Annotated in this window: 51 protein-coding genes and 1 pseudogene (2 of these 52 only partly in view); 25 read left to right on the top strand and 27 right to left on the bottom strand. The window is 66.7% G+C overall.

Annotation, left to right across the window (positions count from 1 at the left end; genetic code table 11):
- The 6 genes from J2S97_RS13435 to J2S97_RS13410 form a co-directional block, all read right to left on the bottom strand.
- Positions 1-1,181: the 5' portion of an MFS transporter gene (locus J2S97_RS13435; RefSeq protein WP_307050224.1), read on the bottom strand. It extends 28 nt beyond the left edge of the window; only the first 1,181 of its 1,209 coding nucleotides appear in the window; its start codon is at positions 1,179-1,181; the stop codon falls past the left edge of the window.
- A 176-nt stretch (positions 1,182-1,357) separates the two neighbouring features.
- Complete coding sequence (locus J2S97_RS13430) at positions 1,358-1,933, bottom strand: DinB family protein (protein ID WP_307050222.1); 576 nt, start codon at positions 1,931-1,933, stop codon at positions 1,358-1,360.
- Positions 1,930-2,436 (bottom strand): universal stress protein, encoded by a 507-nt coding sequence (locus J2S97_RS13425; protein WP_307050220.1) that lies wholly within the window; start codon positions 2,434-2,436, stop codon positions 1,930-1,932. The genes J2S97_RS13430 and J2S97_RS13425 overlap by 4 nt, the downstream gene beginning before the upstream one ends.
- Before the next feature lie 107 nt (positions 2,437-2,543).
- Positions 2,544-3,521 carry a thioredoxin-disulfide reductase gene (trxB, locus tag J2S97_RS13420; protein ID WP_307050218.1) on the bottom strand — a complete coding sequence of 326 codons (978 nt, stop codon included), beginning with the start codon at positions 3,519-3,521 and terminating at the stop codon, positions 2,544-2,546.
- A gap of 81 nt (positions 3,522-3,602) precedes the next feature.
- A complete protein-coding gene (locus tag J2S97_RS13415) occupies positions 3,603-3,959 on the bottom strand; it encodes a CU044_2847 family protein (protein WP_307050215.1) in 357 nt (118 codons plus the stop codon).
- 2 nt (positions 3,960-3,961) lie between these two features.
- Positions 3,962-6,292: a CHAT domain-containing protein gene (locus J2S97_RS13410; RefSeq protein ID WP_307050213.1), complete on the bottom strand. Its 2,331-nt coding sequence runs from the start codon at positions 6,290-6,292 to the stop codon at positions 3,962-3,964.
- A gap of 218 nt (positions 6,293-6,510) precedes the next feature.
- Here J2S97_RS13410 and J2S97_RS13405 point away from each other — a divergent pair, with 218 nt between their 5' ends.
- Genes J2S97_RS13405 through J2S97_RS13395 form a run of 3 tightly spaced genes read left to right on the top strand, consistent with a single transcriptional unit; the run spans position 6,511 to position 8,202 of the window.
- Entirely contained in the window at positions 6,511-6,711 is a 201-nt protein-coding gene (locus J2S97_RS13405) for a hypothetical protein (RefSeq protein WP_307050210.1), read from the top strand.
- A 60-nt stretch (positions 6,712-6,771) separates the two neighbouring features.
- Entirely contained in the window at positions 6,772-7,905 is a 1,134-nt protein-coding gene (locus J2S97_RS13400; protein WP_307050208.1) for a WD40/YVTN/BNR-like repeat-containing protein, read from the top strand.
- 9 nt (positions 7,906-7,914) lie between these two features.
- The gene (locus J2S97_RS13395) at positions 7,915-8,202 is read left to right on the top strand and encodes a MoaD/ThiS family protein (RefSeq protein ID WP_307050205.1); all 288 of its coding nucleotides are present in this window, start codon (positions 7,915-7,917) and stop codon (positions 8,200-8,202) included.
- A 5-nt stretch (positions 8,203-8,207) separates the two neighbouring features.
- Here the strand turns inward: J2S97_RS13395 and J2S97_RS13390 are convergent, their stop codons facing one another.
- The 3 genes from J2S97_RS13390 to J2S97_RS13380 all read right to left on the bottom strand — a co-directional run bounded on the left by J2S97_RS13390 (position 8,208) and on the right by J2S97_RS13380 (position 11,274).
- Positions 8,208-8,444, bottom strand: coding sequence for a hypothetical protein (locus J2S97_RS13390; RefSeq protein WP_307050203.1), 237 nt, complete (start codon positions 8,442-8,444; stop codon positions 8,208-8,210).
- 158 nt (positions 8,445-8,602) lie between these two features.
- Positions 8,603-10,294 carry an alpha-amylase family protein gene (locus tag J2S97_RS13385; RefSeq protein WP_307050201.1) on the bottom strand — a complete coding sequence of 564 codons (1,692 nt, stop codon included), beginning with the start codon at positions 10,292-10,294 and terminating at the stop codon, positions 8,603-8,605.
- Positions 10,291-11,274, bottom strand: a complete 984-nt coding sequence (locus J2S97_RS13380) for a TIGR03885 family FMN-dependent LLM class oxidoreductase (RefSeq protein WP_307050199.1) — start codon at positions 11,272-11,274, stop codon at positions 10,291-10,293. The genes J2S97_RS13385 and J2S97_RS13380 overlap by 4 nt, the downstream gene beginning before the upstream one ends.
- Before the next feature lie 191 nt (positions 11,275-11,465).
- On the opposite strand from J2S97_RS13380, the gene J2S97_RS13375 reads away from it, so the two are divergent.
- The 4 genes from J2S97_RS13375 (at position 11,466) to J2S97_RS13360 (ending at position 15,519) form a co-directional block, all read left to right on the top strand.
- A complete protein-coding gene (locus J2S97_RS13375) occupies positions 11,466-12,665 on the top strand; it encodes a Re/Si-specific NAD(P)(+) transhydrogenase subunit alpha (protein WP_307050197.1) in 1,200 nt (399 codons plus the stop codon).
- Positions 12,665-12,961 carry an NAD(P) transhydrogenase subunit alpha gene (locus J2S97_RS13370; RefSeq protein ID WP_307050195.1) on the top strand — a complete coding sequence of 99 codons (297 nt, stop codon included), beginning with the start codon at positions 12,665-12,667 and terminating at the stop codon, positions 12,959-12,961. The genes J2S97_RS13375 and J2S97_RS13370 overlap by 1 nt, the downstream gene beginning before the upstream one ends.
- On the top strand, positions 12,958-14,331 hold the full coding sequence (locus tag J2S97_RS13365) for an NAD(P)(+) transhydrogenase (Re/Si-specific) subunit beta (protein WP_307050193.1): 1,374 nt from the start codon (positions 12,958-12,960) through the stop codon (positions 14,329-14,331). Before J2S97_RS13370 ends, J2S97_RS13365 begins: the two co-directional genes overlap by 4 nt.
- 90 nt (positions 14,332-14,421) lie before the next feature.
- A complete protein-coding gene (locus tag J2S97_RS13360) occupies positions 14,422-15,519 on the top strand; it encodes an ATP-dependent DNA ligase (protein ID WP_307050191.1) in 1,098 nt (365 codons plus the stop codon).
- Positions 15,520-15,678: 159 nt separating this feature from the next.
- On the opposite strand, the gene J2S97_RS13355 is transcribed toward J2S97_RS13360, so the two are convergent.
- Complete coding sequence (locus J2S97_RS13355; protein ID WP_307050190.1) at positions 15,679-16,998, bottom strand: MFS transporter; 1,320 nt, start codon at positions 16,996-16,998, stop codon at positions 15,679-15,681.
- 249 nt (positions 16,999-17,247) lie between these two features.
- On the opposite strand from J2S97_RS13355, the gene J2S97_RS13350 reads away from it, so the two are divergent.
- From J2S97_RS13350 to J2S97_RS13295, 12 genes are all read left to right on the top strand, one after another.
- The gene (locus J2S97_RS13350; protein ID WP_307050188.1) at positions 17,248-18,093 is read left to right on the top strand and encodes an IclR family transcriptional regulator; all 846 of its coding nucleotides are present in this window, start codon (positions 17,248-17,250) and stop codon (positions 18,091-18,093) included.
- A gap of 169 nt (positions 18,094-18,262) precedes the next feature.
- Positions 18,263-19,144 (top strand): shikimate dehydrogenase, encoded by an 882-nt coding sequence (locus tag J2S97_RS13345; RefSeq protein ID WP_307050186.1) that lies wholly within the window; start codon positions 18,263-18,265, stop codon positions 19,142-19,144.
- Positions 19,144-21,171, top strand: a complete 2,028-nt coding sequence (locus J2S97_RS13340; RefSeq protein ID WP_307050184.1) for a bifunctional sugar phosphate isomerase/epimerase/4-hydroxyphenylpyruvate dioxygenase family protein — start codon at positions 19,144-19,146, stop codon at positions 21,169-21,171. Before J2S97_RS13345 ends, J2S97_RS13340 begins: the two co-directional genes overlap by 1 nt.
- A gap of 99 nt (positions 21,172-21,270) precedes the next feature.
- A complete protein-coding gene (gene pcaH / locus J2S97_RS13335) occupies positions 21,271-22,137 on the top strand; it encodes a protocatechuate 3,4-dioxygenase subunit beta (RefSeq protein WP_373460562.1) in 867 nt (288 codons plus the stop codon).
- 4 nt (positions 22,138-22,141) lie between these two features.
- Complete coding sequence (pcaG, locus tag J2S97_RS13330; protein ID WP_307050180.1) at positions 22,142-22,750, top strand: protocatechuate 3,4-dioxygenase subunit alpha; 609 nt, start codon at positions 22,142-22,144, stop codon at positions 22,748-22,750.
- Positions 22,751-22,815: 65 nt separating this feature from the next.
- Positions 22,816-24,321, top strand: coding sequence for a lyase family protein (locus tag J2S97_RS13325; protein WP_307050598.1), 1,506 nt, complete (start codon positions 22,816-22,818; stop codon positions 24,319-24,321).
- The gene (locus J2S97_RS13320; RefSeq protein WP_307050178.1) at positions 24,314-25,132 is read left to right on the top strand and encodes an alpha/beta fold hydrolase; all 819 of its coding nucleotides are present in this window, start codon (positions 24,314-24,316) and stop codon (positions 25,130-25,132) included. Before J2S97_RS13325 ends, J2S97_RS13320 begins: the two co-directional genes overlap by 8 nt.
- The gene (gene pcaC / locus J2S97_RS13315; protein WP_307050176.1) at positions 25,129-25,638 is read left to right on the top strand and encodes a 4-carboxymuconolactone decarboxylase; all 510 of its coding nucleotides are present in this window, start codon (positions 25,129-25,131) and stop codon (positions 25,636-25,638) included. The genes J2S97_RS13320 and pcaC overlap by 4 nt, the downstream gene beginning before the upstream one ends.
- 116 nt (positions 25,639-25,754) lie before the next feature.
- Positions 25,755-26,954, top strand: coding sequence for a thiolase family protein (locus J2S97_RS13310; protein ID WP_307050174.1), 1,200 nt, complete (start codon positions 25,755-25,757; stop codon positions 26,952-26,954).
- A 15-nt stretch (positions 26,955-26,969) separates the two neighbouring features.
- Entirely contained in the window at positions 26,970-27,629 is a 660-nt protein-coding gene (locus J2S97_RS13305; protein WP_307050172.1) for a 3-oxoacid CoA-transferase subunit A, read from the top strand.
- Position 27,630: 1 nt separating this feature from the next.
- Complete coding sequence (locus J2S97_RS13300) at positions 27,631-28,326, top strand: 3-oxoacid CoA-transferase subunit B (RefSeq protein WP_307050170.1); 696 nt, start codon at positions 27,631-27,633, stop codon at positions 28,324-28,326.
- Between the two features lie 166 nt (positions 28,327-28,492).
- Positions 28,493-29,317 carry an IclR family transcriptional regulator domain-containing protein gene (locus J2S97_RS13295; RefSeq protein WP_307050168.1) on the top strand — a complete coding sequence of 275 codons (825 nt, stop codon included), beginning with the start codon at positions 28,493-28,495 and terminating at the stop codon, positions 29,315-29,317.
- 11 nt (positions 29,318-29,328) lie between these two features.
- On the opposite strand, the gene J2S97_RS13290 is transcribed toward J2S97_RS13295, so the two are convergent.
- Positions 29,329-29,793 carry a pyridoxamine 5'-phosphate oxidase family protein gene (locus J2S97_RS13290; RefSeq protein WP_307050166.1) on the bottom strand — a complete coding sequence of 155 codons (465 nt, stop codon included), beginning with the start codon at positions 29,791-29,793 and terminating at the stop codon, positions 29,329-29,331.
- Positions 29,794-29,903: 110 nt separating this feature from the next.
- Here J2S97_RS13290 and J2S97_RS13285 point away from each other — a divergent pair, with 110 nt between their 5' ends.
- Positions 29,904-30,887, top strand: a complete 984-nt coding sequence (locus J2S97_RS13285) for a diacylglycerol/lipid kinase family protein (RefSeq protein ID WP_307050164.1) — start codon at positions 29,904-29,906, stop codon at positions 30,885-30,887.
- A gap of 98 nt (positions 30,888-30,985) precedes the next feature.
- On the opposite strand, the gene J2S97_RS13280 is transcribed toward J2S97_RS13285, so the two are convergent.
- The 6 genes from J2S97_RS13280 to J2S97_RS13255 form a co-directional block, all read right to left on the bottom strand.
- The gene (locus J2S97_RS13280) at positions 30,986-31,714 is read right to left on the bottom strand and encodes a maleate cis-trans isomerase family protein (protein WP_307050162.1); all 729 of its coding nucleotides are present in this window, start codon (positions 31,712-31,714) and stop codon (positions 30,986-30,988) included.
- Positions 31,715-31,722: 8 nt separating this feature from the next.
- Positions 31,723-33,168, bottom strand: a complete 1,446-nt coding sequence (locus J2S97_RS13275; protein WP_307050160.1) for an amidohydrolase family protein — start codon at positions 33,166-33,168, stop codon at positions 31,723-31,725.
- A gap of 10 nt (positions 33,169-33,178) precedes the next feature.
- Positions 33,179-34,021, bottom strand: coding sequence for an aspartate/glutamate racemase family protein (locus J2S97_RS13270; protein WP_307050158.1), 843 nt, complete (start codon positions 34,019-34,021; stop codon positions 33,179-33,181).
- Positions 34,018-34,701, bottom strand: coding sequence for a GntR family transcriptional regulator (locus J2S97_RS13265; protein ID WP_307050156.1), 684 nt, complete (start codon positions 34,699-34,701; stop codon positions 34,018-34,020). Before J2S97_RS13265 ends, J2S97_RS13270 begins: the two co-directional genes overlap by 4 nt.
- Before the next feature lie 83 nt (positions 34,702-34,784).
- The gene (locus J2S97_RS13260) at positions 34,785-36,149 is read right to left on the bottom strand and encodes an MFS transporter (protein ID WP_307050154.1); all 1,365 of its coding nucleotides are present in this window, start codon (positions 36,147-36,149) and stop codon (positions 34,785-34,787) included.
- A gap of 333 nt (positions 36,150-36,482) precedes the next feature.
- The gene (locus J2S97_RS13255) at positions 36,483-37,322 is read right to left on the bottom strand and encodes an ACT domain-containing protein (RefSeq protein ID WP_307050152.1); all 840 of its coding nucleotides are present in this window, start codon (positions 37,320-37,322) and stop codon (positions 36,483-36,485) included.
- A 281-nt stretch (positions 37,323-37,603) separates the two neighbouring features.
- On the opposite strand from J2S97_RS13255, the gene J2S97_RS13250 reads away from it, so the two are divergent.
- Entirely contained in the window at positions 37,604-38,779 is a 1,176-nt protein-coding gene (locus tag J2S97_RS13250) for a DegT/DnrJ/EryC1/StrS family aminotransferase (RefSeq protein WP_307050150.1), read from the top strand.
- Positions 38,780-38,833: 54 nt separating this feature from the next.
- Here the strand turns inward: J2S97_RS13250 and mscL are convergent, their stop codons facing one another.
- The gene (mscL, locus tag J2S97_RS13245) at positions 38,834-39,325 is read right to left on the bottom strand and encodes a large conductance mechanosensitive channel protein MscL (RefSeq protein ID WP_307050148.1); all 492 of its coding nucleotides are present in this window, start codon (positions 39,323-39,325) and stop codon (positions 38,834-38,836) included.
- 192 nt (positions 39,326-39,517) lie between these two features.
- Between mscL and J2S97_RS13240 the strand changes: the two are divergent.
- Positions 39,518-40,371: pseudogene (locus J2S97_RS13240) on the top strand (FUSC family protein).
- A gap of 18 nt (positions 40,372-40,389) precedes the next feature.
- Here J2S97_RS13240 and J2S97_RS13235 read toward each other — a convergent pair.
- On the bottom strand, positions 40,390-41,667 hold the full coding sequence (locus J2S97_RS13235) for an MFS transporter (RefSeq protein ID WP_307050146.1): 1,278 nt from the start codon (positions 41,665-41,667) through the stop codon (positions 40,390-40,392).
- Positions 41,668-41,802: 135 nt separating this feature from the next.
- Here J2S97_RS13235 and J2S97_RS13230 point away from each other — a divergent pair, with 135 nt between their 5' ends.
- From J2S97_RS13230 to J2S97_RS13220, 3 genes are all read left to right on the top strand, one after another.
- The gene (locus tag J2S97_RS13230; RefSeq protein WP_307050144.1) at positions 41,803-42,564 is read left to right on the top strand and encodes an IclR family transcriptional regulator; all 762 of its coding nucleotides are present in this window, start codon (positions 41,803-41,805) and stop codon (positions 42,562-42,564) included.
- A 135-nt stretch (positions 42,565-42,699) separates the two neighbouring features.
- Positions 42,700-43,887, top strand: a complete 1,188-nt coding sequence (locus J2S97_RS13225) for a 4-hydroxybenzoate 3-monooxygenase (protein WP_307050142.1) — start codon at positions 42,700-42,702, stop codon at positions 43,885-43,887.
- A gap of 42 nt (positions 43,888-43,929) precedes the next feature.
- Entirely contained in the window at positions 43,930-44,961 is a 1,032-nt protein-coding gene (locus J2S97_RS13220; protein ID WP_307050140.1) for an FAD-dependent monooxygenase, read from the top strand.
- 42 nt (positions 44,962-45,003) lie between these two features.
- On the opposite strand, the gene J2S97_RS13215 is transcribed toward J2S97_RS13220, so the two are convergent.
- The 8 genes from J2S97_RS13215 to purB all read right to left on the bottom strand — a co-directional run.
- The gene (locus J2S97_RS13215) at positions 45,004-46,836 is read right to left on the bottom strand and encodes an ABC transporter permease (protein WP_307050138.1); all 1,833 of its coding nucleotides are present in this window, start codon (positions 46,834-46,836) and stop codon (positions 45,004-45,006) included.
- Positions 46,833-47,975 carry an ABC transporter ATP-binding protein gene (locus J2S97_RS13210; RefSeq protein ID WP_307050136.1) on the bottom strand — a complete coding sequence of 381 codons (1,143 nt, stop codon included), beginning with the start codon at positions 47,973-47,975 and terminating at the stop codon, positions 46,833-46,835. Before J2S97_RS13210 ends, J2S97_RS13215 begins: the two co-directional genes overlap by 4 nt.
- Positions 47,976-48,013: 38 nt before the next feature.
- A complete protein-coding gene (locus J2S97_RS13205) occupies positions 48,014-49,093 on the bottom strand; it encodes an extracellular solute-binding protein (RefSeq protein WP_307050134.1) in 1,080 nt (359 codons plus the stop codon).
- Positions 49,094-49,289: 196 nt separating this feature from the next.
- Positions 49,290-49,727 carry an acyl-CoA thioesterase gene (locus tag J2S97_RS13200; protein ID WP_307050131.1) on the bottom strand — a complete coding sequence of 146 codons (438 nt, stop codon included), beginning with the start codon at positions 49,725-49,727 and terminating at the stop codon, positions 49,290-49,292.
- Positions 49,728-49,804: 77 nt separating this feature from the next.
- Entirely contained in the window at positions 49,805-50,308 is a 504-nt protein-coding gene (locus tag J2S97_RS13195) for a GNAT family N-acetyltransferase (RefSeq protein WP_307050129.1), read from the bottom strand.
- A 133-nt stretch (positions 50,309-50,441) separates the two neighbouring features.
- Positions 50,442-55,358: an NAD-glutamate dehydrogenase gene (locus J2S97_RS13190; protein WP_307050127.1), complete on the bottom strand. Its 4,917-nt coding sequence runs from the start codon at positions 55,356-55,358 to the stop codon at positions 50,442-50,444.
- A gap of 153 nt (positions 55,359-55,511) precedes the next feature.
- On the bottom strand, positions 55,512-56,183 hold the full coding sequence (locus J2S97_RS13185) for a histidine phosphatase family protein (RefSeq protein WP_307050125.1): 672 nt from the start codon (positions 56,181-56,183) through the stop codon (positions 55,512-55,514).
- Positions 56,180-57,277 carry the 3' portion of an adenylosuccinate lyase gene (purB, locus tag J2S97_RS13180; RefSeq protein ID WP_307050123.1) on the bottom strand. It continues 345 nt past the right edge of the window, so the window shows 1,098 of its 1,443 coding nt (coding positions 346-1,443); its start codon lies off the right edge, out of view — the gene reads right to left on this strand; it ends in the stop codon at positions 56,180-56,182. Before purB ends, J2S97_RS13185 begins: the two co-directional genes overlap by 4 nt.

Below are 57,277 nucleotides of genomic sequence, written 5' to 3'. Positions count from 1 at the left end.
GGAGTACCGCTGCGGGCCATGCTGCCCATGCCGAGCAGCGACGTGGCGGCCACGGCCGCGGCGAGAACCCCCAGTCCCACGGGCAGTACGGACGCCGTTGCCACGGCACCCACCAGGAGGGGGCCTCCGGCGTCGCCAAGTTCCCGTCCCAGCTCGGCCGAGCCCATGGTCCGGCCCAGCCGCTCGGGCGGAGTGGTGGCGGCGAGATGCGCGAAACCCAGCGGTGTTGCGGTGCCGATGCCCACACCGATGGCAGCAGCCGCGACGAAGATGGTGACCGGCCCGGGAAGCAGCGCCACGGCTGCGATTCCGGCCGCCGTCAACAGCAGCCCCGCTGTCATTCCCGGACCGTCAGGGAGCCGGCCCTGATCGCGCAGGCGGCCGATCCAGGGTTGCGTGACTGCGGAGGTGAGTGCCAACAGGCTGACGGCGGCCACGGCGGCTACGGGGTCCAGGCCGTGCCGGGTGGCGAGTGCGGGGAGGAAGCCGATGGCTGTGCCCAGGGCTCCGGTGGCGGCCGCAAGGACGAGCGTGGGGACCAGGAAACTGCGGTGCGTTACCTGGCGGGCAAGGTCCAGCAGCGTGTACCGGGGCCGGGCTAGAGGCTCCAGCCGGGGCAGTGCTGCCATTGCCCACACCGCTGTTGCCGCTGCGATGATTCCCAGGGCGGCGAAGAGCAGGGGGAAGCCGCCCAGGAAAATCAGCGCCGCGCCCATCAGGGGACCCGCGACATAGCCCAGGCTTTTCCACGAACCGTAGCGGCCAAAGTACGTGCCGGCGTTGCGGCCTGCAAGCCTCGCCACCATCGCGGAGGAAGCCGGTGAAAAAGCAGAGGCGGCCGCGCCTTGGCCGACTCGGGCGAGGCCAAGCATGAGGGGGTTCGCCCCCCACAGTCCAATCAGCGACATCAGGGCGAAGGCAAGAAGGCCTGCCACGACCACGGGTTTGGTGCCGATCCGATCGCTCAGGGCGCCGAATACCGGTTTCAGCACCACCTCCGCCAGGTCATAGACAGCCAAGAGGATGCCCAGGTTCAGCAGGCTCAGGCCGATATCACCGCTGTGGGCGCCCATTCCGGCTGCGATGCTGTGTGCACCGAAGGCCGTGACGAATCCGGCCGCATACAGGGGCGCAGTCGTGGCGGCCGTGGCAGTCGGGGAGTGGCTTGGCGCTGAGGTCACGGGAGTGCTCCTGAGGGGCGGCCGGTGCCGCAGCGGAAGCCGGCCGGACATTAAAAAGCTCCGGAGTGCGTTATTGGGGGATACGCACTCCGGAGCAGCTTTTGGGGCAGGTACAACATCTGCCTGCGAAATCCAGCATACTTGGCGGGCGCGGTGAACGCCACCACCCTGAATAACTACTTTCGCTTTATTTTCACAGGGTCTTTCGTCCCGACTTTCCTGGGTGTCGCGCCGGGGCCGGGACTGAGCTGCGTGGCATGGAAGTCAAAGTGCAGGACAGGGTAGGCATAGACGTCCGCCACGGACATCCACGGCGTGAAGAAAGGGTCCCAGCGGTCAGGAAATGACATTCCCCGGGCCAGCGACGCAGCTGACTCGCCCCCCATCCGACGCTCCAGCGCCCGCGCGACCCGCCGGAGCTTGGCCGCCATCCGTTTCCGATTGAATACGCGGGCTGCTGCTTTGGATCCCAGGTAATTGACGACGTCGAACGGTGCAGTTCCGGCGTTGAGTATCCGCGCGAATCCCCGGCTGAAGGGGGCCGGAAGGGCTGCAAACATGCGAACCAGGGGCAACAGGGCCTGGACCACCATGTAGCCGAAAACCATGTGGAACAGGAGCTCCTCGTTGGTCCAGCGGGTGCCTGCGCTGCGGCGGCGGCGGTCCGCGTCGGACGCGGCGGCCAGCCAAAGCACCAGTTCCCTGTAGTTGCGCTCGTAGCCGTGATGGATGGTGCCCGGCCCGGCGGTCACTCGGGCTCGTCCCGGTGGGCACCCATGCGCGCGGGCACCACGAGGACGGGCCGGTCCTGGTGGCGGGTCAGCCACGCGGCTACGGAACCGTTGAGGGCTGCCGAGATGCGGTGCCCCAGTCCGCGCTCGGGCGTGCCCACGATAATCATGGAGGCGCTGACCTCTGCAGCCACGTGTCCCAGGGCGCGCGCCGGGTCTCCGGCCAGGATCCGGAGCGTCCACTCAACCGGCTTCCCGGCGCAGGCTGCCCCTACAACGCCGCGGAGCTCTTCGCTCACCGCGCGGACATCGGCGTCGTCCTTGTCCGGGTGCAGGGATAGCCTGTGGGCTGACCGCGCCGGGTCCCACTCGACCAAGTAGCTGGCCTCATCCACGTAGGCGCACAGCAAAGGCGCGCTCATTTTTTCCGCCAGGCTGGTGGCGGACCGCAGCACCTCCGCATGCTGGCCGGGCAGCACACCGACCACCAGGGGAGGCGGTCCGCTGAAGCGTTCAGGAGACATACTCCATTGTGGCCCCGCCTAGAGTCCTTGAACAGCGTCGGGCAGCGCTGGAGGCGGCCGGGTCACGGCTGCTCACAGCCCCTTCCATCCCCTCTCCCGTCTTTGGGTCAGGCGTGGGTGGGTTCTTCCACCAGGGCGGTGGCGATGCTGTCGGCGTCGTCGAGGGCGGCGAGGTAGCGCTCTGCGTCGAGGGCGGCGGCGCAGCCGGTGCCGGCGGCGGTGATGGCCTGGCGGTAGCGGTGGTCCACGGCGTCTCCGCAGGCGAACACGCCGGTGAGGTTGGTGACCGTGGTGGGGGAATCCACCGTGATGTAGCCCTCGGCGTCCAGCTCCACCTGGCCGGCCACCAGTTCGGTGCGCGGCACGTGCCCGATGGCCACGAAGATGCCGGTGGCTGCCTGTTCGCGGGTCTCGCCGGTGCGCGTGTCCTTGAGCGTGACGCCGGTGACCTTGCCGTCCCCGTGAATGGCGGTGATGGCGGAGTTCCAGGCGAAGCTGATCTTCGGGTTGTCCTTGGCCCGCTGGGCCATGATCCGGGAGGCCCGGAGTTCGTCCTTCCGGACGACGACGGTGACGGAGCGCCCGAAGCGGGTCAGGAACGTGGCTTCTTCCATGGCGGAGTCCCCGCCGCCGACGACGATGATGTCCTGGTCGCGGAAGAAGAAGCCGTCGCACGTGGCGCACCAGGACACGCCGTGGCCGCTGAACTTCTTCTCCTCCGGCAGGCCGAGTTCCTTGTACGCGGAGCCGGTGGCGAGGATGACCGCCGGCGCCTCGTGCGTGTCGCCGGCGCCGGTCACCACGCGCTTGAGGTGCCCGGTGAGGGTCACTTCGGTGACGTCGTCGAACACCACCTGCGCGCCGAACCGCTCCGCCTGCTGCTGCAGGCCGTCCATGAGTTCCGGTCCCTGGATACCGGCCGGGAAGCCGGGGAAGTTCTCCACCTCGGTGGTGTTCATCAACGCACCGCCCGCGGTCACGGACCCCGCGATGACAAGCGGCTTCAGACCTGCCCGGGCAGCGTAAATGGCCGCCGTATAGCCCGCAGGCCCGGACCCGATAATGATCAGCTGCTTAGTGCTCATGGGGCTCCTTGGGGTGGGCGGAAAATCGATTGCGGGCTGCCGGGCCCCGTGAATGTGGGTCGAGGACGCTACTGCTGTGCCTTAGTCGGGGTCGTCGTCCGGAGCCTCCGGCGGCTGTTTGGGGCGACGCCAGGTCAGCGTCACCGTGAAGTTCGAGCTGGTGCTGGCGGCTGCAATGAATGCTCCGGCTTCCGCATGCAGGTCCAGTCCGAACTTGACCGAGACCTCATCCGGTTTGTTGGGAAGGTCCAAGAGCTCCTCTATGACGCCCTGGACCGCCGGCCGGATGTTTCTCAGCGCACGCTCAAAGGTCTGCTGTGCCCGTGCGAACATGCCAGCCTGGCCGCCGCCGCGCGTCACGAGGCCGCCCGTGTTGTCTGACACTTCCAGGAGCACGGTCCCGCCGCTGTCTGTCGGAAATTCCACCAGCCGTGTCATCACTAGTCCTTCCGGTTCCGCCTGTCGTTACCATTCCGTGTGAGGCCAAGTCCGAGGAACACCAACCCGCTGGCAGCAACGGTTGCGTTTTGGATCACGAGCACCACCGCGCGGCCGGAGAGGTCCTCGCCGGGAATCCAGATCAGCGGCAGCGTGATGAGGCAGGCTAGCAGGAGCCAACCGGCCGCCGCCGGCGTGTTAGGTGCCCGGACGGCCAGAATGCCTGCCCACAGACCGAAGGCTGCCTGAACGAGCGTACTGGCCGTGGCCGCCCAGAGGAGATCAGGTTCAAAGCCCACAATACCGAGCAGGGCACCGGCTCCGATCGCTACGGCCAGCGCCACCCGCCCCGTTTCCGTCCGCTCCGGCAGCCCCGCCAGCAGCAGCAGGAGGTAACCCGCCGGGGCCAGCAGTGCGTACACAAGGCGCACGCTTGCTTCTCCGCCGTAATACCACCAGTCGTTTTCGTCGAACCAGTTGAGGTAGGTGAAGAAGGCAGCCAGAAGCCCGCCGGCCACAGCCAGGACTATTCCGCCGGCAGCCAGCAATCGCGGATCGGGGCCTACCGTCCCGGGCCGCGATTGCGGCGGCGACGCCGGTTGATCTGCTGCGCTCCGGGCCACTTTGCCTTGCTGGGCGGTCCGCTGCGCCACCCGCAATGCCTCGTCTTCCCGGCGCAGTTCGGTCCGGGCCTTCGATGCCAGTCCGTCCGGATCGGAGGCGCCGGGATCCAGGCTGTATAGCTCCGCCGCCACGTCAACGGCGGCCTGCCAGCTGCCGCTGCCCGCGTGGTACTCCAGCTCACCCTGCAAATCGGCGATCCGTTGCCGCCTGGCGCAATCCAGCTCCCGGGCGGCGGCGTCCGGGAAATCGGGATCATCCTTGACTGCGGCGTAGCCGCTGGCTGCCGCTGTCCAGTCCCCTGCGTCTTCGGCTTCGCGGGCATGGCGGTAGGCCTCCGAACGCTCTTGGTGCTGCGCCGCGGAAGCACGCAGTAGCGCAGCATCGCGGTAGCCGCCGTCGAGAGTCAGCAGATCATCAAAGAGTTCTATGGCAACCGGATAGTGCTTGGTTCGCAACTCGGCGCAGGCCTGCACATACAGGGCGCGGAGCTCAGCCTGCCGAACCCGGGCAGCGGACCGCTCTGCTGATCCCGCCGGACTGTCCGTCGGCGCGGGGACGGCCGCAGCCGGGCCTGTACTGCTCTTCGCCGCAGGCCGGGCGGGTGCCTTAAGGTTGAACAACTGCGTGTCTCCGCCCCGCACATAGAGTGCCGGGGTAACCCATTCGAGGGTTCCGTCGGGGCTCCCCATCACGGAAATCCGACCCACCCGGGCGGCCTCGTCAACGCCGCGGCCGTTAGCGATTGCCGCATAAAACCCCTGTGCGAATGCGATCGCGGCGCCGTCGCTGATGGCGAACTGCATGGCTGCCACGGCGCTGATGCCGCTGCGGACCAATGTGGATGCCGTGCCGGAGAAGAGATCCTCCCGGCCGGTCTCCCCGGACGAGCAGGAATTCAGGACCACCAGCCGCGGCCGTGGCACGGCAACGCTTAACAGGGCCATCAGGCGGATGGCCCGCACCATGGAGGCCCGCCCGTCAGCCCCCGTCAGGGCGATCCGGCCTTCATCGCTCCTGGCGTCGTAGTCACCGTGCCCGATGAAGTGCACCACATGCCAAGGGCCCTGCAGCAGCATCGACTGGATGTCCTCCCAGCTTCCTCCCGGCGCCCAGGCAAGCTCAATCCGGCCCTCTGAAACGGGACCGGCCAAGGCTGCGGTGAGATGGTTGCGTTCCGCTTCGACGTCGAGCGGCGGAAGGTCGCGCGGGGAAGCTATCAAACCCAGGATCCGCAGCGGAGGGACGATTTCCAGCGGGTTGAGGTGATAATCCGGCGCGGGAATATGGCGTAGCAGCGGCTCCGTCTGGCACAGGTAGCTTTCGGTCTCCGGGTCGAACAGCATTTCCCACGGCATGGCAGCCAGTTCCGGTGCAGCCAGTCGCAGCACCACGCGGAGCTGCTGTCCGCTGTGCTGGGCAGCCCCCAGGCTCGCCCGGTATGTTCCGTAGACTTCGCGGGTGAACAAGGCTTGAAAGAGTTCCTGGCCCACTCCGCGGACTGGAAGCTCGGCGACCGGTGTCGTGCGGCGCGCCGCCACCGCGGAGGCGAGGACGGTGGCCTCCAATTCGCTGCGGCGTTCGAGGATCCTGTCCACGTCGAGCCGGAATATCCCTGAAGCGTTGCCCCCGGCCGGTGCCTGGACCACGCGCACCGAGTATTCACCGCGCGCAGAACCTGACGCGAGTTCGAGCTCGATGTCACCGTCCATGGCAACCTTCTCATCGCAGTGCGGAGTGCCTCCACAGGGGACGTCCGCCGCGGTTGTTCAGGTGTGCCGGACTGCCCTACAAGACAAGATTGGCCTACCGGAAGTACGGGCACAAGGGGCAACCAGCGGTGGGCTGGAGGCGTGCGACGCCGCCATTGGACCCTTGTACACCCCTCCGCCGCGGAATAACGTTGAGGCATAGGGAGAGGTGGTCCGCGGTGGAAATCTACATGTGGTGGCTTGATCTGGATCTGGACAGCAAGGAATGGCTGCGGGAGAACCTCCGAGCGGAGGAATTGCCGTTGCCCGTGCTGCAGGGAATTGCCGAGGCCGGCGGCCCGCACCCGGACATCGCCACAGGAGTCCTCACGGACGCGGACTGGGACTTCATCGAGACGCAGTCTGAATTCGTGGACTGACCTCAAAGGGCGCATGTTGCCGCAGGCAAACCATTGCGGCACCCGGGCCCGAGTGGTTGCATGGGGTGCATGGCCACAGAAGAGAGTTATGTCCTAGCGATCGGAACGAAAAAAGGGCTGTGGCTGGCGACCAGCCAGGACCGGCGGGAATGGTCCATGTCCGGCCCGCACTTCCTGATGAGCGAGGTCCCCAGCATCGCCATTGACACCCGAAACGGCCGGACCCGCATCATGGTGGGTGTGCGCTCCGAGCACTGGGGCCCCACCGTTGCGCATTCGGATGACCTGGGGGCGACCTGGACCGAACCGGAACAGGGTGCCATCAAGTTCCCGGACGGCACAGAGGCCGCAGTGGAACGCATCTGGCAGATCTATCCCGACGCCGAATCCCGCCCCGGGGTTGTCTGGGCCGGCGCCGAGCCCATCTCCGTGTGGAAATCCACCGACGGCGGCGAACACTTCGAGCTGAACCGCGGACTCTGGGACCATCCGCACCGCAGCGAATGGGGTGCAGGCTACGGCGGAGCGGCGGCCCACTCAATTGTGGTGGATCCCTCCGGAGACAAGGTGCACGTCGCCATGAGTACCGGCGGGGTGTACAGGTCGCTCGACGGCGGCACATCCTGGGAGCCGCGGAACAAGGGAATCTCGGCCTACTTCATGCCGGATCCCAACCCCGAATTCGGGCAGTGCGTGCATAAGATCGCGGCGGATGCCGCCGTCGAAGGCCGGCTCTACGCGCAGAACCACCACGGCGTGTATCGCACGGATGACAACGGCGAGAACTGGGAATCGATTGCCGAAGGCCTCCCGGCAGATTTTGGTTTCGTGATGCTGACGCATCCCCGGCGTGCGGGCACCGCGTGGGTGGTCCCGCTGAAGGCCGACGGCGAACGCATCCCGCCGGACGGGAAGCTGGCTGCGCACCGGACGGATGACGCCGGCAGGACCTGGAAGCGCCTTGACTCCGGGCTGCCGCAGGGCGAGTACAACGCCGTGCTCCGTGACGCTGCCTCGGTGGATTCCGCGGAACCGGCCGGGGTGTACTTCGGAACGCGCGGCGGCTCGGTCTACGCCAGCCCGGATGAGGGCGAGCACTTCACCGAAGTGGCCTCACACCTGCCGGACGTTTTGTGTGTCCGAGCCGCTGTGGTGTCCGGTTCCCTGGTGCCCGGCGCTCCAGTATCCGCTTAAGGATCCGTTGTGGCTGACATCAGTGTGGTGCTGCCCAGTGTCCTCCAGCCGCTCGCCGGCGGGCAGTCCATCCTGACTGCGCCCGCCGACGGGGCGGTGACTGTGGGGTTCCTGCTGGACTCGCTGGCCGGTGACTATCCGGTGCTTGCGAGGCGGTTGAGGGATGAAACCGGCGCCCTGCGCCGCTACGTGAATATTTACGTGAACGGTGACGAGGTCCGGCGCTTGCGGGGACTGGAAACTGAAGTGGCTGCCGGCCAGGAAGTGGTGATCATCCAGTCCGTGGCCGGCGGCTGAAGGGCTCAGGCTACTCGCCAAACGCTGCATTCGTCCGTATTGATCGCCTTGCGCATCCCGGTCTGACGGTCCATGATCCAGACCACGCCGATTCCCGGCGCGGTCTCCTGCACGCTGCCTCGGCGGATCACTACGTCGTCATAGCTGGGACCCACCGACAGGCGGGCTTCGATCTCGTCGCCGCGGTGCAACTGGTCCAGGGCGCGAACACGGGTTACATGGGCTTTGGCTTCCTTCAACATGGCGTGGCCTCCTGAGCTGGAGCTTGTTCTTTTGCCTGCAATTGCCGGCACATCCAGTGTGCTGCGCTATTGTTGCCGCCGCGTTTCATGCCGGTAATGGGCGCGTTAGTTTTCCGCGCCCCCACGGTTTCGCAGCCAAAAGCAGCTCACATCCGGTGTCAGATCCGGCGGTCCGCCGGCCGCTGGACCCTGAACCAGCGGTAGCCGTAGCGCTCCAGCTCCAGGTCGAATCCGCCGTCGTCCGCCAACGCGACGTTTTCGCCGTCGAGCAGGTCCAGCAGGATGGCCCCGCCGAAGGTCTCCTCCGGATCTTCCGGCGACGTAACCGTTGCGGTGACGGAGGCGGGCTGTGCGGCCATGTTGTGGGCCAGGACCAGTGTTGAACCGGCGCGGGTGCAGGAATGCAGGAGCACGCCGGGATTGGGCTGCTTGATGAGTTCGAAATCGCCCCAGCTGAGCTCCGGACTTTCCCGGTAGCTTCGGATGAGTGCGGCGATGAAATTCCACAGCGAGTCCGGGTCCCGTTTGGCCTGGGCAGCGTTGATGTTCTTCGGACCGAAGTAGCCGTCCACCACCTGGGCCACCAGCTGATCCGCCGGCGCAGTGGAGAATCCGCCATTTTCCGTGTCATTCCACTGCATCGGGGAGCGTACGGCGGAGCGGCCCTTGGCCCGCAGGTCCTCACCCATCCCGATTTCCTCGCCGTAGAAAAGGACTGGGGTTCCGGGGAGGGAGAACATCAACGAATAGACCATGCGAATCCGGGCGCGATCGCCGTCGAGCATCGGCGGGAGGCGGCGGCGGAGTCCCCGTCCGTACATCTGCATGTCCGGGTCCGAGCCGAAGGCGGCGAAGACTTCCGCTCGTTCCTCGTCGCTGAGCTTGTCCAGCGTCAGCTCATCGTGGTTGCGGACGAACATCGCCCACTGGTTGTCCGGGTGGATGGGCGGCCGGCCGGACAGCGTCTTGGCCAGCGGCCGCGCATCCTCCCTGGCCAGTGAGAGGTAGATGTTCTGCATCGACAGGAAGTCGAACTGCATGTTCAGTTCGTTTCCGTCCGGCCCGCCGAAGTACTTCACCTGGCCCTTGTACGGCAGGTTCACCTCGCCCAGCAGGATGGCGCTGCCGTTCCGCCTGTTGATGAAGCTGCGCAGCGCTGCCAGGTAGTCGTGCGGGTCGATCTTTCCCGCATCCTCCTTGGACACGCCCTGCAGCTCCAGGAAGAAGGGCACCGCATCCAGCCGGAAGCCGTCCAGCCCCATCTGGAGCCAGAAACCCATGGATTTGGCGATCTCGTCCCGGACCTTGGGGTTGGCGACGTTCAGGTCCGGCTGGTGCTTGGCGAACATGTGCAGGTACCACTCGCCGGTTGCCTTGTCCCGGGTCCAGATGGACGTTTCCTCACCGGGGAACACCACCTGTTCGGAAGTGTCCGGGGGAGTGTCCTTCCGCCACACGTAGTAGTCCCGGTAGGGGTTGTCCACTGACTTCCGGGACTCCTTGAACCAGGGGTGCTTGTCCGAGGTGTGATTGATGACGAAGTCCGCGATGACGCGCATTCCCCGGTCCTTGGCCGTCCTGATGAACTCCACAACGTCGCCCATGGTGCCCAGCCTGCGGTCGACGCCGTACATGTCGGTCACGTCGTAGCCGTCGTCCCGGTCCGGCGACGGGTAGAACGGCATGAGCCAGATGCACGTGACACCCAGCGCCGCCAGATAATCCACGCGCTGGATCAGGCCGCCGAAATCCCCGGTGCCGTCGCCGTCGTCGTCGAAAAAGGTTTCCGGATCCAGGCAGTAGATCACGGCGTTCTTCCACCACAGGTCGGATGTCTCCGCGATCCTCACGCTGTCACCTCGCGGGAAGACCTCTCCCGCAGCCGGGGGAGCACGTGTTCGGCGAACGCCTCGATGAAGGGCTTCTGCTCCTGGCCAACGAAGTGCAGGTACAGCTCGTCGAAGCCCAGATCCACGTATTCCTGGAGCCACGTGGCGTGCTGCTCGAGGCTGGATGAGATGTTGACGGCCTTGCGCACCTGGTCCTCGCCGACGTCGGTGCTGACGCCGTCAAAGTGGGCTGCGGTGGGCAGGTCCCAGGGGATAGGCGGGGCGAAGACGTTGGAGCGCCACTGGTCCAGGGCAATGGAAACCGCTTCTTCCTCCCGCGGTGCCCAGGACAGGTGGATCTGCAGCACGGCCTTGCCCCGGCCGCCGTTGTCCCGGTAGGCGGCGAGCATCTCCGTCAGCTTCGCGTGCGGCTGGTTCACCGTGACCAGGCCGTCCGCCCATGTCGCGGCGCGCCGGGCCGTCTCCACGCTGATTGCCGGTGCGATCAGCGGCGGCTTGGTCGCCGGAACGTCCCAGATGCGGGCCTGTTCCACGGTGACCAGGCCGTGGTGGGTCACCTCCTCGCCGTTGTGCAGGCGGCGTATGACGTCAACGCACTCCTCCAGGCGTTGCTGGCGGCTCTCCTTGGCGGGCCACGCATCGCCCGTGATGTGCTCATTCATGTTTTCCCCGCTGCCCGTGGCCATCCAGAACCTGCCTGGAAACATGTCCGCCAGGGTGGCCGAGGCGTGCGCGATGATAGCCGGGTGGTAGCGCTGGCCGGGAGCGGTGACCACACCGAAGCGGAGGGACGTGGTGGCCAGTGCCGCGCCAAGCCAGGACCAGGCGAAGCCGGAATGGCCCTGCCGGGCGGACCAGGGCTCGATGTGGTCCGAACACATGGCCGCGTCGAAGCCTGCCTGTTCCGCGAGCTGGACGTCCTGGAGCAGTTGGCCCGGGCTGATCTGTTCATGCGATGCGTGAAAACCGATAGTAGCCATCGTTAATGTCTACCGTCGGGGCCGGGGCGTGTCGAGGAAAACTGAGGGCGACTTGAAACTATGCACTGCCCGGAGCGGGTTTGTGCGGGGGGATCCTGCCGCGGCGGTGCGGCGGGTCATAGACTCTAGCCAGTACCGACTCGGGTCAGGGATGATCCGGGACAGCGATGACGCTGGAAAGGGAGTGGCGGGTGAAGCTAGGCATAGTGCGGGAACGCCGCGAGGGCGAACGGCGGGTGGCCGCGACACCGGAGACGGTGCAGCAACTGATCGGCCTGGGGCTTGAGGTCCTGGTCGAATCCGGGGCCGGAACCGCCGCAGGCCACGGTGACGACGCGTATGACCGGGCCGGCGCGCGGATCGTCCCCGAGCTGGATCCGGGATCACTCGATGTCCTCGCCCACGTGCGCCCGCTGGAACCCGCGACGGCGGCGGCTTTGCGCCGCGGTGCCGTCACCGCGGGGCTCGCATCGCCGTCGTCCGAACTGCCCACCGTACGGGCACTGGCCGCCGCCGGGGTGACTTCCTTCGCGCTGGAACTGGTGCCGAGGATCTCCCGGGCACAGTCGATGGACGCCCTGTCGTCGCAGGCCCTCGTGGCGGGTTACCGCTGTGTGCTTGAAGCGGCCATGCGCCTGCCCCGGTTCTTTCCCCTGTTCATGACGGCCGCCGGGACCATCCCGCCTGCCCGCGTGCTGGTGCTCGGCGTCGGCGTGGCCGGCCTGCAGGCCATCGGTACGGCAAAACGGCTGGGCGCCCGGGTTTCCGCGAACGACATCCGGCCCGCCTCGGCGGACGAGGTCGCCTCGATGGGCGGCACCTTCATCAAGCTCGACCTGGAGACGGCCGAAGCCTCGGGCGGCTACGCACGGGAGCTCAGCGCGGACCGGGGTGCCCTGCAGCGCAGCCTCCTGGCGCCGCACGTCGCCCAGGCGGACGTACTGATCACCACGGCGGCCGTCCCCGGCCGGCGCGCCCCGCTCCTCGTGAGCCGGGAGATGGTGCAGGGCATGCGCCCTGGCTCGGTGGTGGTGGACCTTGCCGCGGAATCCGGAGGCAACGTGGAGGGTTCGGTTCCGGGCCAGGACATCCAGGTGGACACGGCCGACGGCCAGGGCACTGTCACCCTGGTCGGCTTGAAGGACGCTGCCTCCGCCATGCCCGCGGACGCCTCCCGGCTGTACGCCAAGAACGTGGCCAACCTGCTCGCCCTGATGATCCGGGACGGAACCCTGGTCCTCGACTTCAGCGACGAGGTGGTGGCCGGCACCTGCCTGACGCACGACGGCGAGGTGCGGCACGCGCCGACCGCGGAAGCCCTCGCGCTGTCCGCTGGACCCGTGCCCGGTCAACCCGGGAACCGCGAATCCGAAAACGAGGGGGTGGCCTGATGGACGGCATCAGCCTGCTCACGATCACCGTACTGGCGGTCTTCGTGGGCTTCGAAGTGGTCTCGAAAGTGTCCAGCACCCTACACACACCGCTCATGTCCGGCGCCAACGCCATCCACGGCATCATCCTGGTGGGCGCCATCATCGTGGCCGGCCAGGCCGCGGACCCGTTGGTCCTCGCCGTGGCGCTGCTCGCCGTCGTGCTGGCCACTGCGAACCTGGTGGGCGGATTCGTGGTGACCGACCGCATGCTCGAGATGTTCCGGGGCCGCAGGGACCGGGAGGGGCCGCGATGAGCGTCCTGGATCCGACCTGGACGGGCCTGCTCTACCTCGCGGCGGCCGCGCTCTTCATCCTGGCCCTGATGGGCCTCAACTCGCCGCGCACCGCACGCCGCGGAAACCTCGTTGGCGCCGCGGGCGCTGCGATTGGCGTTATCACGGTGTTCCTGTCGGCGCGGCTGGACAACATTCCCTGGATTTTGGGTGCGATTGCCGTGGGTTCAGCCGTGGCCGCCCCCGTGGCCCGGCGGGTCAGGATGACCCAGATGCCGCAGCTCGTGGCGGCCTTCAACGGAGTGGGCGGCGGTGCCGCCGCTCTCGTGGCCCTGCTTGAACTGGCCCACACGGGGAACGCCTGGGTCCGCCTGGCGATCGCGTTCACGCTTCTGGTGGGGGCGGTGTCCTTCGCCGGTTCAGCCGTCACGTTCGCCAAACTGCAGGAGCTCATGACCACCCGTCCGGTGGTTTTCCGCGGGCTGCCCGTCATCATGGCGGCGGTGCTGCTAGCTGCGGTGGGGGCCGCTGTCGCCGTCGTCCTGACCGGTTCGCTGCCGTTGGCATCGGCGCTGCTGGTGCTGGGCCTGGCCGCGGGCGTCCTCCTGGTGCTGCCGGTGGGCGGCGCGGACGTGCCGATCGTGATTTCGCTGCTGAACGCCTTCACCGGCCTGGCCGTCGCGGCGTCGGGACTGGTCCTCGGCAACGTGCTGCTGCTCGTGGCGGGCACCCTGGTGGGAGCCTCCGGTACGATCCTGACCCGTGCCATGGCCGCCGCCATGGGCCGCAGCGTGGCGGGAATCCTGTTCGGGGCGTTCAGGGGAGGCTCGACGGCGGGTTCCACCGCGGTCAGTGACCGGCCGGTGCGCTCCTCCAGCGCGGAGGACGTCGCCGTGCTGCTGGGCTACGCGCAGCGCGTCATCATCGTTCCCGGTTACGGCCTGGCCGTGGCACAGGGCCAGCACACCGCCGCGGAACTGGCCAAGGCCCTGCAGCTGCGCGGCATACAGGTGGACTTCGCCATCCACCCCGTGGCGGGCCGCATGCCCGGGCACATGAACGTGCTCCTCGCCGAAGCCAACGTGCCGTACGAGGAACTCAAGGAAATGACCGAGATCAACTCGGAATTCAAGACCGCCGACGTCGCACTCGTGGTGGGCGCCAACGATGTAGTCAATCCCGCTGCGAAAACGTCCTCGGGGTCTCCGATCTTCGGGATGCCCATCCTTGAAGTGGCAGATGCCCGGCAGGTGGTGTTCCTGAAGCGGTCCATGCGGCCCGGCTTCGCGGGCATCGAGAACGAGCTGCTCTACGAACCGCGGACCACGCTGCTGTTCGGCGACGCCAAGGACTCACTGACCAAGGTTCTCGGCGCGGTCAAAGCCCTGTAGGCACGGATGCGTGGCCGCTGAGGCCCAGGCGCGGAGTCTCAGCCCTACCGGGGGTGGTGCGAAGCGGGCCGCCGGGCAAGAATGGGCGTTATGCAACTGCCGGTGATGCCCCCGATCGCGCCGATGCTCGCCAAAGCCGTCAGCGCACTGCCCGACGTACCGGACTCCGGCCCGAAGTGGAGCTTCGAACCCAAGTGGGACGGCTTCAGGTCCATCATTTTCCGGGACGGCGACGACGTGGAGATCGGCAGCCGCAACGGCAAGCCCATGACGCGCTACTTCCCCGAACTCGTGGAGGCCCTGAAAGCGAACCTGCCGCCGCGCTGCGTGCTGGATGGCGAGATCGTCCTGGTGGGCGGCTCCGGTGACCGTCTCGACTTCGACGCGCTCCAGCAGCGGATCCACCCCGCGGCCAGCCGGGTGAAGCTCCTGGCAGCACAGACACCCGCAAGCTTTGTGGCGTTCGACCTGCTGGCCCTCGACGACGAGGACCTCATGGAACGGCCGTTTTCCGAGCGGCGCAGCATGCTGGAGACGGCGCTTGCCGGCAGTTCGGCGCCGATCCATTTGACCGCCACCACGCGGGACAACGGCACTGCGGAGCAATGGTTCCACCAGTTCGAGGGAGCCGGCCTCGACGGGATCGTGGCCAAAACCCTGGACGGCCGGTACCAGCCGGACAAACGCGTGATGCTCAAGATCAAGCATGAACGCACGGCGGACTGCGTCCTGGCCGGCTACCGCGTGCACACCAGCGGACCGGACCGGATCGGGTCCCTGCTCCTCGGGCTCTACGACGGCGACGGCGGGCTGGCGAGCGTGGGGGTTGTTGGCGCCTTCCCGATGCAGCGCCGCAAGGACCTGTTCGAGGAACTCCAGCCGCTGGTGACGGACTTCGACAACCACCCTTGGGCCTGGGCCAAGCAGGAGGAAGGCAAACGGACGCCGCGGAACGCCGAAGGCAGCCGCTGGAGCGCCGGCAAGGACTTGTCCTTCACGCCGCTCCGCCCCGAGCGCGTGCTGGAAGTGAAGTACGACCATATGGAAGGTGAACGGTTCCGCCACACCGCCCAGTTTGTCCGCTGGCGGCCCGACCGGGCCCCGGAATCCTGCACCTACGAGCAGCTCGAGGAGCCGGTCAAGTACGACCTTGCCGAAGTGCTGGCCACAGGAAAAGCCGGAACCTAACACCCGCACTCAACTGAGGCGGCCCGCCCCCAAGAGGGGACGGGCCGCCGTCGTGACCTTCTTTTGTGTGAACCTGGCCGGAAGGTCAGCGACTCGCCGTGTCGGCCGCGTTTTGACTGGCAAAAGGGGTCACGACGGCGGCTTCCGCAATTGGGTGCCTTACTTCAGGCCGAGCTCCCGCGTGGGGGTCTTGAAGGATTCCTTGGCCGTGAGGGCCGATACTGCGGCGATGCCGCAGATGACAGCCGTGAAGATGCTGATCTGGACCCAGCCGCCGGGCTTGATGCCGCCCATGGCCGCGACGATCGCCGGGGCGAAGCCGGCCATTAGGAACCCCAGCTGGGTGCCGATCGCCAGGCCGGAGAACCGGACCTTGGTGCTGAACATCTCGGCGTAGAAGGACGGCCAGACGGCGTTGGAGGCGGCGTAGCCGAAGGAGAAGAACCCGATGGCGGCCAGGAACATGAGCGGAACGCTGCCGGATTCGAGGCTCAGCAGGAACACTGGAGTCAGGACCGCGCTGGCCACGGCGCCGTAGATGAAGACGGGCTTGCGGCCGATCCTGTCCGCCAGCATGCCGAACAGGGGCTGGGTGCCGAGGGCCACGAAGTTGGCGCCGACTACGAGCCACAGGGTGGTGGTGCCGTCCACGCCGGCCACGGTCTTGGCGTAGCTGATGGCCAGGGTGCCGAACACGGTGGACACGGCGGCGATGAAGGCGCAGGCCACAACTCGGAGGACGTCGCGCCAGTGGTGCTTCAGGAGGTCGGCCACTGGCAGCTTGGAGATGGCGGCGGACTTCTGTGCTTCGGCGAATGCCGGCGGCTCGTGCAGGGTGCGGCGGATGAAGAAGGCCACCAGGACCACCACGGCGCTGAGCCAGAACGGGACGCGCCAGCCGATGCCGTACTTGATCTCGTCAGGCAGGGCGAGCACGGGGATGAAGACGAGGGCCGCGAGGATCTGCCCGCCCTGGGTTCCGGTGAGGGTCCAGGAAGTGAAGAATGAGCGCCGGTTGTCCGGGGCGTGTTCCAGGGTCATGGAGGAGGCGCCGGCCTGCTCGCCCGCCGCAGAGAGGCCCTGGCAGAGGCGTGCCAGCACCAGCAGGGCGGGAGCCCACCAGCCCACCGTGTTGAAGTCGGGCAGGCAGCCGATGAGGAAGGTGGAGGCGCCCATCAGCACCAGGGTGAACATGAGGACTTTCTGCCGGCCCACGCGGTCGCCGAAGTGGCCGAGGATGACGGCGCCAACCGGGCGTGCGACGTAGGCGAAGCCGAAGGTGGCGAAGGACATGATGGCGGCGTTGGCATCAGCGTTGGGGAAAAACACGTGCGGGAAGATCAGCGCGGCGGCGGAACCGAAGATGAAGAAGTCGTAGTACTCGACGGCGCTTCCAAGGAAGCTGGCGAGGGCTGCCTTCTTCGGGGTCCCGGCCGCTGCAACGGTGCCCGGCGTCGTGGACGGGAGTGCCTGGCTCATGGTGTTCCTTTGTGTGACGACATTGTCGCGGATGGATCAGGAGTTTCGCAGCCGCCGCATGTCACTGCTGGAGGCTCAGATGGTGGCTTAGCTGGCGGCGGCTGGAGGTCCTTGTGAAGACCCGGACGAAGTAGCCACATGGTGAGAGCTACTTTTGCGATACAGCAATGATGACTGTGAGGACAATCACCTGTCAAGAAAAATGATCACTATCTAGAAATAGCTCTCACGATGTGGCAACATCGACTTATGAGTGTGAATCAAGACACAGGACCGGCCGCGGCTGAAGATGCAGTAGCGGCAGCGAAGGCGCCAAAGGCCCCAAAGGCCCCAAAGGACGACTCCCGGACGGACATGGTGGGCAAGGCCCTTGGCCTGCTCGTGCTGCTCGGCGATGAGCCCCGGGGTGCCAGCGCGGCGGAGCTGTCGCGCCGCGCGGAGCTGCCGTTCAGCACCACGTACCGGCTGCTGGGCTCCCTCACGCGGGACGGCTTTGTGGACTACGAGCCCGACGGCCGCCGCTACCACCTGGGCCTCCGCGTCTTCCAGCTCGGCCAGCGTGTCTCCAACCACCACGGCTTTGCTGGCACGGCCCTGCCCATCCTCCGCCGTGTCACCGAGAAGACCGGGGAGGCCACCATCCTTTCCGTGCGGGACGGGCACCACCATCTCACCGTCAACAAGGTGGACGGCCCGCAGACCTTCCGTGTCACCAGCGATCCGGGGCACCTCGGCGCACTCCACACCACGTCCGTGGGCAAGGCGCTCGTGGCATTTGCCGAGGATGCCGAACGCCAGCGCCTCGTGGAAGAGCTGGAGCTCGAGCCGCTCACGGAATTTTCGATCACCGACCGGGAGGCCTTCCGGGCCGAGATTGAGCAGGTCCGCCGCCGCGGCTACGCCGTCATGGATGAGGAAAACGAGCTGGGCATGCGTGCCGTCGCAGTGCCCGTCTTCAACGCCCAGGGCTTTGCGTTTGCATCCCTGGCCACGGCGGTTCCGGTCTTCCGGCTCAGCCTGGAGAACCTGGTGGCGCTGGTCCCGGCGCTCCAGGAGGCCGCCGCCGAACTGTCCGCCCGGCTGCCGCAGCGGTGAGGCGCGCTGCCTCAGAGGGCGTCCGCCGTCGTCGTCATTTGTTCGCAATAAGAACATCAGTGCAAGATGTGAACATTTCCTGTACTGTAAGCCGTATCACCCTGCAAGCAGCCGCCGGCGCCCAAGGCGCCCCGGCCAGCCGGATGCCGTTGTCAAAGGAGCTATACGGATGAGCAATCGAGCAGAGTCCTTTCTGGTGGGCCTCGTAGGCGATGGCGTTATGCCGTCGCTCACGCCCCACATGCACGAGCGCGAAGGCGACGTGCAGGGCCTCCGGTACCTCTACCGCCCCATCGACCTTCTGGAGCTGGGCCTGCCCGGTGCATCCGTGGGCGAGCTCCTGCAGAGCGCGCACCGCCTCGGCTTTAACGGACTGAACATCACGCATCCGTGCAAGCAACTGGTCCTGGACTACCTCGATGAAATCTCGCCGGACGCGGGCCGCCTCGGCGCCGTCAACACGGTGATCATCCGGGACGGACGGTTCATCGGCCACAACACCGACTTCTCCGGCTTCGCGGCGGCTCTCGCCGCCGGCCTTCCTGGCGCAAAGCTTGACCGCGTGGTCCAGTTGGGTGCCGGCGGCGCCGGATCCGCGGTCGCGTATGCCCTGCTCACCGCGGGCGTTCGCCACCTTGACCTCGTGGACACGGACGCTGCCCGCTGCGCCGCTCGCGCCACTGAACTGGCCGGGTTCTTCCCGGACAGCACCGTCGCGGCCAGCACGACGGCGGAGCTGCCGCAGCTGATGCCCCTCGCCGACGGTTTAGTGCACTGCACCCCCGTGGGCATGGCCGCCCACCCTGGCGTCCCGCTGGAGCTGTCCCTGCTTGAATCCCGGCACTGGGTGGCGGACATCGTCTACCGCCCGATCGAAACCGAACTGGTCCGCGAAGCCCGCGCCAAGGGCTGCGAAGTGCTGGACGGCGGCCGCATGGCCGTGGGCCAGGCGGCGGACGCGTTCAGGATCTTCACCGGCCTGGAAGCCGACGCGGACCGCATGCGCTCCCACTTCCTGGAACTCGTGGCCGCGGAAGAGGTGGCTGCCTGATGCGTACCGGGATCGCCACAGTGTGCCTGTCCGGCACCCTGAAGGAAAAAATGCAGGCGTGCGCAATCGCCGGCTTCGACGGTATCGAAATCTTCGAGCAGGACCTCGTCACGTCCTCCCTTAGCCCGGAGGACGTCCGGAAAATGGCCGCGGACCTGGGCCTGACCCTGGACCTCTACCAGCCGTTCCGGGACTTCGACAGCGTTCCCGATGACCTCCTCGCCGCCAACCTCCGCCGGGCGGAGGCCAAGTTCAGGCTGATGTCCCGCCTGGGCATGGACACCATCCTGGTCTGCTCCAACGTGGGCACCGCGACCATTGACGACGATTCCCTGCGGGCCGAGCAGCTGTCCCGGCTGGCCGACCTCGCCGGTGACCACGGTGTCAAGGTTGCCTACGAGGCGCTGGCCTGGGGCAAGTACGTCAACGATTACGAGCACGCCCACCGCCTGGTCGGTACCGTGGGCCACCCCAACCTGGGCACCTGCCTCGATTCCTTCCACATCCTTTCCCGCGACTGGGACACGGCGCCCATTGAGGCCTTCGACGCGGACAAGATCTTCTTCGTCCAGGTGGCCGACGCCCCCAAACTGTCCATGGATGTCCTGTCCTGGAGCCGGCACTACCGGGTCTTCCCGGGCGAGGGCCAGTTCGAGCTCGCCAAATTCATGGGCCACGTGGTCCGCGCCGGGTACGCCGGCCCGGTCTCGCTGGAGGTCTTCAACGACGTCTTCCGGCAGTCCGACGTCGAACGCACGGCCGTGGACGCCATGCGGTCGCTGATCTGGCTCGAGGAACAGAGCGCCAAGTGGCTGGACGCCAACGCCCCGGCGGGTGCCGCTGCCAACGGCGCTGTTGTTAGTGGGCCTGCGGCCCCTGCCCGCCGTCGTTATCCGATGGAACTGGCCACCCTCCCGCAGGTGGCCGAACCGGCAGGCTTCAACTTTGCCGAGGTGAAAGCCGCGGACACCGCCGGCCTCGAGAAGCTCCTGGGCCAGCTGGGATTCGAATTCAACGGCAGACACCGCACCAAGGACGTGCAACTGTGGACCATGGGCCACGCACGCGTGATCATCAACGAGCAGGATCCGGACGCGCCGTATGCGGCAGGCGGCGCGTCAGCAGCTGCTTCGGGCAGCGTCGGTTCCGCGCCCGCCATCGCGGCACTCGGCTTCGACGTCGATTCGCCGGTGATTGCCGCAGCCCGCGCCCGGCAGCTCAAGGCACCCGCCGTGCCGCGCAAGAGCCAGGCCAATGAGGAAGTGTTCCAGGGCTTCGCGGCACCGGATTCCACCGAGATCTTCCTCTGCCAGGGCAACCCTGACGGCACCGCCGCCTGGATCGGTGAATTCGGCGAGATCGGTGAATTCGCTGAGCACAGCGACTTACGTGAGCACCCCGGGTCAGGCAAAGGGCTCGCAGTCCCTGCCCCCGGCGCGCGCAACGCCGTGATTGACCACGTGAACCTCGCCCAGCCGTGGCAGCACTTTGACGAAGCAGTGCTGTTCTACACCAGCGCCCTGGCCCTTGAGCCGCAGCCGTTCGCGGAGGTGCCCAGCCCCAGCGGACTGGTCCGCTCCCAGGTGATGCTCACTGCAGACCGTGCCGTGCGCCTGGTGCTGAACCTGGCCCCCGTGATCCAGCAGGACGGCGCGGATGCCGGTACCGCCCACCGGAAGACTTACCAGGAGCACATCGCCTTCGCCGTGGACGACCTTGTGGCCACCGCCCGGGCCGCCCGCGACCGGGGCCTGGACTTCCTGCAGATCCCCGCGAACTACTACGAGGACCTGGACGCCCGCTTCGACCTGGACCCTGCATTCCTGGCCACCCTCCGGGAACTGAACCTCCTGTACGACCGGGACGCCGACGGCGAATTCCTGCACTTCTACACCGCCACAGTCGGCAGCGTGTTCTTCGAAATGGTGGAACGCCGCGGCGGCTATGACGGTTACGGCGCCCCCAACGCCCCGGTGCGGCACGCCGTCCAGTACGACCACCTGCACCGGCTGAAGCGCATCACCTGAACCGAACTCTCAACCCTCAACACCATCAACCGAAAGGAGGCTGCCGTGCCTGAAGAAATCAACCTTGAAACATTCAACGCTGATCCGATCACCGAAGATGTGTCGGATCCGGCACCCCAGGCCGCACCCGGGACGGCGCCGCAGGCTGCACCGGAGGCTGCGCCTCAGGCCCAGCCGAAGGCTGCCGTGGAAACCCAGCAGGACCTCAGTGCGGAGATCAAGGCAATCGGGGACACATACGCCGCGGCCCTGAAGAACGGGAAAGCGCCGGAAACCCAGCCGCGGCTGGACTACGCGCCGTACCGCAGCAGCATCCTCCGCCACCCCACCAAGAGCCTGCACCACGCCGATCCGGAAACCATCGAGCTGTACTCGCCGGCCTTCGGGCACCAGGACGTGCATGCACTGGAATCCGACCTCACCATCCAGCACAACGGTGAACCCCAGGGCGAACGCATCCTCGTCGCCGGCCGAGTGCTCGACGGCGACGGCCGTCCCGTCGCCGGCCAGCTGGTGGAGATCTGGCAGGCCAACTCTTCCGGCCGCTATATCCACAAGCGGGACCAGCACCCGGCGCCGCTTGACCCCAACTTCACGGGCGTGGGCCGCTGCATCACCGGGGCCGACGGCTCGTACAGCTTCACCACCATCAAGCCTGGCGCCTACCCCTGGAAGAACCACCTCAACGCGTGGCGCCCGGCGCACATCCACTTCTCGCTGTTCGGCCAGGAGTTCACCCAGCGCATTGTCACCCAGATGTACTTCCCGGGTGACCAGCTGTTCCCGCTGGACCCGATCTACCAGTCGATCGTGGACCAGGATGCCCGTGACCGCCTGGTGGCGAGCTACGACCACGACCTCACCCAGCCTGAATGGGCACTGGGCTACAAGTGGGACATTGTCCTGACGGGCTCCAAGCGGACCTGGACCGAAAACGAAGCGTTCGGCGCAGATGGAGACGAGTAAAAACGTGAGCCCAACCACCAAGCTGACTCCCACACCTGGCCAGACCGTAGGCCCCTTCTACGGCTACGCCCTGCCATACGAGAAGGACCGCGAACTGCTCGCCCCGGGATCGCCCGGCTCCATCCGGCTGCAGGGCACCGTATACGACGGCGCCGGCCACCCCATCCCGGACGCGATCCTGGAGATCTGGCAGCCGGATTCCGAAGGCAACATTGTGCACCGGACCGGCTCGCTGGTCCGCGACGGCTACACTTTCACCGGCTTCGGCCGGAGCTCCGTCGGCAACAGCGGCGTGTACACCTTCACCACCGTGAACCCCGGGCCCACCAGGCCCGGTGCAGCGGCGTTCATCTCCGTGGCCGTGTTTGCCCGCGGCCTGATGAACCGCCTCTTCACCCGCGTGTACCTGCCCGAGAACGAGGAAGCGCTGGCGGCCGATCCGCTGCTGTCCTCGCTGGATCCTGAACGCCGCCATACGCTGATCGCGCGCCGTGACGCCGACGGCGGTCTCACGTGGGACATCCGGCTGCAGGGCGAGGGCGAAACCGTGTTCCTCGACTTCGAGGGCGGACCTGCCTTCGAGGGTACGGCTGCCGGGGGCGCCGCAGAGTGAACACTTCCGGAGCAGCCAGCGTGGACAGCGCAGTAGGCGCGGCAGGCGAATATGCCGCAAGGGGCATGGACGGCGACATCGGGCTTCTTAGTCCGGTGTCGGCGTCGCCCGCCGTGGCGGCGCTAACGGGGGACCGGGCGGTGCTCGCGGCAATTCTCTCCGTCGAGGCCGGTTGGGCATCGGTGCTGGAAAAGGCCGGCCTCGCGCCGGCCGGCTCCGCCGCCGTCGTGGCTTCCGCCGCGGAGGCGGACCGCTATGACGTGGCCGGCATTGCCGTCCGCGCGCAGGGCGGCGCCAACCCGGTCATCCCGCTGCTGGCCGACCTCCGGAACGAAGTCAAGGCGCTGGACACAGAGCACGTGGGTGCCGTGCGTGCTGTGCACACCTCGCTGACCAGCCAGGACGTGCTGGACTCCGCCCTGATGCTGCTGGCCCGCGACGCCGTTTCTGTGCTCCTGACTGACCTTCGCGGAATTACGACGGCGCTGGCCGGCCTGGCGGAACAGCATGCGGACACCCTTTGCGTGGGTAGGAGCCTGACGCAGCATTCCCTGCCGTTCACCTTCGGCCTGAAGGCGGCGCAGTGGTTCCACGGCCTGGCTGCTGCCGCACGGCGCCTCGAGGCCGTCGAGCTGCCGCTGCAGACCGGCGGCGCCGCGGGAACGCTTGCCGCCGGAACAGTGCTGACCAGGGATTCCGTGGAGACGCCCTTCGACCTCTCGGGCAACCTGGCCGCGCACCTGGGCCTGGCGGCGACGCCCGGGCCGTGGCACACCAACCGGCTCGCCGTCACGTCGCTGGGGGACGCCCTGACCGGCGTGACGGATGCGCTGGGCAAGATCGCCTCCGATGTGCTGTTCCTCAGCCGCCCGGAGGTTGCTGAGCTCGCCGAACCGCGGGCTGCCGGGCGGGGAGTTTCCTCGGCCATGCCGCAGAAGCAGAACCCCGTACTGTCGGTCCTGGTCCGCAGTGCGGCACTCCAGGCCCCCTACCTGGCCGCGCAGCTGCACCTTGCGGCGGCCAACTTCAACGATGAACGGCCCGACGGCGCATGGCACAGCGAATGGCCGGCCTTCCGGCAGCTGCTCCGCCTGGCGCTCGGCTCCGCCGGCCACCTGCGGGAGCTCGCCGAAGGCCTGCAGATCTTCCCGGACGCCATGCGCCGCAACCTGGACCTGTCCGGGCCGCTGCTGCTCAGCGAGGGAGTCTCGGCCGCAGTGGCGCCGCTGCTCGACGCCCTGCCGGCAGGGGAGGACGCCGGTGCCGCCGCCGGCCGGAACGGCAAGCAGCTGCTCCAGTCCGTGGTGGACCGGACGCTCGAGGTTCCGGCCGCGGAACAGGCCGGAACCTACCGCCGCCTGGTGCGTGAAGCCGTGCCGGCCAGCGTCCTTCCGGACGACCGGCTTGAAGAGCTCCTGGACCCGGCCAGCTACCTGGGGCAAGCCGCCGAAATCGCCCGTCGCATCCTGGCGGCCTTCCCCGACTTCGCCGGAAGCAGCGGCCCGCCACGGACCGACCCCATCCAAGACATCCCAACCCGAACAGATCCGAACGGAGTATCCCGTGGCTAGACCAACAGTCAAGGCCGTACTGCTCTCCCCCCAGCGCCCGCTGGGGGACAAGCCCCTGCTGGTGGTGGGGCCGTCATTGGGCACGTCCTCAGTGTTGTGGACACAGGCCGGCGGCCTGCTCGGCGACGACTTCGACGTCATCGCCTGGGACCTGCCCGGCCACGGCGTCTCGCCGGCGGCGACGGAAACGTTCGACGTCGCGGAACTGGCTGACGCCGTCGTCGAACTGGTTGATTCGATCGTTCCGGGCGAGAGGTTCCACTACGCCGGAGTGTCCCTTGGCGGGGCCACCGGGCTGCAGCTGGGCATCAAGCACGGCGAACGCCTCAAGAGCCTCTCCGTGCAGTGCTCCGGGGCTAAACTGGGCACGCCCGAAGGCTGGCTGGAACGCGCCGAAACCGTCCGCAGCCAGGGCACCCCGGTAATGATCCAGGGCTCCGCACAGCGCTGGTTCGCGCCCGGATTCATGGAGCGCGAGCCCGAGCTCAGCAGCCGCCTGCTGCACTCCCTGCGCGACGCCGACCGGTTCAGCTACGCCTTCTGCTGCGAGGCCCTGGCCGGCTTCGACGTCCGCGACGAACTCGGCAGCATCCGCGTCCCCACCCAGGCGGTGGCCGGTGCGGAGGACGCCGTCGCGCCGCCGTCGTTCGCCGCAGAAGTGGCGAAGGGCATCACTGCCGGCGGAGGCACCGCAAGTGCCGTGACGCTGGAGGGCGTGGCGCATCTGGCCCCGGCCGAAGCGCCCGCCCACGTTGCCGAACTGCTGAAGGGCCTCATCACTTGGAGCGAAGCCCGCGGAGGATCGAAGTGACCGGCCCCGAATCATTCGGCGCGGAAACCTCCGGCGCGGAACGCAACGGCGTAGTCCAGCCGGATGCCACCAGCCGGGAGATTTACGACGGCGGGATGGTGGTCCGCCGCGAAGTGCTCGGCTCTGCGCACGTGGACCGTGCCAACGCGAACAAGGACGCCTTCACCGACGACTTCCAGGACATGATCACGCGCATCGCCTGGGGCGGCATCTGGACCCGCCCGGGCCTGACGCGGCAGATGCGCTCGGCCGTCACCATTACCGCCATGGTGGCCCACGGGCACTGGGAAGAACTGGCGATGCACATCCGCGCCGCCATCACCAACGGCCTGAGCAGGGACGAAATCAAGGAAATCCTGCTCCAGACCGCCATTTACTGCGGGGTTCCCTCCGCCAACACTGCATTCAAGACGGCGCAACAGGTCTTCCATGAAATGGACCACGCAGCAATGGACCACGCAGCAATGGACAGCGCAGCGCCGGACGCAGCCACCCCGCCCAACTAGCTAGCAGTTAACGTCGTCATTCGCGCGAATGACGACGTTAACTGCGACCTAGTTGGGACCGTTGGATCCCCGCGTTTTCCCGAAGCTTTTAGCCCAGACAGAATCAGAGGAGCATTATGAATCAGGCTTTTGTGTACGACGCTGTTCGCACGCCTTTTGGGAAGTTCGGCTCCGGCCTGGCCGGTGTCCGCCCGGATGACCTTGCCGCGCACGTGATCGGCGAGATCGTCAAGCGCGCCCCGAAGCTCGATGTGGAGCGGATCGACGAGGTCGTTTTCGGCAACGCCAACGGCGCCGGCGAGGAGAACCGCAACATCGCCCGGATGGGCACCCTGCTGGCGGGTTTGCCCGTCTCCATCCCGGGCACCACGGTCAACCGGCTCTGCGGTTCCTCCCTGGACGCGGCGATCATCGCCTCGCGCCAGGTCAACGCCGGGGACGCCGAGCTGATGCTGATCGGCGGGGCCGAGTCGATGTCCCGCGCGCCGTGGGTGCTGCCCAAGACCGAGAAGCCCTACCCGGCAGGGGACATGACGCTGGCATCCACCACGCTGGGCTGGCGGCTGGTGAACAAGGCCATGCCGACGGACTGGACCATCTCCCTGGGCGAGGCCACCGAACGGCTGGCCGGGAAGTACGGCGTGACCCGCGAGGCCCAGGACGAGTTCGCGGCCAACTCCCACAACCTGTCCGCCGCGGCGTGGGACGAGGGCTTCTACGACAACCTGGTGACCCCGGTGCCTGGCACGGACCTGGTCCGGGACGAGGGCATCCGCGCCGGATCCTCGGCCGAGAAACTCGCCGGACTCAAGACCGTGTTCCGGACCGAGAACGGCACCGTCACCGCAGGCAACGCATCCCCGCTGTCCGACGGCGCCTCCGCGGCCTGGATCGGATCGGAGAACGCCGCCGGGCTGCTGGGGATGGAACCTTTGGCCCGGATCGCCGGGCGCGGCGCGCACGCCAACGACCCCCAGTACTTCGGCTACGCCCCGGTGGAGGCCGCGAACAAGGCCCTCGCGAAGGCGGGCATCGGCTGGGACCAGGTGGGCGCCGTCGAACTTAACGAAGCGTTCGCCGCGCAGTCCCTGGCGTGCGTCAACGCCTGGGGCATCGACCATTCGATTGTGAACCGGCACGGCGGCGCGATCGCGATGGGCCACCCGCTGGGTGCTTCCGGCGGCCGGATCCTGGGCACCCTGGCCCGGTCCCTGCAGGCCTCCGGGCAGCGCTGGGGCGTCGCCGCCATCTGCATCGGCGTCGGCCAGGGCCTTGCCGTCGTGCTCGAAAACGTCACTGCCGGCGCTGCGGCATAAGAGAGAGGGCTGATCATGCTGAATTTCATTGACACCGTCGGCGAGGCAGTCGCCGGCATCAAGGACGGCTCCACCGTGATGATCGGCGGCTTCGGCAACGCCGGCCAGCCGTTCGAACTGATCGACGCGCTGATGGACTGTGGGGCCCGGGAGCTCACCGTGGTCAACAACAACGCCGGGCAGGGCGACCAGGGCCTGGCCCTGCTCATCAAGGAAGGCCGGGTGAAGAAGATGATCTGCTCCTTCCCGCGGCAGTCTGACTCCTGGCACTTCGACGCCAAGTACAAGGCCGGGGAGATCGAACTTGAACTCGTCCCGCAGGGCAACCTGGCCGAGCGGATCCGGGCCGCCGGCGCGGGGATCGGCGGGTTCTTCACCCCCACCGGCTACGGCACCATGCTGGCCGAGGGCAAGGAAACCCGGATCATCGACGGCCGCGGCCAGGTGTTCGAGACCCCCATCCACGCCGACGTCGCCCTGATCAAGGCACTCAAGGCCGACGGCAAGGGCAACCTCGTGTACCGCAAGACGGCCCGGAACTTCGGCCCGATCATGGCTGCCGCGGCCAAGCACACCATCGCCCAGGTATCGGAGATCGTGCCGGTGGGCGGACTGGACCCGGAGAACGTGGTCACCCCCGGCATTTACGTCAACAGCATTGTGAAGGTGGCCTGAGATGAGCGCGCAGACAAGCAGTGAGACCGGATCGATCCAGACCAGCGGGACGCCCCTGGGCCGCGACGACCTGGCCCGGCTCGTGGCGAAGGACATCAAGCCGGGTTCGTTCGTGAACCTGGGCATCGGCCAGCCCACCCTGGTCTCCAACTACCTCGAGCCGGAGCAGGACATCACGCTCCACACCGAGAACGGCATGCTCGGCATGGGTCCCGAGGCCAAGGGCGACGAGATTGATGAGGACCTCATCAATGCCGGAAAGATCCCCGTGACCGAACTCCCTGGGGCGTCCTACTTCCACCACGCCGACTCCTTCGCGATCATGCGCGGCGGGCACCTGGACATCTGCGTCCTGGGCGCGTTCCAGGTCTCCGCCACCGGCGACCTCGCCAACTGGCACACCGGTGCACCGGATGCCATTCCCGCCGTAGGCGGGGCGATGGACCTGGCCACCGGTGCGAAGGACGTCTTTGTGATGATGACGCTCCTGACCCGCGACGGCGCGTCCAAGCTGGTGGAGGCGTGCACCTACCCGCTCACCGGCGTGGGCTGCGTGACCCGCGTGTACACCGACAAGGCCGTCTTCCTCACGGGCCCGGACGGCGTCCAGGTCCGCGAGACCTTCGGCTGCACCCTCGAGGAGCTCCAGGCCCTGGTGCCGGTCCCCCTCACAGCAGCCCCCGCCGTCGAGCGCTAACCCCTACCACAGCGCGAACGGACACTTAAGCCCCAACCTTCCAGCGCCAACGGACACTTAAGCCCCAACCTTCCAGCGCGAACGGACACTTAAGCCCCAGGGGGAGGGCCTCAAGTGCCCGTTCGCGCTCACGGGAGGACCGGGCGGGCTAATAGGATTGGTGTCCATGACCGACGCAGCAGCAGAGACCGCGCCCAGGCCCTCCTCTGCGCCCCAGGCCAGTGACCAGTACGTCCAGTCCCTGGCGCGCGGCCTGGCCGTGATCCGCGCCTTCGATACGGACCACCCGGTGATGACCCTGACCGAGGTGGCTGCACGGACCGACCTTACCCGCGCCACCGCGCGCCGCTTCCTGCACACCCTTGTGGAGCTGGGCTACGTCCGCACGGACGGGAAGACCTTCGCCCTGACGGCCCAGGTGTTGCAGCTGGGCTACGCCTACCTTTCCGGCCTGTCCTTGCCGCAGCTGGCCCAGCCGCACCTGGAGGAACTGTCGCTCCGGCTGGGGGAGTCGACGTCGGCCGCTGTCCTGGACGGCCGGGACATCGCGTACATTGCCCGCGTGACCACCCGCCGGATCATGAACGTGGGCATCACGGTGGGAACCCGCTTCCCCGCGTACGCCACCTCCATGGGCCGCGTGCTGCTCGCCGCGCTGCCTCCGGCCAAACTGCAGGAGTACCTTGCGGAGGCCGAGATCAAGCCCCTCACGCCCCGGGCCATCGGCACCAGGAAGGACCTCGTGGCCGCGCTCGACACGGTCCGGGAACAGGGCTGGTGCCTCCTGGACCAGGAGCTCGAGCTGGGCCTGATGTCCATCGCGGCCCCGGTTTACCACGGCCCAGCCAAGGTGGTGGCGGCCATCAACGTGTCGCTGCAGGCCCAGTCGGTGGCCGCCAAACCGGACCCCACGGCGTACCTGGACATGGTGCGCAAGGAAACGGTGGAGACCGCCCGGCTGATTTCCGCGGACCTCTCAGCCAAGCACTAGCAGGCCCCGGCTTACTCCGCCTGCCCCGGCAAAGTGACCGGCTCCAGCGGCCCCCACCACGTGGTGGGCGGGCCGATGACGAACCGGCGCCCGCTCAGCTCGGAGGGAGTAATGCGGACCAGGATGTCCTTGTCCCCCTCTTCCCACGGAGACGGGGCCTGAGCCGGAGCATCCTCGCCGGGCTGCACAATCGTCGCCGGCCCCTTGACCACCACGCTCCACGCTATGGTCCCGTAAATGTTCAGCCCGTCGGCTTCAAGAGCCACCGGCTCCCCGGAGAGCACAGCCTCCAGCTTCGTGCCGGGTCCGGTCCGGAAAACTACCGTGCCTTCATCCGGCAGGTAGTTGACCGGAAAGATTTCAGGTTTGCCGTTGCTGATGAGCGCCAGCCGCCCCACCGAAGCGGAACGAAGGTGGCTCCAGCATTCATGGACGGTGAGGTCTTGGGTCTCCGGGCCCGGCTCTGACATGTTCATGGTGCTGAGCCTAGGCGTGCGGCGCGCACACCGGAAGGGGAGCAAGACACGGATTTCGGCTACGCTTCACGGTGGGAGCACCCCCGAAAAATTTGCCCGTGAAGGATGCCATGACACAGCAGAATAATGAGCCGGAGAACACCAGCGCTCCGTCGGGCACCCCGGCGGCCCGGACCGGTACCAACACGAAGCTCGCCGCCGTCGTCGTCAACCCTGCCAAAGCCGTCGGCGCCGACCTCCGCGGCGCCCTGGTCCGGCTCTGCGAAACGCAGGGCTGGGCGGAGCCGCTGTGGCTCGAGACCACTGTCGAAGACCCGGGCGAGGGGCAGGCGCGCGCGGCACTGGACGCCGGCGCCGACGTCGTCATTGCGGCCGGCGGCGACGGTACCGTGCGTTGCGTGGCGGAGGTGCTCGCTGGAACGGGAGTGCCCCTGGGCCTCGTGCCGCTGGGCACTGGCAACCTGCTGGCCCGCAACCTCGGTGTCGACATCACCGACCCCGTGGCCGCGGCGTTCGACGTCCTGAACGGCACGGAACGGACGGTGGACGTCGTCAAGGCCAAGCTGGATCATTCGGACGACGAACAGGTGTTCCTGGTGATGGCCGGGCTGGGCTACGACGCCGCCATCATGGCCGACACTGTTGATGTGCTCAAGGACCGGATGGGCTGGCTGGCCTATGTGGAGGCAGGCATCCGCAAACTGCCGGGCAAGCCGGTGAAGGCCAAGGTCAGTGTTGACGGGCAGCGCCCCATCGGGCGGCGGATCCGCAGCGTGATGATCGGCAACTGCGGCCGGATCATGGGTGGGGTGGAAATTTTCCCCGATGCAAAGGTCGACGACGGCCTGCTGGACCTGCTGATCCTGTCCCCGAAGGGACGGCTGGGCTGGCTCGGCGTGGTGGCGGGCATCTTCGGCCGACGAAAGAACGAGACGGAATCCGTGGAGTATTTCCAAGGAAAGACCGCCGAGATCACGTTGGAGCACGAACAGGAATTCCAGCTGGACGGCGACCATGTTGGCACCGGGAAGCACCTGGCCATCAGCATTGAACCGAACGCCCTGAAGATCCTGATGACGGCCCCGCAGTCCTGACGGAGCACCAGGCGTAAAGGTTCGACGGCGGCACGCTCCCAGTGGGCGTGCCGCCGTCGTTCTTGCCTGGGCTGCTGAAACTGCAGGCTGCTGAACGGTTACCCGGCCAGCAGCCTGCCCCACCTCGGTGCGAGCAAGGGGGACCCGGCAAGTTTGAGGCAGTGCCACAGCGTCACGGCCACGGAGTCCAGCACCGGAACACCGGTTTCTGCCTCCACCTCCGCCGCGATGTTGGCACCGTACAGGTTCGTGCAGAGGTAGATCAGTGCGTCCGGGCGGGCTGCCGCGAGCTCCAGTGACCCCGGCCGCATCTCGTCGTCCGTGACCCGGGCGAACGACTCGTTGTCACTCAACCCCAGGGCACTGTGGCCGATGGTCTTGATGCCGTCGCGCTCGTAGGAGGCCATGATGGCGCGGTTCACATCCTCCGTGTACGGCGTGAAAAGCCCTATCCGCTCCGTGCCGAAGGACTCGAAAACCGCCAGGTACGCGAGCGTGGACGTGGTTGCCGGGATGCCCGTGGCGTCCCGGATTTCGGCCACCAGTTCACGGTCGTGGTCCGCGCCGAGCCAGGAGCCGGACGTGCCGTTCCAGGCGATGACATCCACGTCGGCGGTCGCCAGCAGCTCCGCGGCGGTGCGCATGATAGCGGGATCAAACTGCTTGTCCGAGGAGTCATCCAGGGCGATCCGGGTGACGGGAATCCGGGTGAAGTGGATGGTGACGTCGTCCCGGTCGCCCAGGATCCGGTAGCTCTGCGGCTCCAGGCAGGTGTTGGAGGACGGCACGATCATGCCGATGCGGGTCTTGCGTGCGGGGGATGGCATGGCTGCTCCTACTTTGCCGCGGAAACGGTCACGGGAGTGCTGGCGGCGACGGAAACCGCGGCGGACGCGAGGTGTTCGCGGAAGCCGGTGCGGGCCACGAAGCGCCCCACGGCGCCGGGATCGTGGAATCCGTCGCTGTCCAGCACCACACGCCCGGCGGACACCACAACTGCGGGCCAGCCGGTGAGCGTCCGGCCGTCGAACGGCGAGAAATCAGTGCCCATGTGCAGCGCGGCGCCGTCGACCGTTCGTTCCTCAGCCGGATCGAAGATCACCAGGTCGGCGTCGAAGCCCTCGGCGATGATTCCCTTGCCGGGAACGGCGTTGATGCGCGCCGGCCCCGCGGCGAACACCTCCACGAAGTCCTCCACCGAACTGCCCGCGGAAGCCATGGCCGTGAAGGTGACAGGCATCCGGGTTTCCACGCCCGGAAGGCCGTGCGGCATGGCGCGGACGTCGTCCGTGCGCTCGCGCTTCTGTGACAGGTCGTAGCAGGAGTGGTCGGAGGAAACAGTGTGGATGGCGCCGCCGGCCAGCCGAACCTTCAGCGCCGCAACCGTTTCCGGGCTGCGCATGGGCGGGCAGCAGGCATACCACTCGGGGAACTCGGAGCCGTACACCGTGTCATCCAGGGTGAGGTAATGCGGGCATGTCTCGGAATACGCCTCCTGGCCGCGGGCCCGTGCCTCGGTGACCATGTCGACGGCGCCCGGAGTGGACTGGTGCACGAAGTAAACCGGGGCGTTGGTGTACTCGGCCATGGCCAGGGTTTCCCTGACCGAGATTTCCTCGGCCAGCTCAGGCCGGGTCCGGTGCAGGTGCCCGATGCCGATCCTGCCGTCGTCGGCGTGCTGCTGCGTGCAGTCGCTGATGATGGGATCGTGTTCGGCGTGGATGTAGGTGAGGCCGTCCAGCCGGACCATCTCGCGCATCACTTTCAGGATGGTGTCCCCGTCCGCCATGGTGGTGCCGCGGTTCGTGGTGTACATCTTCACGGAGCGCACGCCTTCCGCGGCCAGCTGCTCAAGCTGCCACGGCACGGTTTCGTCCCAGCTCACCACCGCACCGTGCAGGGCTACGTCGCAGCGGGACTCCCGCGCCAGCTCCTTTTTGTGCAGGACGGCCGCCAGCGGGGTTTCCTGGGCGTCGCGGGGAATGCCGAAGTCGATAATCGTGGTGGTTCCGCCCCAGAGGGCTGCCGTTGAGGTGGTGCGGTAGTCGTCAAGGGTGCGGAAGCGGCCGGTCACCTGGGCAACGTGGCAGTGGCCGTCCACGCCGCCGGGAACCACCAGCCGGCCGGTGGCGTCCACGGTGCGCTCGGCCGCGGGGACCGGTTCGGCAGCGTCGATGAGCTGTTCAATGCGGCCGTCGCGGACCACCACGTGGGCGTTCCGGCGGCCGGAGCTGTTCACCACGGTGCCGTGGGCGATGACGAGGCCTGGAATGCGGGACATCATTGTCCTCCTAGTTCTTTGAAACGGCGGGTGCAGACTGGGCGGCCGCCAGTGCGGCGTCGAGGTTTTCGGAGAGGCCTTTTCGGGCTTTGACAGGCGGCGGCGCGAACGCTCCGGCCCGGTGCACGCCGGACTGCAGTCCGACCACGGCCTCCGCCATGCGGATGCCGGCGGAGATGCCGTCCACCACCGGAACCGGGATCTGGCCACGGAGTTCGCGGGCCAGCCCGGCCAGGGGCGCCCCGGCGAGAACCACGACGTCGGCCCCGTCCTCGGCGACGGCCTGCCGGCTCAGTGCCAGCAGCGTTTTCTTGAAGTCGTGTTGCACGGAACCGATGCCGTTGAGGCTTTCGTTGATGGAGCGGATGGAGGCCAGCCTGCCGCCGAGGCCGAAGCGCTCCACGCAGTCCAGGTACCAGGGCCGGATCCGGTCTGAGATGGCGATGATGGAGAAGCGGTGGCCCTGCAGGGCGGCGGCGCACAGTGCGGCTTCCGTGATGCCGATGACGGGGACGTCTGTGAGCTCCTTCAGGGCAGGCATACCCGGATCCCCGAAGGCCGCGACGACGACTCCGTCGATGCGGTCCGCGCGCGAGGCGCCATCAGCGCCGGCGTCGGAAGAACCGGCACCGGCCCCGCCGCCGCCGGAAGTTTCCGCGGTGTATTCGGCGATGATCTCGGCGACCGCACCGGCTGCGACCAGGGACTCAAAGCGGGTTTCGATGTATTCGACGCCGTGCCCGGCGGTGCGGACCACCAGCTCGGTGCCCGGGGAGGCCGACCGCAGGGCTTCCGATTCGATCAGCGCCGTGACGTCGTCGCTGATGTTGGGGTTGATGACAAGAAGTTTCATTTTTTCTTCCGGTGAAGAGCGGGTTCTGTTTTCTGGAAGTCGTCGGGGAACTGTTCGCGGTATTTGCCGATGTGCGACGCCGACTGGGCGGCGGCCCGGTCCGGATCGCCGCTGGCGATGGCGCCGTAGAGCTCCCGGTGCTCCTGGATCAGTTCGGGCAGGTCGCTGACGTGGCGGAACAGCCAGTGCATGCGGCCCTGCAGCGGTTCCAGCGCGGATTTGAGGAAGCCGTTGTCCGCGATCCGGGTGATGGCGTCGTGGAATTCGCTGTTGGCCCGGTGGGCTTCCATGACGGCGCCCCTGGCGAGGCAGCGTTCGGCCTCGTCCAGCAGTCCGGAAAGATAGCCAAGGTCCTCCGGTGTCGCACGGACGGCGGCGAGCCGGCAGGCCAGCACCTCCAGTGACTGGCGGACATCGAAGAGATCCTCCACGTCCTTGGGGCTGAGTGAGCTGACCTCGGCGCCGCGGGCTCCCCGGTCGCTGAGGAGGCCTTCCTGGCGCAGCATCCGCAGCGCTTCCCGGACCGGCAGCCGGGAGACATTGAACTCCGCTGCCAGATCGCGTTCCACCAGCCGGGTTCCGGGAGCGTAATGCCCTTCGAAGATCCTGGTGCGGAGCGTGTCCCGGACAGTCTCGCGGAGGGGGCGTTCCTTGTCCTGGGTTTCTTCTGCGGCAAGCATGGTGCTCCATTCGGGTTCTTGATGGGTTGTGCGCTCCCGGCGCCGGGAGGAGGTGCTGCGATGCCTAGCTTAGGACGGCCGGCCTAGACAGGCAGGCGCTTGTTGTAATCCAGCATCAGGACGGACACGCCCATGATGATGGCGGATCCCACGAAGTAGAGCAGCGCCCACGTGTAGGAGCCGGTGGCGCCGACAATCAGGCCGACGGCGATGGGGGTGACGAAGCCGGAGATGTTCCCGCTGAAGTTCATCGCGCCGCCCAGCACACCGGCATTGGTGCGCCCGCCCAGGATGGACGGGATGCTCCAGAAGAGTCCCACCCAGCGGAGGAAAAACATCACCACTGAGAGGAGAACGACGGCGGTGGTCGGGTCCGCCACGACGGTCACCCCGATGAGGCCGCCCACCACCACGACGCTTGAGGTGCCCAGCAGCGTGCGCATGACGCGGTTGGCCGAGGCTCCGGCGGCACGCCACTTGTCAGCGATGGCACCGCCCAGGATCTCACCGACGAAGCCAGCCCCGAAGATCACGAAGGTGGACCAGCCGATGGTTTTCAGGTCGAAGCCCTTGGCCTGGGCGAGGTAGAGCGGCCCCCAGGTGAGCAGGCCGTAGAACACGCCGTTGAAGCCCAGCCAGCCGAAGCACATGGCCCAGAACGACCTGAACTTCAGGTAGGGGAGCAGGGCGCGCTTTCCCTTGCTGCCGTCCAGTTCGGCTTCGGCGTCCTCTGCCGCGTGGGAGGCCTCAATGTACTCGGCCTCGGCGGTGTTGACGCCGCGGTGCTGGCGCGGGTTGTCCCGGACATACCACCAGACGGCCAGGCCCATCAGGACGGTCGCGGCACCGGCGATGATGAACGCCGTGCGCCAGCTGCCCGTGGAAGCGATCAACCCGGCGATGAGGATGCCGCCCAGCCCGGCGCCGAGGGGAGCACCGGCGTCGAGGATAGTGGCACCGCGGCCACGCTCCGATTTGTGCATCCAGATGGCATTGAGCTTGCCGCCGGCGGGCATAACACCGGCTTCGGTGACGCCGATGCCGAGCCGGGCGATGAACATGCTCAGGAAGCCGCCGGCCAGGCCCGACGCGGCCGTTGCGGCACCCCACCCGACGCACGAGGCCGTCATGACCTTGCGCGGACCGAACTTGTCGATCAGCAGGCCGACCGGGATCTGCATGAGGGCGTACGTCCAGAAGAAGGCGGAGAGCAGGAGGCCCACGGGTTCGGGGGCGAGGTTGAATTCCTTCTGGATGATGGGGAGGGCAACGGAGATGGAGCCGCGGTCGATGTAGTTGACGGCGACAAGGACGAGGAGCAGCAGGAAGAGCTTCCAGCGGACGGTGGTGCGCCGTTGCACGCCGTCCTTGCCGGGTTGGCCTTCTGCGGTCTGAACAGTGGCGGGATCGGTCTCGGCATTGGATGTTTCAGTACTTGGAAGAGACACAGCTTCTCCTTCACGGGGAAGATTGCGGGCAGGGGTAAGACTCTGGTGCTGTGGCTGGCCGCGGCCGGATTGAGCGGCGGCCGCACTGTCCCGGGCCGGATCCGAGGGACCCGCCGTGCGTGGGGACGGGGCCGGGAAGGTGATCACTTTTGGGATCCCGTTTTGGGATCCCAAAATCAAAGATAGAAGTGACCCCTGCCACTGTCAAGGGTTTTTCCGGGTAATGCCCGTGCGGCGGCTATTTATTGATTGTGACTGCCTTCTTGTGCAGCCCGCCGCAGCGCCGTGCCTCCCCGTGGAGCCCGCCTAAATTCGGCCGCGGGACGGGCCCGGTTACCGGGTGTCGCTGTGCGACAAAATCTCGGCGAGTTCGGCCAGGCGGTGCGCACGTGCCGATTCGGCGGGGGTAAACGGTTCGCCGGGCCGGTAGAACGTGATGGGGCCGTGCCAGGCCGTCGGGATCTTCAGCACCGTCCCGGCGTCGGCCGAAGCGGGAGATTCCTGACGGCCCTCCACGGAGGCTGGCACGATCCTTGCGGAAAGCAGTTCGGCCACCGCGAGGGGGAGCTCGCCCGGATTGCCGGCAATCCGGGCGGCCAGGCTCAGGGCCCTGGTCTGGCCGTCAGCCATCGCCAGGGCGGTGGTGGGCCAGACATGGGCGTGCCGGCCGCCGCCATCGCGCAGTGCCTCGAGCAGCTCGCGCTCGCCGAGATGCCCCGGCGCGGACAGGACGAACTCGTCCAGGACGCCGCCCGCCACCGGATGGATGTGGATGCTGAGGATGTTGGTGTCCAGCCGTGCCAGCGCCTGCGTCAACTTCTGGAGTGACCCTGGCTCGTCGCGCACCACGACGCGGGCGCGCCACAGGGCCGGTGCCGTATTGAGCCTTTTGCGGAGCCGGAGGGCGGGAGCGTGCAGCCAACCCCTCAGCATCCGGGCCGCGGACGGTTCGGCCACCCAGATGACCAGCACTGTGGCGGTCAGGGTGAGCACCAAAACCTTGGCCACATACGGGAGATGCGTCTCCACCACGGCAGCATGCACCAGGAGCTCAATAGGCAGCATCACCGCAACATTCGCCAGGGTGAGCCGGGCTTTTGGGGGTTCCGGCATCTGGCCGCAAACTTCGCAGCTCAAGTCGGCCGATTCGGGGGACTGTGCCTTGCGCTTCATACTCACATCATGTCCGGGCCCTGTTTCGGGAGGATTGCGGCTGCGTCACGAATTCTGGTGGAAGTTTCCGTACAGGTAACGCCGGGGTGCTCCGTGGCGAACGATCCAAGTACCGCCGCGGCGCCAGGGCAGGATCACGATTCCCAAGCGGGTATTCTGCGCCTCAATGGCGGTATCCCGTGCGATAAATGCGCGTACAGGCCTCTCGTGACGGCGCCGAAGCATGGCGCGTTGAATGGAAAGGTGCATAACTAATGCCGTTTAAGGAGCGGGAGGATCCAGTGACCATCAGCGAAGACCATGCGGTTAGCCACATCGGCGTCATGAGGCCGTGGCTCGGACCTGAGGAGGCGGACGCCGTTGTGCAGGTGCTCGCTTCGGGCCGGATGGCCCAGGGACCGCGCGTGGGGCAGTTCGAAGAGGCCTTCGGCTCCGCCCAGCAGGCCCCGTACGCCGTCGCAGTGTCCAGCGGTAACGCGGCACTCCGTCTGGCCTTAAGGGTCGCCGGAGTTGAACCGCACGACGACGTCGTCCTGCCCTCATTCTCCTCAGTCGCGGCCGCCAATGCCGTCAGCCACCTCGGCGCCAGGACCGTCTTTGCCGATGTCGAGGCGGGCACCGGCAATGTGTCCGGCAGGACCATTGAGGCAGCCCTGACGCCGGCCACCCGGGCTGTGATCGTTGTGGACCAGGGCGGCCTGCCGGTAGACCTGGAGCCGATCCGGGACCTGTGCGACCCCCTCGGCGTCACGGTCATTGAGGATGCCGCCTGCGGTGTCGGCTCCACGTACCTGGGCCGTCCGGTGGGAGCCGGGGCAGAGCTGACAGCGTGGTCCTTCGACTCGTGCGAGGTCCTGACCACCGGGGAAGGCGGCATGCTGACCACCCAAAGTGACGCCTTTGCAAGCCGGGCCCGGGACTTGCGTGATGGCGCCGCGAGCGAGCCCGGAGTCGAATACCGCATGACCGAGCTGCAGGCTGCCATTGGCCTGGTTCAGCTGGGCCGGCTGCAGGAAGCCGTTGCCCACCGCAGGGAAATTGTCGCAAGCTACCAGCTGGCCCTCGCCCGGATTGAGGGGCTGCGGCCCGTCAGGGACCCCGCTTACGGCACCAGCAATTTCCAGTCTTTCTGGCTGGAAGTGCTGCCGTCGTTCGCCCTGCCTCGGACTGAGCTGTTGGAACGGCTGGCGCGCGACGGGATCTCGGCGGGCGCCGGAATCCTGGCGGCCCACCGGCAGCCTGAGTATTGGGGCCGGGATTATGGCACGGCGGACCTGTCGGTGACCGAACGGTTGACAGACAGGACAGTAGTCCTGCCGGTCTACCATCAGCTGACTCCGGGCGAACAGTCGCGCGTGTGCCGCTCGGTCAGGCTCGCGGCAGCAGGGATTCCGGTGACCGTGCGGCGCGGCAAGTGGAACGGCGGGTTCCGGCGGACGGACGCGGCCAGCGCCTGATCCGCCGGGACGTCAGCACCCGCCGGGACGTCAGTATCAGACCCGACGCCAGCGCTAGCTTTCGGGCGCCTTCGTGGAAGTGCCGGCTCCGGCGGTGCCGGACGACGAGCCGGTGACGCCTGCCGTCGTGAGTTCCTTGTCGCTGCCCGCGAGCTGGGTCAGCAGGTCCCGGATCTCGGCCAGGAGTGCGGTGTCGGCAGGGATGGGCTCTTCCTCCGGTTCCGCCGTTGCCAGCCTGCTCTTCACCAGCGAGTTGATCTTGTTCATGGGCGCCACGAAGATGAAATACACCACTGCCGCGGTAATGAGGAATGTCACGAAGGCGGTGATGACCCCGCCGATGTTCACGAAGGTCCTGTCATTGCCGGGCCAGATGGGGAACCCGAGCCCCTCGGTCTGGACACCGCCTGCCGCGGCGATGATCGGATTCACGATGTTGGTGGTGAATGCGCTGACCAGCGACGTGAACGCGGTGCCGACGACGACGGCGATGGACAGTTCGATCACGTTGCCGCGAAGGATGAAATCCTTGAATCCTTTGAGCATGGGGGCCTCCGGTATGCGTTTCTGTCTGGGATTTAACCGATAGACAATACCAGTCCGCCGGCCCGCAGCGCGTTCCGCCGAGCGGGCGCCCTGCCCGTCTGCCGCCAATACCGGCCGTCTCCAGGCAGGATTTGGGTGGACGCCAACGCTGCCGCCGTCAGACTGGCACCGTATGGAAAGGCGTGACCCCACGTGAAGCTGTTCGCCGAGATGTTCACGATTGCCCCCGGCAACAAGGACCATCACGTCCGGTCCGGTGCGCCGTGGGCGTCTTTGTTCCGCTGATCATCCTGGTCCTGATTGACCGGATGGACCTGGCGATCTTCGCTTCCTTCGGTGCCTTCACCGGAATCTAAGGGCGAGGGGAGCTGCACCGCAAGCGGCTCTTCATCCAGGTGCGGGCCGGGTCCCTCATGCTGCTGGTGATCCTGCTGGCCACATTGTCGGCACGGGCGGGGCAGTCGCTGGGTCTGTCGGACGCCGCGAGCACCTGGTCGCAGATGGCGGCCACCACTGTGGTTGCCGGAGCGTGTTCACTGGTGATTGCCTGGTGGCGGCACCGGCCGGCCGGCTCGTTGTTCCACATCTTCGCCTTCGCGGCCATCGCCTCGATCCCGCACCAGCCGCCGCTGTGGCAGTGCATGCTCGCCTCGGTCCTGACCACGGTGTTCTGCCTGCTGGTCGGAATTTCCTCCCGCGTGGCCCGCGGCATCCAGCGAATCATCGGTACCATCCTTGGCCTGATCCTGCTGGCGGGAGTCCTCCTGCTGAACCCCGCCCCGTGGCAAACGGTCCTGGTGATTGCAGTGTGCCAGTTCGGCGCGGAAATGTTCATCGCGCGGCAGTACGTGCTGGCCCAGGTGTTCGTTAGGCCGCTTGCCCTGAGTTCCACCCTGCTGGCGGCGCCCGCCGCCCCGGAAGTGCTGCTGCGGGACAGGATCGTTGAAACGGTCATCGGCGCCGCCGTCGGCATCGCCGTAGTGGTCACGCCCGCCGTCTGGCGGCGGCTGAGAGCCGGGATCCGCGCGCAGCGCCTGGCCGCCTGAGAGGTCCCGGAGCAGTCTTTAGGAAGGCCCGACGGCGGTCCGCTTGCCGGCCGCTGCGGTGACCGCCTGCGGCACCAGGACCAGGGCCGCCACCGCCAGCACGGCCGCCGCCGCGAAGACATAGAAGCCCCAGGGATAGGCGACTCCGGCGGCCACCAGCGTACCCGTCACGGCCGGGCCCAGAATGGCGCCGAGACGCCCGACGCCTGCAGCGAAGCCCAGGGCAGTGCCGCGCAGCCGGGCCGGGAACAGCTGGCTGACCCAGGCGTAGACCAGCACCTGGGAGCTGAAGACGAAGACCCCGGTTACGAAGACGGCGGCGTTCAGGAGCAGTTCGTTCTGGATCTTCACGCTGAGCGCCGCGAGGAAGACGGCGGAAAGCGCGAACCAGAGGAGCACGATCTTCTTGGTTCCGTGCTTGTCCGCCAGGATGCCGGCAGCCACGAGGCCCACGACGGCGCCCACGTTCAGGACGAGCAGGAGGGACAGGCCTGCGCTGAGTGTGTAGCCGGCGGACGACATCAGCTGCGGCAGCCAGGTGTTCAGGCCGTAGACCAGCAGAAGGCCCATGAACGAGGCGACGGCAACACCGGCGGCCACGAGAGGGTATGGCTTCCTGCCGAGGTCCCGAAAGCTGGCGCGTTCTTCGACGGCGGGGGCAGCTTCCCTGGCGGCTTCCTGGCCGTCTGGCTTGGAAACGGCCGGCAAGGTAATGACCGCGGGCAGCGTCTCCGGCAGCTTGAACCAGAGGAACGGCACCAGGACAAAGCCGGCAACGCCGCCAATCACGAACATGACGCGCCAGTCCGGGATGACCATCAGTGCCAGGAAAGCGGTGGCCACGGCGCCGGCGTGGTAGCCGGTCATGGTCCGGGTGGTCGACTTGCCGGCGGATCCTGCGGGGGCGTAATCGTTCATGTAGGCCAGCGCGGCGGGCAGGCAGGCGCCCAGTCCAAGGCCGGCCAGCAGCCTGAAGACGCTGAAGACTGCCACGTTGGGTGCAAAGACCACGGCAATGGTGAAAATCGAGAACCAGGTCACGCAGGCAACCAGCAGGTTCCGCCGGCCAAAGCGGTCGGAGAGCGGCGCAATGAACAGCGCACCAAGGCCCACGCCCACCAGCGAGATTGTTGCGGCGAACGTGGCGCCGACGGCGTCGAAGCCGAGGTCCTGGGTCTTGATAAGAGTGGGGATGACGGTTCCAAGCACCACCAGGTCGAATCCGTCCAGGACCATGGCCAGCCAGCAAAGCCACACGGGCCAGCGTGATTTGTTTTCCAACGACGTCGTTGACATTGCTACCTCAGCGTTGATTGCTTGCCGGTGGTTTCTCCATTGCCCCGGCCGGGACCAAAGGTTCCCTGTCCTGAGATTTGTACCACTGGGCAGTGTTATATGGGACACTTCAAACCATTCAACGGAAGGGGAAGTGTGGCAAATTCGGGCTCGGGCGATTCGGTGGTGGACCGTGTGGTTCGCGTTATTGCGGCCTTTCCGGAGGGCGTCAACGTCCTGCCGCTCTCGGAACTCGCCACCCGGTCCGGGCTGCCGCTCACCACTGCCCACCGGCTGGTCCGGCAGCTGGCCGGGCATGGCCTGCTGGATGTCGGCTCCGGCGGCTCGGTGCAGCTGGGGCTTCGCCTGTGGGAGCTGGTCAACCGCAATTCCCCCACCCTGGAACTTCGCCAGGCCGCCATGCCCTTCATGGAGGACATCCAGCAGGTGCTGAACCAAAACGTGAACCTTGCGGTGCTGGACGGCTGGGAGGCGCTCTTTGTGGAGCGGCTGTCCCGGCGGGGATCGGTGGCCAACCGGGCGCAGGTTGCCGGGCGGATGGCCGTGCACGTGTCCTCCGCCGGGCTCGTCCTCATGGCCAACCAGCCGCACGCAGTCCAAGCGGAATATTTGGACGGGTTCACGGATCCCGCGGGCCGCCTGTCCGTGGCTGAACTGCGGGCCCAGCTCGGAGAAGCAGCCCATCAGGGCTACGCCCAGCTGGCCGGCGTGGTGGATCCGGACACCTGGGGCATCGCCGTCCCGGTGATGGACCGCAAGAAGCGGACGGTGGCCGCTCTCGGCGTCGTGGTTCCGCTGCGGGAGGTGCGCCTGCAGGCGCTGGTGCCTGCGCTGCAGACCGCGGCCCGGGGGATCGGGCGCCGTCTGGGCGAATCCGCGGATGCCGCCGCCGAATAAGGGGCGTGACCACCGACTTCCATTCAACGGAATTACTGTAACGCGGGTCACGCTCCGGGGCGCACACTGTTAGCCAGACGGTCCCACAGGCCCCGGACCCTTCCGTCGGAGGCCCGCAACGAAGCGAGGAACACCATGGCAGCACGCACAATCATCACCACCCAGGTGGCCATTCTGGGCGCCGGACCGGCAGGGCTGATGCTCTCGCACCTTCTGGCCAAGGCCGGCATCGACTCCACCGTGATCGAAATCCGCAGCCGCCAGGACATCCAGGAGACGGTCCGCGCCGGCATTTTGGAGCACGGCACCGTGAACATGCTGGTGGACAGCGGCGTCTCGGACCGCGTGCTGCGGGAAGGGGACCGGCACGACGGTATTGAACTGCGTTTCAACGGCGAAAGCCACCGGATCGACTTCAAGGACCTGGTGGGGGAGTCCGTCTGGCTATACCCGCAGACCGATGTGTTCATGGACCTCGCCGCACGCCGCGAGGCCGACGGCGGCGACGTCCGCTACAGCGTCACGGACACCACTGTCCACGACATCGAAGGCAAGCCCAAGGTCTGGTTCACGGATGCCGACGGCGTGGAGTACGAACTGCAGGCCGATTTCATCACCGGCGCGGACGGTTCCCGAAGCCACTGCCGCTTCCAGATCCCCGAGGCACACCGCAAGTGGTACTTCCACGAATACCCCTTCGCCTGGTTCGGCATCCTGGCTGAAGCGCCCCGCAGCTCCGACGAACTGATCTACGCCAACTCGGACAACGGCTTTGCCCTGATCAGCCAGCGGACCGAGACGGTCCAGCGCATGTACTTCCAGTGCGATCCCAACGAGGACGTGAACAACTGGAGCGAGGAACGCATCTGGGATGCGTTCCGCAGCCGGGTCAACGGCAACGGCTTCGAGCTCAAGGAGGGGCCCGTCATCGACAAGATGGTGCTGAAATTCCGCAGCTTCGTCCACGCCCCCATGCGCCACGGGAAGCTCTTCCTGGCCGGCGACGCCGCCCACACCGTGCCGCCCACCGGCGCCAAGGGCCTGAACCTGGCCATTCATGACGTGAAGGTCCTGTTCGAGGGGCTGGAAAGCTACTACAGGAGCGGTTCCGCGGTTCTGCTGGACGCCTACAGCGACCGCGCCCTGGAGCGCGTCTGGAAGGCCCAGCAGTTCTCCTACTGGATGACGTCCATGCTCCACACGCCGGCGGACGCCGACGACTTTTCCCGCGCACGGCAGCTGGGCGAGCTCAACTCGGTAGTGTCGTCCCGCCACGGCAAGGCCTACCTGGCCGAGGCCTACACCGGCTGGCCGTCCGCCTAAGCCGCTAAACCCGACGGCCGTCGTCGGGCATAACATCGGTCCATGGAAGCAATAACCATCATTGGGGGCGGCATCGCCGGCCTGGCGCTTGCGGCGACGCTTGACCCGGACCGCTTCGACGTGGCCGTGCACGAGCAGCGGAACGCGTTGCCAACGGTGGAAACGTCCCTGGCTATGTGGCCGGAGGCCCAGCGGGCCCTTGATTCCGTGGGGATCCTCCCGGCAATCCGGACGGCAGGATCCGGATTCGAGGCCATGGCATTGCGGGACGCATCCGGGAAGGCACTGATACGTGCCGAGGTTTCCGGCGTAATCGGTGTTTCCCGCGCGGACCTGCTGCGGCACCTGGACGCCGCTGTGCCGGAGTCCGTATCCCGCGTGTTCGGGGCGGTCACGTTGCTCCCCGAGTCCGGGTTGCTGGTCGGAGCCGACGGCGTGCACAGCGTGGTCCGCCGGGCACGCTGGGGTGCGCGGTCCAGGGAGCGGCTCAGCCCTTACCTCGCCTTGCGCGGCATCATCAGCGAACCTGTCCCCGGGGATGCGGGCGGCGAATACTGGGGCCGCGGCGAACTGTTCGGCATAGCTCCGGCCTCCCGTAAGCGGACATATTGGTATGCCTCCTACCGGTCGGAGCTGGGCCCGGGCGGCATCGACGTTGCGGCGGCACTGGATCTCACCCGCCGGCGTTTTTCGGGGATGGCCGCCGGAGTCGGCCGCGTCCTGGCCGCGGCCACAGCGGACGGGACCCTCGCCCAGCGCATCTGGACCGTGCCGGCCCTGGGACGCTACGCACGGGAAGGCGCCGTCTTGGTGGGAGACGCCGCGCACGGCATGACACCCAACCTGGGGCGCGGCGCCTGCGAGGCCCTGATTGACGCCGTCACCCTGGCGGAACTGCTCGATTCCCGGCCGCTTCCGGAAGCCCTGAAGGCGTACAACAAGCGGCGCGTCCTGCGCAGCCAGGCCTTGCGCGTGGCATCTTCCGCAATGACCCGGCTTGTGCTCACCGAATCCGCCCAGCCGCTCCGGGACAGGATTCTCCGCCTGGCCGGGCGGCTCAGCCGGTCTGCGTAGTGGTCGCCGCCGACGGGACCGTCGTGGAAGCCCGGAGAAGGCCTAAGGCACCGGGCTCGGCGCGGATGCCTTGGCATCCGGCGCTTCGACAACAGGTAAAGCAGGGGCCGCTGTGCCAGGCGCGGCAAGGGGCCCGCCGTTCTTTCTGCCCTTGGAACGGCCCCGCCCGCCGGGTCGCCGGCCGGATCTCCCGTACACGAGGTACATGGTGAGCCCGGTAATGACCATCAGCAGCACGGTGTAGACAAACGTGTTGGAAACGCCGTCCACGCCCTCTGCGCCGTCCGTGTTGGCCTTGATGACCAGGCCCAGGGGCTGGACCAGCGGGTGCGCCAGGAAAATGGCGGTGTCGTAGTCGTCCAGCATGCTGTTGAAGTTGAGCGCGGCGATGGCTGCGGCGGCGGGGAGGACCAGCGGGAGCAGGATGCGGCGGAACACATAGAGCGTTTTGGCCCCCATGATGGCGGCCGCCTCCTCCAGTGATGAGTTCACCGACGCAAACGACGCCTTGAGCATCCTGAGCGTGAAGGGGATCTTCACAGTGACGAAGGCGATGAGGAGGATGACGGTGGTCCCGGTGAGGACCGCGCCGCCCACCAGGGGGTTGGGGTGGTCGTAGCTGATGATCAGGCCGAGCGCCAGCAAAGCCGACGGCAGGATCCAGGGGATGTGCAGCAGGTACTCGAACACGGCAGTCACCCAGTTCTTGTGCTTCTGCAGGATCCGCGCCACAAAAAGCAGGCCGCCGACGGCAATGACCGCAGCAACGGCGCTGTAGATAACGCTGATGACAAAAGGCCTGAGGCCCGAGGGCTGGGTCAGCACGCGCACGTAATTATCGACAGTGAGGCTGTCCAGGGAGAGGCGTCCGGCCTGGATGGCGGCTCCGTCCGCGAAGGAAAACAGCACAATCAGCACCACGGGCAGTGTGTAAACGGCAAACAGCAGGTAAGCCGCGGCGTGGACCGCAACGTTGGCCGCCGGATTAGTGATTTTCTGCTTCTGCAGCGCAGACGAAACCTTGGACACCGAGAAGTACGTCCCGCCCTTTTCCAGACGCGACATCACGGCGAGCATCAGGATCGTGGCCACGCCCAGGATGACGGCGAGCAGGGCCGCCAGGTCCCGGGACGTGGGGCTGTTCGTGAACGTGAGGATCATCGGGGTGATGGTTTGGAAGTCGCGTCCGCCGAGGACCTGGGGGGCGCTGAGTGCCCCCAGCCCCGTCAGGAAAGACAGGATGGTGACGGCAAAAAGCGTGGGTTTCAGCATGGGCAGCACGATGCGGCGGAGGATGGTCCACGTGGAAGCACCGAGATTCCTGGCCGCTTCGATGGTCTGGTAGTCGACGCCTTTGAGGGCGTTCGCGACGAAGAGCATGTGGTTGGTGGTGGTGGCGAACGTCATGACCGCCAAAACGGCAAAGAATCCCGAAAACCAGCCGGGCTCCATGCCGGGAAAGATTGTCAGCAGGAACGTGGTCACGATCCCTTTTTCGCCGTAGATGAACTTGTAGCCCGCCGCCAGCACGATGCCGCCATAGATGAATGTGGTGGCGTAGCCGAGGAACAGAATCCTGGAACCTCGGATCCTGAAGTAGTGGGTGACAAGGACGATGAAGATCCCCACAACGTTCACCGTGATGGAAAGCGCCACCGCCAGCAGGAAGCTGTTGCCCAGGGATTTCATGGCGCGCTGGGAGGAAAACAGCTTCTCCGCAGCCCGGCCCGAAAAGTTCCCGTCAGGGAAGAAAGTTTCGATCAGCACGTTTGCGTTGGGCCAGACGAGGAAGGCAGCGATGAACCATGTCAGGACCGCTCCCACAATGAGGATGAAAGGGGAGCGGAGCATGCTTTTGGCTGGGGTGCCACTCATCGGATGGCCGTCGCCTGATCCTGCGCCGCCTGGTCCTGCCCTGCCTGATCCGTCGCTGCCAGGTCGTGCGCTGCCAGGGCGACGCCGGTATCGGGGTGGTACTGCAGCACATGGTCCGGCTGGACGTACACGGTGGTCTGCGCCCCTGCTGCGGGATGCGCGCCGCCGTCCTCCTTGACCAGCAGCCGGATGTCGGCGCCGTGGCTCCGCACCACGTAGCGGCTGTGGAGGCCGTGGTAGGTCCGCGACACCACCTCTCCGGCAAGCCCGACGGCGGTGCCGCCGGCTGCTGTACCGCTGGCTGCCGTGCCGCTGGCCGCGGGACGCGTCAGTGACGCCTTTTCCACCCGCAGGTACGAATTGGCCGCGGTGTGGAGGCCGGCGCCGGACAGGCGGTTCAGTTCAGCGACGAACTCCGGGGTCAGGACGGAACTGTCACCGATGAATTTGCATACGAACTCGGTGGCGGAGTGGTCGTAGATAGCCTGCGGAGTGCCAATCTGCTCCACCGCACCCTTGTTGAAAACGGCCACACGGTCACTCATGGCCAGTGCCTCGTCCTGGTCATGGGTCACATAGACCGTGGTGATGCCGAACTCGCTCTGCAGGTCCTTGAGCTGCTGCCTTAGCTGGTGCCGGAGTTTCGCATCGAGATTGGACAGCGGCTCGTCGAGCAGCAGGATCTTGGGCCGCAACACCAGTGCCCGGGCAACTGCCACGCGCTGCTGCTGGCCCCCCGAGAGTTCCGCCACGTTCTTGTCCAGCTGCTCATCACTGAGCTCCACGCGGCGTGCGATATCGCGCACCAGGCGGTCGCTCTCGGCCGACTTCTCCTTCCGGACGCGGAGACCGAACGCGATGTTGTCCCGGACGCTCATGCTGGGGAACAGGGCGTAGTTCTGGAACACCATCCCCACCTGGCGCTTATCGCTGGCCAGGCGCGTGACGTCCCTGCCGTCGACATGGACGGTCCCGGCGGACGGTTCGATGAAACCGGCGAGGGTCCGCAGGGCCGTCGTCTTGCCGCAGCCCGACGGGCCCAGCAGGGTGAAGAATTCCCCCGGTTGGACGTGGAGGTCCAGGCGCGGGATGGCAATGAAATCGCCGAAGGAAACTTCGATGTTGTCCAAGCGGATCATGGGAAACCTGTCTGTGGGCTGTTGAGGCTGGGGAAGGGCTACGTCATGTACTCGAGCTCGATTTTCTCCACCCAGGCGCCCATATTCTCCTGCACGAAGTTCCAGTCGATGTCCTGCTGCTTGAGCCCGTCGAAGAACTCAACCACCTCGGGCTTGGCCTTGGCGGCGGCGTTCTTGTTCACCGGCATGGAATTGAACTGCTGCGCCCATTCGCCCTGTACGTCAGCGCTGCCGAACCAGTCGATGAACTTCTGCGCCTGTTCCTTCTTGTCCGTCCCCTTCACGAGGGCAACCTGTTCCACCGCGAGCGGGACTCCCACGGAAGGCACCACGGTTTCCACGTTCACCTTGAAGGACTTTTCGCGTTCCGCCACGATCGAGGACGGCATCTGGCCCATGTCCACGTCCCCCGACGCGATGCGGGCGAAGAGGTCGGTTTTCGCGACGGCCGGGCTGCCGTTCTGGAAGTACTGCTCCACCTGCTTCCAGCCTTCGTCCGAGATGCCCAGATCGCCGGAATCGTCCTTGTAGCGGGAGAGGATGCCGGCGAACACCAGCTGCGCCGTGGCGGTACCCAGCCCCGTGACCCGCTCATAGCGCGTCTTGAACTCGTCCTTGGACCACAGGTCCGTCCAGTCCTTCGGCGCCTGCTCCGCGGTGATCTTGTCAGAGTTGTAGCCGAGCAGGATTGCCTGCTTCACGAGCGGCCAGTAGGCCTTGTCGTCGTCACTGTCGGCGAGCGAGGCGTCCACTTCGCCTGCCCAGGCCGGCTCATAGGGCTCGATGGCATCGGCTGCCTTCACCTGGGCGAAGTACATGTTGTTGAGGCCGAAGGCGACGTCGGCAATGGGGTTGTTCTTTTCGGCAATCAGCTTGTTGGTCGCGTCGGCGCCGCCGGCGCCCACGATCTCAATTTTGAAGCCGGCTTCGGCAGCCTTCTTCGCCAGCCACTCCCCGCGGCCCTCACCGTTGGAATTCGTGTACACCACCAGCGTTTCGCCGGATGCGCCCCCGGCGGGTGAGCTACTCGATGCGTCGGGGGCGGCGGCGCCGGCACCGCAGCCGGCTAGGAGGGTTGCGGCGACGGCGGCGGCAACCATTGTTTGGAATTTGTGCACGATTGAGACCCATTTCTGAACTGGAACCGGAGCATTGTCCGGCAAGCCTATAGCGGCTCATGCCGATTAGGACCGTTTATAGCTATCGATTCGATAAACTACACGGCCTCGGCGTTCGAGTCTTGCCCGGCTTTCCCAACAATGTGCACCCGTGGCTTGAACGCGAGGTGAACTTCCGGGCTGTCCCCGGGCTGAATCAGTCCTGGGCGAGGGTCTCGGTGAGGTGGTGGGTGGGGATGCGGTCGCGGTCGTAGGTGATCTCGGTGTAGCCGTGGGGTTCGGGCTTGCCCTGCGTGCTGAGGTTCACGAACACGATCTCCTCGATGGTGAGGATGCTTTGCCGCGTGATCATGTTCCGGACTTCGGCGCGCATGGTCAGCGATGTCCGGCCGAACCGCGTGGCGGTCAGGCCCATCTCAATCAGGTCGCCCTGCACCGCGGAGCTCACGAAGTTGATCTCGGAGATGTACTTGGTGACCGCCCTGCCGTTGCCAAGCTGGAGGATGGCGTAGATGGCCGCTTCCTCGTCGATCCATTTCAGCAGGCTCCCGCCGAACAGCGTGCCGTTGGCATTGAGGTCTTCGGGGCGCACCCATTTGCGTGTGCGGAAGGTGATGTCTGCTACCGATTCCATAATGCGAGATTAGCCGACGCCGGCCACGCCGGCCGCAGTGTGACGGACGGTGGAACGCACCCTGCCTGCCGCCGTCGTCAGGCCATGGCGGTGTGGGCGGCGCTGTGCGAATCTATCGTCTTTGCGTAGCAGTAGGAGTGCTCGACGCCAACGTAGGGGCCGAAGTTGGGCACTTCGTCGAAGCCGCAGCTTTGGTAGAAATTCCGGCCGTCCGGCTGGGCGGAGCCCGCCTCGGCGGTGATCGAGGTGACGCCCATCCCGTACGCGTGCGCCTCCAGCGCGGCGAGGATGGAGCTGGCAACACCGGAACCGCGCGTGTAGGGCAGGACGTACAGCCGCTTGATCTCCGCCGTCGTCGAATCCAGCATCCTCAGGCCGCCGCAGCCCACCGGCTGTCCCGAGCTTTTCTCATAGGCCACCAGGAAGACGGCAGTATCCGCTTCCGACGGCGGCGGCCCGGGTTCGTGGTCCTTCGTGCCGAAGCGGGCGTCCAGTTCCGCCTGCTGCGCCGCACGCAGGTCGGCGCCCACGGGGTTTGCCCAGGTGACCTGCCTGATGTTGAGTCGGGGATTGGTCTGCATTGCTGCCTCGATTCGCCGAAGGGTTATGCAAAATAAGCCTAAGAGCAGGCGATTACCATGATGTTTCCTACGGGTAAGCGTCCGGAGAACTGTGGCGTCAGTGCTCCGTGGTTCGCCACGGGAGGGCCACAGCCTAACGCCGCACCAGCGTCCGCAGCAGTTTGAGCGCCACCGAGATCGAGTGGATGTCAGTCTGTCCGGGCCTGGTGGCCTCCGCGAACGTGTCCTTGATCCGCACCAGCTGCTCCTGGTGCCCGCGTTCCCACGCCACGATCCGCTCGATGGAATCGGCTCCTTCCGAGTCAGCGCCCTTCGTCATCTCCATCACCGAAATCGCCATGTCGGCAACGGCTGAATAGACATCGTCACGCAGTGCTGCCCGGGCGAGTGCCTCCCACCGGTTCTCCCGGGGAAGGGCCGTGATGCGCAGCAGCAGCCTGAGTGCGCCGATCCGCGCAAACACGGTCCAATACAGGTCCATGATCTGTTCGATGGGTTCATCGATCCGTTCCGATATCAGCGAGATGTCCAGGAGCCCGAAGCTCTCAAGGAGGTCGGCGGCGCGGCGGCCCAGGTCATGCGGCAGCCCGACGCCGTCCCAGTGCGCCTGCCGTTCCTCGACGAGGTCGATGCCGTCACCGCGCAGGAAGTCACGGGTCCTGTTCCGCAGCAGCTCCAGCGTGGGCATTATCCTGGCGAGGGCCTGGTCAACGGGCTGGTCGCGATGATCGTGGGTGACGTACCAGCGGATGGCCCGGTCAAGGATCCGGCGCATGTGCACGGTCAGCTGTGCGGCCTGTTCGCTGGGGAACGCGGCGGGAAGCTCGGCCATCCTGTCCACGAACCGCTGCAGGTCGTAGGCTTCGCGGGTTGCGACGAATGCCCTGGCAACAGCTGCGGCCGTGGCGGTGGTTTCCTCGATGGTCCGGAAGGCGAAGGTGATTCCGCCGAGGTTGATCATGTCGTTGGCCAGAACGGTGCAGATGATCTGCCGGCGCAGCGGGTGGGTATGGAGTTCCGGGCCAAAGCGGTCCGCGAGCTGATGTGGGAAGTAGCCGCGAAGTACCCGTTCGAACCAGGCATCCTCGGCGACGTCGCTTTCGTTCAGTTCCTTGGCCAGCTCGATCTTTGCGTAGGCCGCCAGCACGGACAATTCGGGTGTCGTGAGGCCTTTGCCCGTCAGCAGCCGCGCATGGAGCTGTTCGGTGCCTGGCAGGCCTTCCAACCGCCGGTCAAGGTCGGAGGCGTTCTCCAACCAGTCCATGGTCCGCTCAAAGCCTGGACTCCAGTTCAGGACCAGGGCCCGGTCGTTGAGCAGCAGGGTGTTCTGGTCGTGGTTGTTTTTCAGCACGAGCCGCGCCACTTCGTCCGTGAGCGAGTGCAGGAACCCGGCGCGTTCGGAGGCTCCCATCCTTCCTGTGGCGATCATGCGGTCGATAAAGATCTTGATGTTGACCTCGTGGTCTGAACAGTCCACTCCGGCCGAGTTGTCGATCGCATCGGTGTTGAGCAGGACGCCGGCCAGAGCGGCTTCAATCCGGCCCAGCTGCGTGACGCCAAGATTGCCGCCCTCAGCGATGATCCTTGCCCGGACCTCATTGCCGTTGATCCTGATGGAGTCGTTTGCCTTGTCGCCCACGTCGGCGTGCGTTTCGTACGACGCTTTGATGTACGTCCCGATCCCGCCGTTGTAGATCAGGTCCACCGGCGCGCGCAGGATGGCCTGCAGCAGCTCGGGTGGGGTCATCACCGACGTCGAACCCGGAAGCCCCAGCGCCGAAACCACGGGGACGGTGATGGGGATGGATTTGGCGTGGCGCGAATACACTCCGCCGCCCGGGCTGATCAGCGAGGCGTCATAGTCCGCCCAGGACGATCGCGGCAGCATGAACAGGCGGCGGCGTTCTTCCAGTGAGGGCGCCGCGTCCGGTGTCGGGTCCAGGAAGATGTGCCGGTGGTCGAAGGCTGCCACGAGCCGGATGTGTTTTGAGAGCAGCATTCCGTTGCCGAACACGTCGCCGCTCATGTCGCCGATGCCGGCTACCGTGAAGTCTTCCCGCTGCGAGTCGATGCCCAGTTCGCTGAAGTGGTGTTTGACGGACTCCCAGGCGCCGCGGGCCGTGATGCCCATCTGCTTGTGGTCATAGCCGACGGAACCGCCCGAGGCGAAGGCATCACCGAGCCAGAAGCCGTAGTCCAGTGCAACTGCGTTGGCCGTATCGGAGAATGCCGCGGTTCCTTTGTCTGCCGCCACCACGAGGTAGTAATCGTCGTCGTCGTGCCTCACCACGTTCTCCGGGGGAATGACCCGACCGGGGGTCCCCCGCGTTCCGCGCGAGGGCGACGTTCCGACGTCGGACGTATCCAGGTTGTCCGTGACGTCCAGCAGCCCGCGGACAAAGTCCTTATAGCTTTCCGCACCCTCCGTGAGCCAGGCGGTGCGGTCAGAGACCGGACTGGGCAGCCGTTTCGGATAGAAACCGCCCTTGGCGCCGGTGGGGACAATCACCGAATTCTTGACGGTCTGGGCCTTGACGAGGCCAAGGATCTCGGTGCGGAAATCCTCACGCCTGTCCGACCACCTGAGCCCGCCGCGGGCTACCGGCCCGAACCGCAGGTGGACGCCCTCCACGCGGGGTGAATAGACCCAGATCTCAAATTTCGGCCGGGGGTAGGGTGCGCCGGGAATGTCGGAGGGCCGGAGCTTGAAGCTCAGGTAGGGCCGGTAGCGGAAGAAGTTGGTGCGGGTTGTGGCCTCCATCAGGTTCAGGAAGGTCCGCAGCAGGCGGTCCGCTTCCAAGGAGGGGACGGCATCGATTGCCTCGGCCACTGCGGCGCGGGCGGTAGCCGTATCCTGGAGCCGCCGGGAGGGGTTGAGTTCGGGATCGAACCGGGCACGGAACAGGCTGAGCAGTGCGTCGGTGGCGGGCACGTTGGCCAGCAGGGTGTCGGCGATGAAGCCGTAGGTGTAGATGGTTCCCAGCTGCCTCAGGTACTTGGCGTAGCTGCGCAGGATGACCACCTTCCGCCACGTGAGCCCTTCCCGGAGGACGAGGGCGTCGAAGCGGTCGGACTCTTCGTCCCCCCGGACGGCTGCACCGAAGGCATCCGCCAGCAACTCGCTGGTGCCGGCGGGGTCTACACCGGCCGGATACTTGACGCCGAGATCGTACAGAAACAGCGGCCGGCTGTTGCCCCGCAGGACGTCGAAGGGACGCTGGTTCAGCACCTCCAGGCCGAGGTTGTGAAAGTAAGGCAGAATCTGCGTCAGGCTCTGCGGTTCGGTCAGGTACAGCCGTATCCGTGCATCCTCAGCCAATGTAGGGGCAGCATCCGGGCGGATATAGACGGCCAGCAGCGGGTTGTGCAGGTCCCGGCCGCCTGCGCCGTCGAGGTCGAACTGTTCAAACCGCCGGATGTCCTCCACCGCATCCTCGACCTCGAAATCGGCACGGTAGCTGGCGGGGAAAGCGGCGGACCAGAGTGCCGACAGCCGGCTTGCCTCCACGGGCGGCAGTTTGTCCCGGAGCGCTTCGTCCAGGCCTTCGGCCCATGTCCGCGTTGCGCTGATCACGGTTCGCTCCAGCGCGGCGGGGTCGACGTCGGGCGTCCCGCCGGCAGGCAGCAGGATCCGGAAGAACACGCGTGCCATGGGCGATTCACTCAGCCTGACTTCGAATTCGAGCGAGGAGGCCCTGAAAGCCTGCTTGAGCTCCTGTTCGATTCGAAGCCGGACGGCGGTGCTGTACCTATGGCGGGGGAGGAACACCAACGCCGTCATGAAACGGCCGTAGCTGTCCGCGCGCAGGAACACCCGCGTCTGGTGATGGGCCTGCAGCAGCAGGATTTCACGGGACAGCCGGGACAACTCGTCCAGGTCCAGGTGGAACAGCTCGTCGAGCGGAAAGGACTCCAGGACAGCCAGCAGCTGCTTGCCGGGATGGGAGGCCTCGGTGAATCCGAAGCGTTCCTGGACGGCCTGGACCTTATCCCGGATAACGGGGATGCGCCGCACCGACCGGCCGGTGGCCCCGGGAGCGAACAGGCCAACGAACTGCATCTCGCCCGTCGCATTCCCGGCGCGGTCAAAGGTTTGGATGTGGATTGAATCCAGGTAAGCCGGGCGCGGGACGGACGACCTCATGTCCGATGTGGAGAGCGTGAAGACCTGCTTGTGCGGAAGACCGGCAAGCGTATGGAAGGATTCCTGGCGGGCCTCCTTGCGGCCCTCGCGGAGCAGGCCGAGTCCCGTCGCTGGCCGCAGCTCTGCCTCGGGCCGGCCTCCCGCTGCCGAGTATCCGTATTCGCAATATCCCAGGAATATGAAGTTGCCGCGGTCCAGCCAGCGCAGGAGTTCTCCTAGCTGTTCCGGAGCCGGAACAGTTCCGTGGGAGAACTGGAACTGTTCCACCGCCCCAATCGCCCGGGCCAGCTTGGAATGTATGGACGGAGTGTCGTCGGCCACCAGCTGGACGTCAGCCAGGACGCGCTGCACATTGCCGGTGAGCTCCCGGATTCCACGTGCCCCCGGCAGCCGGCCGATTTCGGCTGCCACCCAGGATTCGGACGACCAGCCGTGCGGCTCATTCGCCGTGCCGGTCGCCGGGGCCCCTGCCGCGGCAGGGAATCCGTCGGTACCCGGCATTCCTGCCGGCAGCCCGGACTGTGGCGACCCCGCCCGCAGTTCCAGCAGCCTATGCGTCTGCGGATCGCGCCGGACCAGGAACGCGGGGTGGACGAGCAGGCGGATGGATTCGTTTTCGCGCGCCAGTTCGGCCGTGAGGGAATGGAGCAGGTGCGGCATGGCGTCCGCAACCACCAGCAGGACGCTGGCGTCGCTTTCATTCAGGACATCGACGGCGGCGGTGCCGGGCGGGCGGCTGTCAGCCAGTTTCCTGTGGGCTGTTGCCCGCTGCTCCAGGTTTTCGGGGCCATAGCTTTGAAGGTCCTCTGGCGCCACGTGTTCGTAGTAGGCCGCCAGGAATGGCTGGTCTGGCCCGGAGGGACCGGGGGCCGGTTCAGCCTCGGTGGGTACCGCCTTGCGTGACATGCCACTGCGCCTCCACAACGCGGGGAGCCACCGCATGCCGCGGCTGACCGTCCTGTCCCCACGCCTGCTTTCATCATGGCTTCGTTCCGGGATGCAGTCCAGTGCAGTTTGGTGTCTGGCGTGTGCCGTTCAATGGCCCCGCGTGTGCCGCCGCTATGCCGGGCTGCCCGTCGGATCTTCTGCGGTGCGGTCTGCCAGCGCCAGGCCGCCCACGGGGCTGTCGTCCCAGTGGATAAGCTCCCAGCCGTTGTCGGGATCGCCTTCCAGCGCAACAATTCCGGTGTTGTCCAGCGCGTGCCTGATCGCAAAGTCGGGTTCGATGTTGCCGGCCCGCAGGCCGGCCCACACGCGGATGGCTGCGCCGTGGCTGACCATGGCTACGGATCCGGAGTTGCCCGCTCCGTTTGCCCGTGCCGCTATTTTGGCGATCGCGGCGTCGTAGCGCTCGAAGAACTCCCGGCCGCTCGGCCCGGCAGGCATGCGGCGGTCCAGCTGGCCGTCGGCCCAGGAGAAGATGGTGCTCAGATACCGCTTGTGCGATTCGTGGTCCGTCAGCTTCTCCAGCGACCCGGCTTCTATCTCGTGAATGCCCTGAAGCACCTCGGTTTCCAGCCCGTGCACCCGGGCAAGGGGCGCGGCCGTGATCTGGGTCCGGATCAGTGTGGAAGCGTAGAGGGCGTGGATCCGCTCGTTCGCCAGGGCGCGGGACAGCGCCTCGGCCTGGCGCTCGCCGAGCTCTGTGAGCCCGGGCCCCGGGTGCGCGGTGTCCAACTGGCCGAGGACGTTACCGGGCGTCTGGCCGTGCCGGATGAGCAGGAGTTTCATTTGAGGTGGTCCACCAGCTGGTCCGCGATGCCGGTGTACTTGCCCGGGGTCAGGGCCAGCAGCCGTGCTTCGGCGTCCGCGGAGAGGCCAAGGCCCTGCACGAATTCCTGCATCCGGGCCGCATCCACGCGCTGCCCGCGGGTCAGGTCCTTGAGCCGTTCGTAGGGGTTTTCCATGCCCTCGACGCCGGCAATCGCCTCGGCGCGCATCACCATCTGGATGGCCTCTCCCAGCACCTCCCAGTTGGTGTCGAGGTCACCGGCCAGGACGTCCTCGGCCACATCCAGGCGCTCCAGGCCCTTGGCCACATTGGAGATGGCCAGCAGCGAGTGGCCGAAAGCCACGCCGATGTTGCGCTGCGAGGACGAGTCGGTGAGGTCGCGCTGCCAGCGTGACGTGACCAGGGTTGAGCCCAGGACGTCCAGCAGCCCGGAGGAGATTTCCAGGTTCGCCTCGGCATTTTCGAAGCGGATCGGGTTGACCTTGTGCGGCATGGTGGAGGACCCGGTGGCGCCTGCTACCGGGATCTGCGCGAAGTAGCCGATGGAGATGTAGCTCCAGATGTCCGTGCACACGTTGTGCAGGATCCGGTTGAAGCGGGCCACGTCGGCATAGAGCTCGGCCTGCCAGTCGTGGCTTTCGATCTGGGTGGTCAGCGGGTTCCAGGTCAGTCCCAGTCCCTCGACGAACGACTTTGCAACCTGCTGCCAGTCGGCACCCGGTACGGAGGCCACGTGGGCGGCATAGGTGCCGGTGGCGCCGTTGATTTTGCCCAGATATTCGGTCTCGGCGATCCGGTCCAGCTGGCGGGTCAGGCGGTGCGCGATGACGGCCAGTTCCTTGCCCAGCGTGGTGGGCGTGGCCGGCTGGCCGTGTGTGCGGGACAGCATGGGAACACTGCGGTTGTCATCGGCCATCTTGCTGATCTGGGCAACCAGCGCCTTCGCGGCGGGCAGCCACACGTCCTCCACAGCACCCTTGACGCCCAAGGCGTACGAGAGGTTGTTGATGTCCTCGGACGTGCAGCCGAAGTGCACCATGGCGGTCAGCCGTTCGATGCCAACCGCCGGCAGCCTGCGGCCGATGTAGTATTC

The organism is Arthrobacter oryzae (assembly GCF_030812315.1).
GTDB classification, from domain to species: domain Bacteria; phylum Actinomycetota; class Actinomycetes; order Actinomycetales; family Micrococcaceae; genus Arthrobacter; species Arthrobacter oryzae_B.
Note: the sequence above shows the minus strand (reverse complement) of the source record. Positions and strands in the feature narration are given on the sequence as shown.

Coding starts and splice junctions, on each gene's coding strand:
- J2S97_RS13425 (WP_307050220.1), bottom strand. CDS start 2,436: ATGTCTCCTGAACGCTTCAGCGGACCGCCTCCCCTGGTGGTCGGTGTG.
- trxB (WP_307050218.1), bottom strand. CDS start 3,521: ATGAGCACTAAGCAGCTGATCATTATCGGGTCCGGGCCTGCGGGCTAT.
- J2S97_RS13415 (WP_307050215.1), bottom strand. CDS start 3,959: ATGACACGGCTGGTGGAATTTCCGACAGACAGCGGCGGGACCGTGCTC.
- J2S97_RS13410 (WP_307050213.1), bottom strand. CDS start 6,292: ATGGACGGTGACATCGAGCTCGAACTCGCGTCAGGTTCTGCGCGCGGT.
- J2S97_RS13400 (WP_307050208.1), top strand. CDS start 6,772: ATGGGGTGCATGGCCACAGAAGAGAGTTATGTCCTAGCGATCGGAACG.
- J2S97_RS13390 (WP_307050203.1), bottom strand. CDS start 8,444: ATGTTGAAGGAAGCCAAAGCCCATGTAACCCGTGTTCGCGCCCTGGAC.
- J2S97_RS13380 (WP_307050199.1), bottom strand. CDS start 11,274: ATGGCTACTATCGGTTTTCACGCATCGCATGAACAGATCAGCCCGGGC.
- J2S97_RS13370 (WP_307050195.1), top strand. CDS start 12,665: ATGGACGGCATCAGCCTGCTCACGATCACCGTACTGGCGGTCTTCGTG.
- J2S97_RS13365 (WP_307050193.1), top strand. CDS start 12,958: ATGAGCGTCCTGGATCCGACCTGGACGGGCCTGCTCTACCTCGCGGCG.
- J2S97_RS13360 (WP_307050191.1), top strand. CDS start 14,422: ATGCAACTGCCGGTGATGCCCCCGATCGCGCCGATGCTCGCCAAAGCC.
- J2S97_RS13355 (WP_307050190.1), bottom strand. CDS start 16,998: ATGAGCCAGGCACTCCCGTCCACGACGCCGGGCACCGTTGCAGCGGCC.
- J2S97_RS13350 (WP_307050188.1), top strand. CDS start 17,248: ATGAGTGTGAATCAAGACACAGGACCGGCCGCGGCTGAAGATGCAGTA.
- J2S97_RS13345 (WP_307050186.1), top strand. CDS start 18,263: ATGAGCAATCGAGCAGAGTCCTTTCTGGTGGGCCTCGTAGGCGATGGC.
- J2S97_RS13340 (WP_307050184.1), top strand. CDS start 19,144: ATGCGTACCGGGATCGCCACAGTGTGCCTGTCCGGCACCCTGAAGGAA.
- J2S97_RS13325 (WP_307050598.1), top strand. CDS start 22,816: ATGGACGGCGACATCGGGCTTCTTAGTCCGGTGTCGGCGTCGCCCGCC.
- J2S97_RS13310 (WP_307050174.1), top strand. CDS start 25,755: ATGAATCAGGCTTTTGTGTACGACGCTGTTCGCACGCCTTTTGGGAAG.
- J2S97_RS13305 (WP_307050172.1), top strand. CDS start 26,970: ATGCTGAATTTCATTGACACCGTCGGCGAGGCAGTCGCCGGCATCAAG.
- J2S97_RS13300 (WP_307050170.1), top strand. CDS start 27,631: ATGAGCGCGCAGACAAGCAGTGAGACCGGATCGATCCAGACCAGCGGG.
- J2S97_RS13295 (WP_307050168.1), top strand. CDS start 28,493: ATGACCGACGCAGCAGCAGAGACCGCGCCCAGGCCCTCCTCTGCGCCC.
- J2S97_RS13290 (WP_307050166.1), bottom strand. CDS start 29,793: ATGAACATGTCAGAGCCGGGCCCGGAGACCCAAGACCTCACCGTCCAT.
- J2S97_RS13285 (WP_307050164.1), top strand. CDS start 29,904: ATGACACAGCAGAATAATGAGCCGGAGAACACCAGCGCTCCGTCGGGC.
- J2S97_RS13280 (WP_307050162.1), bottom strand. CDS start 31,714: ATGCCATCCCCCGCACGCAAGACCCGCATCGGCATGATCGTGCCGTCC.
- J2S97_RS13275 (WP_307050160.1), bottom strand. CDS start 33,168: ATGTCCCGCATTCCAGGCCTCGTCATCGCCCACGGCACCGTGGTGAAC.
- J2S97_RS13270 (WP_307050158.1), bottom strand. CDS start 34,021: ATGAAACTTCTTGTCATCAACCCCAACATCAGCGACGACGTCACGGCG.
- J2S97_RS13265 (WP_307050156.1), bottom strand. CDS start 34,701: ATGCTTGCCGCAGAAGAAACCCAGGACAAGGAACGCCCCCTCCGCGAG.
- J2S97_RS13255 (WP_307050152.1), bottom strand. CDS start 37,322: ATGAAGCGCAAGGCACAGTCCCCCGAATCGGCCGACTTGAGCTGCGAA.
- mscL (WP_307050148.1), bottom strand. CDS start 39,325: ATGCTCAAAGGATTCAAGGATTTCATCCTTCGCGGCAACGTGATCGAA.
- J2S97_RS13235 (WP_307050146.1), bottom strand. CDS start 41,667: ATGTCAACGACGTCGTTGGAAAACAAATCACGCTGGCCCGTGTGGCTT.
- J2S97_RS13225 (WP_307050142.1), top strand. CDS start 42,700: ATGGCAGCACGCACAATCATCACCACCCAGGTGGCCATTCTGGGCGCC.
- J2S97_RS13220 (WP_307050140.1), top strand. CDS start 43,930: ATGGAAGCAATAACCATCATTGGGGGCGGCATCGCCGGCCTGGCGCTT.
- J2S97_RS13215 (WP_307050138.1), bottom strand. CDS start 46,836: ATGAGTGGCACCCCAGCCAAAAGCATGCTCCGCTCCCCTTTCATCCTC.
- J2S97_RS13210 (WP_307050136.1), bottom strand. CDS start 47,975: ATGATCCGCTTGGACAACATCGAAGTTTCCTTCGGCGATTTCATTGCC.
- J2S97_RS13200 (WP_307050131.1), bottom strand. CDS start 49,727: ATGGAATCGGTAGCAGACATCACCTTCCGCACACGCAAATGGGTGCGC.
- J2S97_RS13195 (WP_307050129.1), bottom strand. CDS start 50,308: ATGCAGACCAATCCCCGACTCAACATCAGGCAGGTCACCTGGGCAAAC.
- J2S97_RS13190 (WP_307050127.1), bottom strand. CDS start 55,358: ATGTCACGCAAGGCGGTACCCACCGAGGCTGAACCGGCCCCCGGTCCC.
- J2S97_RS13185 (WP_307050125.1), bottom strand. CDS start 56,183: ATGAAACTCCTGCTCATCCGGCACGGCCAGACGCCCGGTAACGTCCTC.